Source organism: Archangium violaceum, from assembly GCF_016859125.1.
In the GTDB taxonomy this organism is placed as follows: domain Bacteria; phylum Myxococcota; class Myxococcia; order Myxococcales; family Myxococcaceae; genus Archangium; species Archangium violaceum_A.
Genome location: NZ_CP069338.1, coordinates 3,907,501 through 3,965,171, shown reverse-complemented (window position 1 = coordinate 3,965,171; position 57,671 = coordinate 3,907,501). Strand labels below are relative to the sequence as shown.

Below are 57,671 nucleotides of genomic sequence, written 5' to 3'. Positions count from 1 at the left end.
GCCTACAGGCGCCCACCGGAGGCGAGCAGCCGCGGGCTGATCGCGAGGGGGAGCGCCAGCACAGAGCCGGAGACGGGCCGGACAGGTCCGGGGAGGAGAAGGATGAGTGGGAAGAAAAACCGGGGCGGGAGGGCTGGCGGGCCCTCCACACCCCAAGCGGGAAACGGGAAGGGGAAGAAGGACGAGCAGGAAACCCCCTCCCGCGTGCAGAGGATGATGGCGAGCCTGGGGCTGACATTCAAGGAGGTAAAGGACCCCCGGGCCCGCCGGGGACAGAGGCACCCGCTGGCGGCGATGTTGATGCTGCTGGTGCAGGCGATTGCGGTGGGGCGGCGGGTGTTGAGGCATGCCGAGGCGCTGGGGAGGACATGCTGCGCGAAGGCACGGCGCCCGAGGGGCTGAAGCGGCCGGTGTCCGACACGACGTTGGATAGGCTGCTGGGGAAGTTGGAGCCAGAGGGGTTGGAGCAGGAGGTGCACCAGATGGTGCACCGAGGCCTGGAAGTGGGGCTGATACGCCATGAGCTCTTCGCCCGGGGCGTCGTCAGCATTGACGGGAAGGCGGGGAGAGCACGCCGGGGCAGCCGCCGTGCGAGCCGAGCCACACGACGAAGGATGAGCAGGGGCGGGAGTACTGGTACCCGTACGCGCTGCGCGCCAGTCTCACCAGCAGCGCGGCCCAGCCGGTGCTCGACCAGAAGTTGCTGGAAGGCAAGCAGGGAGAGGCGACGGCGTTCCCGGAGTTGTTCAAACGGGTGGTGGAGAAGTTCGGGCGGCATTTCGAGTACGTGACAGTGGACGCGGGAATGACGAGCGCGGCCAATGCGCGGGTGGTGAGGGAGGCGGGCAAGCACTACCTGATGGCGCTCAAGGAGAACTTCCACCGGCTACATGACAAGGCGTGGGTGGCGCTGGCGGTGGCGCCAGTGAAGGTGCGCACGCGCGAGCGGACGAGCGGGGAGTGGGTGGAGAGGGAGTTGAGGGTGGTGGACAAGCCGCCAGAGGAGGACTTTCCCGGCGCCCAGCAATGGGTATGGGTGAGGCAGACGCGAACCAGAGACGGCGAGCTGCCGAAGGTGGAGACGCGGCTGTTCCTCACCTCCATTCCCACAGGGCAACTGTCCCCGGAGCGGATGCTGACGTTGGTACGCCGGCACTGGGGGATTGAGAACGGGCCCAACTGGACAGCGGACGTGGTGCTGGAGGAGGACAGCGCCTCGCCCAGCCTGCGAGGCAATGCACCCCTGGTGCTCAGCTGGCTGCGTTTGCTGGCCTACAACCTGCTGGCCCTGGTGCGCACGCACCTGCCGACTCGCGACAAACGGCCCCAAAGCTTCGCACGCACCATGGAGGTGCTCTACCAGGGCCTGTTGGGTCTGGCCGTGCTGCCCGAGAGTCTGGCCACACTTGCCTGAGCGCCCGCCAGCTGCTCCCGCTCCGGCCTTCCCGCGCCTCTTCTCCCCTGGCTGTTCGGCCTGTGTACCTTCACTCCTGTCCTTCCACGGCGCCCCTCTTTCAGGCGCCGTCCGGAGGGATGCTCCCTCTTTGCCTGTGAATGTCTGGACTTGCTCTCCGCCTCTTCAAAACCTCTCCTACGGACTTTGGATCAATCCTGCCCACTATGCCCGAAGCCCAGTTGCGGCCTCTCATCGAACGCTTCGCCCAACTCGTCTGCGAGCAACTCGTTTTCCGTGAAGCCTTTGGCCTTTTATGAGGGGATGCCTCAGTGCGCGGATAGGATGGCGAACCCACGACGCCGCTTGGGATGTGCGACGGTCTCATTCGTTTGCTCAGGGTTGGGGGGTTACGAATCGGGGCATGAGGGTGTCTCCTGATGTGTTTACAAAGGCGAGGTGTCGCTCTCCCTACAATCCTGTAGAGCGCTCCCCGTCCCGTTGTGACGAGCGCCACCCGTACGTGAGACAGTCCGGGCCCCGTCGCACCGCACGTACGGCGGTGAACTCATGAAGACCTCCGATATCGACGAGCCCATCACCCTGGTCGAGCCCGACCCTCGATGGCCCGAGATCTACGCCTCCGAGGCCGAGCGCGTGCGAGGAGCGCTCGGTGACGTCGTCACGCGGCTCGAGCACGTGGGAAGCACCGCAGTGCCCGGGCTCGTCGGCAAACCCATTGTCGACCTCCTCGTGGGCGTGCGCTCCCTGGACGAGGGAAGAGTCGCCACCCCTCGCCTCGTCGCGCTCGGGTACGAGGACTTCGGCGAGGTGTTCATTCCGGACAGGCTCTACCTGCGGCGACGGGGGCCGCCCCACTTCAACGTCGCCATCGCCGAGGAGGGAGGGGCTTTCTTCACCTCCCAGCTCGCCGTCCGCGACTACCTGCGCGCGCACCCCGACGAGGTGAAGGCCTACGCGGACGAGAAGCGCAAGGCCTACGCGCACGGCGCGCGACTTTTCTCGACGTACTCGCAGCAGAAGAACGCATTCGTCACCTCGCTCGTCGAGAGGGCGCTCGCCTGGGCGAACGCGTCGCCCGGCCCTCGAACCCAGGCGTAGCTAAAACGACCCCGACAAAACGCCCAGCGATGCTCCCCCGGCACAGAGACCCGTCAGGGGCTCCGGCTGTTCTCGGTCTGTGTCATCCAGTCGCCGCACTCGGCACATCGGCCGTAGCTACTCAACGCAGGGCCCAGCACCAAGGACCAGAGCACCAGCCAGCCTGGGGCAGCGCGGGTTGGCCCAGGACATCATTCAAGGCATCCGCGAGCCGACGTCCGACCTGCTCAAGTTCCGAGAACTCCGAATCAGGCTCTTCGGGCCCGGCAAGCTCCGCGGCCCGCAGGCCCCCTATCGCGTCTGTATTCGATATACCTCAGCCAATCTGACTGACTTTCAACATCTTCAACAGGCTATCCCTGTAAGCACCGTCCTCGGATTCAGCGTCGACGTCGCCCAGTTTAGCGAGGTCTCGCAAAGCTGCATCTCGCAGCACGGTCACCAACTCACTGGCCTCGGATGGATCCAGCAGGGACAGATCCAAACCACCGTTGGCATCCGCCACATGGAGCCACTGCTCCAATTTTGATGGCATTTTCCCGCTATCCAGCGCTGATTGAAAGAGCCGCTCGAATATCCTACCAGATACCCACCATTCACGTTCCGCATCGAAGTGAATCGATAGCATTAGAATCCCACCCTGACGATCATGGCCTGTTTGGCTGCGGGGAGTGCGTCCACGTATTGCTTGACAGCAGCGATCTGTTCGGCTGTGTAGCCAGTCATATCAACAACCGTGAAGTCATTGCCCTTGAGCAGATGATGATCGATTGATTTTGTAAATTGCTCCAGCTTCATATATTGAGACTTCGTCCCATCTCCCAGAGCATCGTATTTCCGTCCCAGGTCGTCAACCCAGTCGTAGCCGGGATCCTTTCCTTCTATTCCCTTGAAGGTCCGCCCGTCGAAGTCCGGGTCATCCGCCAACCGTTGGGCCGTGCGCTGTTCCGCGGGTCTCGCATGCCGCATGGACTCATCGAGTCTGGCCGGAACCCTCTTCGCGGAGCGTCGGACCAGTTGGTTGAGCTTGTCCGTCGTACCTTTGACGGATTCATTGATTCTGCGGCGAAGCGCCTTCGAGAGATCCCCGACCAGTCTCGCAATCTCATCCAGCTTACTGAATAGGGTTTTCAGCACCTCTCCCGCCTTACCCGCCGCGGAGATGGCCGCACGAAGCCTGGATAGGACTCCTGCGATGCGGGTGGCGAGTGCCGAGGCTCCGGCGGCGGTGCAGAGTGCACCAATTATGATCAGGACAATGGTGATCAAGACTTCGGGCAGCAGATACCCCTCGACCATGCCGATGCCTTCAGCCCAGAAGTTCGGCGTCATCATCATGACGACCGTCATGATCGTCTTGATCACGCGCTTGAACACATCGGTCTCGCGCACGACCTCGATCATGTTCTGGACCCAGTCACGGCTATGCTCTACGATGTCCTTGATCAGTGGCCCCAGCTCGCCAGGCAGATCAATCAACACCCCAAGCGCGTTTTCAATGGCCGCAGCAGTGCCATCGAGGAAGGCCTTGAGCAAAGCCATCAACTGCTCACGTCGGTTCCATAGCGCCTGAGCCGTTTTGGCGAACTGCTTTACATACTCGATCCCCCCCATGAGGACCGGCGCAACCAGCCACCCCACTTGCTCGTACAAGGGCAGCTCCTCGTACCAGTCGGCGACCTTGCTCGTGCCGCTCTGTATCCCACCCCATACTTCTTTTGCTGTATCACCAACGCTGGCCCAGAAATCAACCTCACCCTCCCACCAGGTCCCAAGGCCACGGAGTTGGCCACGGCGTTTGGCTTTTGGGACCGACAACCAGCCATCCTTCGACCACTCCGCAATCCAGTGCCGCAGGAGTTGGCGCATTGACGTCTCGAAGGCATCGAGGGTGTTGAGGATCTGCTTCTCGATGCCTTTCGGGTCGTCATCACCATCTGGCACGAGCGCGATGCTCGCAGGACCCGGCTTCACGCCACTTTGGCGGTAGACCCCCAACTCCGCTCGCACGTCATCGTGGGGCTGACCATCTTCTTTACCGAATGAAGACAGACCTTTGGTTCGAGGTCCGTCGGCCACAAGCTCCCCCTCGACCTCGATGCGCACCCGGCAGCCCGTGACCGGAGTAGCCCATGGATCGTCGTAGACCGCCGCCACTCCGATCCAAGCCAGGCACTCCTTGACCGGGCTATCAATCGAGCCTGTCTCGGCTTCGGCGCTTGCCTGAGAGCGATTGAGTGCCTCCATACCCGTCATCGCCATATCTCACCCCATGCACGCTCGCCGGGAGACGGAGCGGCTTGAGCAGAGTCACCACGCGTGAGTTGATCGGCAGCTCGATAAATAGCCCAGAATCGCTCCGATTCGGGTTGGCGGGGCACACCATGCGGCGGAAATGCGATCAAACGTGCCGCCAGCGGTAGTCTGGTCTCGAACCGCGGGCCGAACAACAACTCCAGAACGATCAGTCGATGTAAATACTCCTTGCGTTGGAAGCCTTGTGCACGAAGCCAAATGAGCGCGGCGTGAACTCGAATACGTAGATCTTCATAGGGCAACGCTCCAAGTTCTGACACAAAGTCGGCACGAATCCTGGCCGTCACTCGTTCGACATACGCGTCAACTGTGCTCTCGGCCAGGATACGAAGTTGTGACCTGGGAACAGAAAACACCTGGCACCTCCTGGGAGAGATTGAAGATAGAAGTACATGCAAGGAGACATGGCGAAGTCAAGGAAGCCTCCCCAGCGCAGGAGCTAGGAGCTTGTCGGAGAACCCCACCACAAAGGGCAGGCTTGATTCAAAGTCCCACGGGAGAGGTCATCCCACCCGGGCCTACGGCTGAAGTATAGTCCCGCCTACAGGCGCCCACCGGAGGCGAGCAGCCGCGGGCTGATCGCGAGGGGGAGCGCCAGCACAGAGCCGGAGACGGGCCGGACAGGTCCGGGGAGAAGAAGGATGAGTGGGAAGAAAAACCGGGGCGGGAGGACTGGCGGGCCATCCACACCCCAAGCGGGAAACGGGAAGGGGAAGAAGGACGAGCAGGAAACCCCCTCCCGCGTGCAGAGGATGATGGCGAGCCTGGGGCTGACATTCAAGGAGGTAAAGGACCCCCGGGCCCGCCGGGGACAGAGGCATCCGCTGGCGGCGATGTTGATGCTGCTGGTGCAGGCGCTGGCGGTGGGGCGGCGGGTGTTGAGGCATGCCGAGGCGCTGGGGGAGGACATGCTGCGCGAAGGCACGGCGCCCGAGGGGCTGAAGCGGCCGGTGTCCGACACGACGTTGGATAGGCTGCTGGGGAAGTTGGAGCCAGAGGGGTTGGAGCAGGAGGTGCACCAGATGGTGCACCGAGGCCTGGAAGTGGGGCTGATACGCCATGAGCTCTTCGCCCGGGGCGTCGTCAGCATTGACGGGAAGGCAGGGGAGAGCACGCCGGGGCAGCCGCCGTGCGAGCCGAGCCACACGACGAAGGATGAGCAGGGGCGGGAGTACTGGTACCCGTACGCGCTGCGCGCCAGTCTCACCAGCAGCGCGGCCCAGCCGGTGCTCGACCAGAAGTTGCTGGAAGGCAAGCAGGGAGAGGCGACGGCGTTCCCGGAGTTGTTCAAACGGGTGGTGGAGAAGTTCGGGCGGCATTTCGAGTACGTGACAGTGGACGCGGGAATGACGAGCGCGGCCAATGCGCGGGTGGTGAGGGAGGCGGGCAAGCACTACCTGATGGCGCTCAAGGAGAACTTCCACCGGCTACATGACAAGGCGTGGGTGGCGCTGGCGGTGGCGCCAGTGAAGGTGCGCACGCGCGAGCGGACGAGCGGGGAGTGGGTGGAGAGGGAGTTGAGGGTGGTGGACAAGCCGCCAGAGGAGGACTTTCCCGGCGCCCAGCAATGGGTATGGGTGAGGCAGACGCGAACCAGAGACGGCGAGCTGCCGAAGGTGGAGACGCGGCTGTTCCTCACCTCCATTCCCACAGGGCAACTGTCCCCGGAGCGGATGCTGACGTTGGTACGCCGGCACTGGGGGATTGAGAACGGGCCCAACTGGACAGCGGACGTGGTGCTGGAGGAGGACAGCGCCTCGCCCAGCCTGCGAGGCAATGCACCCCTGGTGCTCAGCTGGCTGCGTTTGCTGGCCTACAACCTGCTGGCCCTGGTGCGCACGCACCTGCCGACTCGCGACAAACGGCCCCAAAGCTTCGCACGCACCATGGAGGTGCTCTACCAGGGCCTGTTGGGTCTGGCCGTGCTGCCCGAGAGTCTGGCCACACTTGCCTGAGCGCCCGCCAGCTGCTCCCGCTCCGGCCTTCCCGCGCCTCTTCTCCCCTGGCTGTTCGGCCTGTGTACCTTCACTCCTGTCCTTCCACGGCGCCCCTCTTTCAGGCGCCGTCCGGAGGGATGCTCCCTCTTTGCCTGTGAATGTCTGGACTTGCTCTCCGCCTCTTCAAAACCTCTCCTACGGACTTTGGATCAATCCTGCACCACAAAGGGTGGGGAAGAGGGGTGACCCCGCCTTATTCACGAGAGGTGCAGGAGGATGACCGGAAAAGGAGGGTGACGCGCCTGACCTCCCGAGTGGTAGAGGGGTGTTGTTCAGACATCCACCACCACAAGGCAGGAGGCGCGTCATGGGTGAAATCCTCAACGACTTCGGGCTGGAGTTCAACGGCTCCGTGAAGCTGGAGGCGAGGGCGGAGCGGTTGACGTCGGAGGCAGGTGCGGTGCTGCTGAGGGAGGTGGACGAGCGGTTGGGGCTGACGCGCTGGCTGGGGGAGATGTTGACGGACACGCGAGACGAGAAGCGGATAACCCACTCGCTGAGGGAGTTGGTGCGCACGGACCTTCTGCTGTTGGGGCAAGGGTGGAGAGACCACGACGACGCGGACGCGCTCAGGAGGGACGCGGCGTTGAGGTTGGCGGTGTCGGACAGCAAGAGCAGCGTGCCGCTGAGGGGGAAAGAGGGGGGAGCGGAGGGGTTGGCCTCACAGCCCACCTTGTCGCGGCTGACGGCCATGTTGGCGCGAGAGGAAAACCGGAAGGTGCTGCACGAGGCGCTGGTGTGGCAGACGGGGCGGAGGCTGAGGGCGCAGCAGCCCAAGGGCCAGAAGCTCAAGCAGGTGACGGTGGACGTGGACGGGTTGCCGGTGGAGGTGCATGGGCACCAGGAGGGCAGCGCGTACAACGGGCACTACGGAGTACGCATGTACCACCCGATTGTCGCCAGTCTCGCCGAGACGGGAGACCTGCTGGACGTGAGGTTGCGCGAGGGAAACGTGCACAGCGCCAATGGAGCGCTGGAATTCATCGACGAGTTGCTGGGGCGAGTGGAGAAGGAGGTGTGTGAGGTGGCGGCGGTGCGCTTCGACGCGGGCTTTCCCGAGGAGAAGCTGCTGGCGAAGCTGGAGGAGCGAGGCACGCCCTACGTGGCGCGCGTGCGCAACACCAGCGTGTTGCAGCGGGAGGCGGCGCTGCCGCGCTTCATGAATTCGGGAGTGCCGCAGGGGAGCCGGGCACCCACCTGTACGAATGGGAGTACCAGGCGCAGGGCTGGAGCCGTGCGCGGCGCGTGGTGTTGGTAGTGCTGGAGAGGAAGGACGAGCTCTTCCCGCACGCCTTCTGGCTGGTGACGAGCTGGAGCAAGGAGCAGATGCCGGCACAGGCGCTGCTGGAGCACTACCGCCAACGCGGCACGGCGGAGGGCCACTTCGGAGAGCTCATGGACGTGCTGGCCCCGGCGCTCTCCTCGGCCAGACGGCCCAAGTCCAAGTACCGGGGCAGCCGCCCGTCCAGCGCGCGGTGTCCATCGACGCCTTCGCCAACAACGAGGTACGCCTGTTGCTCAATGCCCTGGCCTACAACCTGGTGCACGCCGCGCGCGTGCTGATGGAGCAGGCCACGGGCGAGGGCTGGGGCTGCTCCGTGTGCGCGAGCGGGTGCTCAAAGTAGCCGCGCGGGTGCTGTTACACGCCAGAAGAGTGGTGCTGGTCATTGGCCGGGAGTCGGCCAGCCTCTGGCAGAAGCTGTGGACGAAGCTGGGCTCGCTGAGCACAGCGCAAATCACGTAGCTGCCTGGAGTCAATTGCAGCTCACGTGTCGCACTCTCCCCACTCCCCTCTCCATCTCCTCCTGCTTGCTACCCGCTGCCCCGGGGCGGGCTTCCTCTGCCTTGTGCCCGATAACTCAACCCAACGCGCTCGACCTCAGCCTTCATGCATGTCTTGAGCCAGTCGTCGCGAATATGGTGGGGTGACGCCCCAGGTGGTCCTTCAGGGCAGCGGCGAGTTCTGGTTGAAACTGGAGGGTGAGCACCAGCGAGACGAAGAAGCCCGAGCAGAGCGTGCTGTTGGATGTGCCCGAGGCGCAGAAGCCGCAGCGGCAGGAGGAGACGAAGAGCTCCGTGCGCTTCAGCCCGCCGCGACCGTTCCGGGAGTGGCAGCCGGAACGAGCAGCCGGGAGATTGAGAGGCGGTGCGAGACGGACATCGCCTTCCGCTACCTGACGGGAGGAGAGCAGCCGGACCACGACACGGTGTGCGCCTTCCGGGTGAGACACCTGGAGGCCTTCCGAGCGCTCTTCGTGGACACGCTGCGGGTGGCCCGCCAGTCGGGGCTCGAGAAGGTGGGGCACCTGTCGGTGGACGGCACGAAGATGAAGGCCAACGCCAGCAAGCACAAGGCCATGAGCTACGGGCGCATGGACGAGGCGATGAAGAAGCTGGACGAGCAGGTGGGGCGCCTGCTGGCGGAGGCCGAGGAGCTGGATGCACAGGAGGACGAGCGCCACGGCAAGGGACGGCGTGGGGACGAACTGCCCGAGGAGATGAAGAATCCAAAGAAGCGCGCCGAGCGGCTGCGGGAGGCGGCGCGCCAGGTGGAGGCGGAGAAGAAGGTGGCGCTGGCGGTGGAGAAGGAGAAGAGGCGGGAGAGGATTGGGCAGGCGAAGCAGGAGTTGGAGGAGCAGGCCAGGAAGAAGGCCGAGGCCGAGGGGAAGTCGCCCGAGGAGGCAAAGCCCGCGGAGAAGGCGCAGTACAACTTCACCGACCCCGAGTCGCGAATCATGCCCAAGGGAGGGGCCTTCCAGCAGTCCTACAACGCGCAGGTGGCGGTGGACGCGGACACGCAGTTGGTAGTGGCGCAGGAGGTGGGGCAGAGCAGCAGCGATGCACGGCAACTGGCGCCCATGGTGGAGCAGGTGGAGGCCAACACGGGGTTGGTGCCCGAGGAGCTGAGCGCGGACGCGGGTTACCTGTGCCAGGAGGACATTGAGAAGGTAGAGCAGAAGGGGGTGGAGTGCTTCGTGGCTGGCGGGCGCGACAAGCATGGAGAGGAGGCGCCGCCAGCGCCGAGAGGACGCCCGCCGGCGGGCCTGAGCTTCAAGGAGAGGATGAAGCGCAAGCTGTTGACGAAGCGGGGGCGCAAGGCGTACGCGCGGCGCAAGGTGACGGCCGAGCCGGTGATTGGACAGGTGAAGAATACAGTCCTGCCACGCTTCTCGTTGCGGGGGCTGGACAAGGTGCGAGGAGAATTCTCGCTGGCGTGTGCCGTCCACAACCTCAAGAAGATGTGGAAGCAGGGTTGGGCGCTGCCTGGCCTGGCCGAGCAGGCCGCGTAGCGGCGAGGTCGCCGCGAGGCGGCACGACGAGTGGGTCGCCTCTCCCTCCCCCATGACCTCTGGACCTGTGGCGCCATATGGCGCCTGCTATGCGCCACTGTCCCTCTGGCTGATTCCCCGACACGCTCCTAGCGGGGAAAGAAGCCTGGCCTCATTCACGTGCATCCGCACCGACATCGGCGACGCGGGCTCACCCGTGAATACATGGGCAACCAGTTCAACAGCGGAGCCCGAAGACCGGTGTTGAACTTCACAGTCGATAATTGAACACACCTCCGCGACAACCATTACAGGCGAACTCTCGCGGCCATGAAGCCCTGCCTCCCGCACGAGCTGGACCATGGAAGCATCTCGGCAGGGGGCGACAAGTGCACCTGCGACGCAAGTCCTACCTCGAGAGCGCCTCCGAGACGGAGCGCTGCGGCATCAATGATGTGCCCGGGCTCTCCGTGGGCTTGAGCCGCGACGGTATCAGCTTCTCGTTCACTGGCACGGACAGCGGCGACATGCGCGCCTTCTGGTGCGACATGTAATGGCCTGGCCCGGGGTGACCTCGGGCACCCCGCCCGCGGTCATCCTCAGCCCAACCCGCCCGCGAACGGCATCGTCCGCCAGCTCTGGAGCGAGGGCGCGAGCCCCTCGGCCAGCATCGGCAATTGCGGCACGAGGGCGTAGCAGGCAACCACCTGAAGCATCCGCGCGGCATCCATGACGCGCAGGACAGCCGGGTCGAGAGGCCGCACGCCTGCTCGCGCCGCCGCCGCGTCGTAGACGGCGGCACCTTCCGGACCGAGGAACGCGAGATCCCATTCGACCGGGCCAAGGTTCACATCCTCGAAGTCCGCGTAGCGCACTCCCGAGGTCGTGCGGATGATGTTGTACGACGGCGCATCCCCGTGGATTGGCTGGACGCCGGCCTTCGGGAACGCATTGGCGAAGCCCTCGCGCGATGAAAGCACGGGTCCAAGGACAGCCCACTCGCCCCGAGCCCGCTCGAGGTCCGCGGGAGCCAACAGCCCGGGGTTCTCCTCCAGAAGCGCCAAGCACGCGGGCACAGTCGCGGCGATGGGTGAGAGGAACGGGAGCTCGCCCGGGTAGTCGCGCAGCGCCGCGTGCAGGTCGGCCGCGAGCGCCGCTTCGGCGATGAAGTCCGGCTGGCGCGAGGTGTCGACGTCCACGAGCTCCCAGAACGTCATCGAAAAGCCCTCCCGCCGCACGGGCTCACGAGGGACGAGGGGACTCGGGCGCACGACCGGGAGCCCACGGTCCGCCAGCCATGCGACCACGGCCAATTCGCGCGCCTGACGCGCGACCTGCGGTGCCCCGTCGAACCCGGGCGGCAGCACCACGGGGACCCGGACCACCACGGGTGATGGCGCGAGGTGCACGACGACGGAGAAGACATCATGCAAGACCTTCGGGTCGGCCACGTCGAGTCCGAGCGCGCGGCCCGCACTCGTCGCCGCGGCAACGGCACGTGTCGTACGAGCCTTCAGCTCACTGGGGGTCAGATGCTCGATCGGCATTCCATCATCCTATCCAATAAAAACGTTTCGATCCGCTGAAGCATCAAGCGGGCCATGACGCGGCGCGACGGGCCCAAGACCATCGCTCACAGGACGACACATTCATTGCCATGAAGCGGTAAATTTCCCGCGACAGAAGTGAAAGCATTTCAATTCACTCCCGCGTCGAGCACGGGGCTCGGCTTTGTTCGTCGATGAACAGACACCAATGAAAACGTTTTCATTGCCAAGTCTTTCAGGCTTCAAGTATCTTCCTGACTAGAAGCGATTTCCCATTCTTGGGAGTCGTTGGAATTTCCAATCAGGAGGGAAGTATGCAACGAACGCGTCCAAGGACCCGCGCCCTGGCTCTGGCCCCCCTCTCATTCCTGCTCCTGGCACTCTGGGGAGGCGTCGCAGCCGCTCAGACGCATGTGGACAACCCGTTCGAGGGATCAACCGCCTACGTCAACCCCGACTACGCGGCGCTGGTTGACACCTCGATCGCCAAGACGACCGACAGCGCCCTGGCCGCGAAGATGCGCACGGTCAAGAAGTACCCGACCGCTGTCTGGCTCGACCGCATCGCGGCGGTTCACGGCGGCAGCGCGAACGGCGGCCGCAAGGGTCTGCGAGACCACCTGGACCTGGTGCTGGCGCAGAAGAAGGCTGGCCAGCCCATCACCGCGACCTTCGTCATCTACGACATGCCGGGCCGGGACTGCGCGGCGCTGGCGTCCAATGGTGAGCTGCCCCTGTCCGAGGAAGGTCTGCAGCGCTACAAGACCGAGTACATCGATGTCATCGCGTCCATCTTCGCCGATCCGAAGTACAAGGACATCCGGATCATCACGGCCATCGAGCCGGACGGCCTGCCGAACCTGGTGACCAACCTGAGCGACCCTGAGTGCGCCCAGGCCAACTCCAGCGGCATCTACGTGGCGGCCGCGCAGTACGCCCTGAACAAGCTGCACGCCATCCCCAATGTCTACACCTACCTGGACATCGCCCACTCGGGCTGGCTGGGCTGGGACGACAACCGTCAGCGGGTCATCGCGCTCTACACCAACGTGGTGGGCGGGACGACGGCCGGACTGGCCAGCGTCGATGGCTTCGTGACCAACATCTCCAACTACACGCCCCTCGTGGAGCCGCACCTGGTGGACCCGAACGTGACCGTCGGCGGGCAGCAGCTCAAGTCGGCGAAGATCTACGAGTGGAACCCCCACTTCGACGAGAGCGACTTCACGGCGGCCCTCTACACCGGCTTCACGGCCGCGGGCTGGCCGGCCAACATCGGCTTCCTCATCGACACCTCGCGCAATGGCTGGGGCGGACCCAACCGTCCGACGGGTGCGTCCGGCAGCACGGTGGACGCGTACGCCGACTCCGGCCGCGTCGACCGGCGGGGCCACCGGGGCCTCTGGTGCAACCACAGCGGCGCCGGCATGGGTCAAGCGCCCCAGTCCGCTCCGTCTGGCTATACCGCCTCGCACCTGGATGCGTTCGTCTGGATCAAGCCGCCGGGCGAGTCGGACGGCGCGAGCAAGGAGATTCCGAACGACGAGGGCAAGGGCGCGGACCCGATGTGCAACCCGGACTACATGACGAAGTACAACATGAAGACCGGGGCCCTGCCGGACGCGCCGCTGTCCGGCCACTGGTTCCACAACCAGTTCGCCATGCTGGTCCAGAACGCGTATCCGGCCATCCCGCCGACCACCGGTGACAATGACCCGCCCTTCACCCCGACGGGCCTGACGGCCACTGCGGGGAACCAGCAGGTGACGCTCAGCTGGACCGCCGCGCTCGGTGCGACGAGCTATACCGTCAAGCGGGGCACGGCCAGCAACGGACCGTTCGTGGCGGTGAGCACCGTGACGGGTACGAGCTACACCAACACCGGGCTGACCAATGGGACGACGTATTACTTCGTGGTCAGCGCGTCCAACGCCAACGGCGAGAGCGCCAACACCAGCGCGGTCTCGGCGACTCCGGGTGAGCAGGTCCTGGCCGCGCCCACCGGTCTGCTCGCAACGGCGACCAGCTCCAGTCAGATCAACCTGAGCTGGACGGGTTCCACGGGTGCCACCGGTTACAACCTCTACCGCTCCACCTCGCCGAACGTGGCGCTGACCGCGGCGAACCGGGTGGGGAGCAGCACCACCACCAGCTTCACCGACACGGGCCTGACGCCCAACACGACCTACTACTACAAGGCGACGGCCTTCAATGCCTCCCTCGAGTCCGCCGGCTCGAACGAGGTCTCCGCCACGACGCAGAACGTCAGCACCGGCGCCCTCTCCGTCCTCTACCGCGATGGGGACAACAACGCCCCGACCAACAACCAGCTCCGGCCCCACCTCCGGGTGAAGAACGGCGGCACCACGCCGGCCAACCTGACGGAGGTCAAGGCCCGGTACTACTTCTCGCTGGAGAGCCCGGCCACCCTGCAGGTCAACTGTGATTGGGCCGTCCTGGGCTGCACGAACCTGAGCTTCCAGTTCGTCCAGCTGGCCTCTCCGCGGCCTGGCGCCACCCACTACCTGGAGGTCGGCTTCGCCAGCGGCACGCTGGCGGCGGGCCAGGACACGGGGGACATCCAGCTCCGCGTGAACACGTCGAACTGGGCGAACTTCAACGAGGCGGATGACTACTCGTTCAAGGCCGGGCAGACGGCCTATGGCGAGAACACGAGCATCACCGTCTACCGGAACGGCACGCTGGCCGGAGGCATCGAGCCGTAGTGGATTGAATTCGAGGCCCCCGGCCGTCATACGGCTGGGGGCCTCCCCTCTTGTGCGACTGGGATGGGATTGCCCGACTCCCGGACAGTTTGTCGCGGTAGCACGCCACGGGATGCAGGATTGACCGGCCCCGGGGACAAAGCACCGCCTTCGCGAGTGACACACGAGTCATCATCGCGGTGGGGCTCGCGGGCTGTGGCCCGAGTGTTCAGGTGGAGGGCGAGTGCAGCGTACTGCCGGATGAACGGCTGATACCCGCTTGTGAGGTGTTCCTCGAGAACCAGCGGCGCTATGGTACCCGACGAGAACACGCCGCTGGAGAGAAGCCGCTACAACTCGCTGGTGCTCGGCCTCCTCCCCCCCGCGGAGATTCCCGCCGACCAGGTGGATGAGTACTGCGAGTAGGCCTAGGCAGACGCTCCCGCGGAAGGTTGTTCCGCCCCCTCAGACAATGAGCGGTGAACAGTGCCTGGGCTCGTCCACGCCGTCCCGGCGCTCCAGCCGTCCACGAGCGAACGCACGGAAGGCGGCTCGCGAGGCTCCACCCGGGTCGACACTCCTCCGGAGCATTACCTTGCCGACCATGACCACCCTGACTGTCGACAATCCGTACACGGGCGACGTCGCCTGCTCCGTGCCCCTCGCGGACGAGGCGACCGTGAACACCGTGCTCGATCAGGCCCGGGCCGCCGCCCGGGCCGCGCGAGCCACCTCCCTCGCCCAGCGCAAGGACTGGTGCGAGCGCATGGTCGCCTCCATGGAGGCGCGGGCGGACGCCATCGCCACGGACATCACCCGGATGATGGGCAAGCCGCTCGCCCAGGCGCGGGGCGAGATTCGCGGCATGGCCGAGCGGGCCCGCTACATGATCTCCATCGCGGACACGGCGCTGGCGGACATCGTGCTGCCGCCCAAGGTGGGCTTCGAGCGCCGGATCGTCAAGGAGCCGCTGGGGGTGGTGGTGGACCTGCCCGCGTGGAACTACCCGCTGCTCACCGCAGTGAACGTGGTGGTACCGGCGGTGCTGGCGGGCAACGCGGTGGTGGTGAAGCACTCGCCGCGCTCGCCCCTGTGCGGGGAGCACTTCGCCCGGGCCTTCGCCGAGGCCGGAGCGCCCCCCCACCTCGTCCAGGCGATGCACTGTGACCACCCCACCAGCGAGCGCATGATGGGTGACGCACGGGTGGACCATGTGGTGTTCACCGGCTCGGTGTACGGCGGACAGCGGCTCACGTTGGCGGGCGCCACGCGCTTCCGGCACATGGGGCTGGAGCTGGGCGGGAACGATCCCGCCTACGTGGCTCCGGACTGTGACTTCGAGAAGACGGTGGAGAACATCGTGGACGGCGCCATGTACAACGCGGGCCAGAGCTGCTGCGCGGTAGAGCGCGTCTACGTGCATCGCTCGCTCTACAAGCGCTTCACCGAGGCGTGCGAGGCGCTGGTGCGAGGGTACGTGCTCGGCGATCCGATGAGCGACCAGACGACGCTGGGGCCCATCGCGCAGCCCAACCACCCGTTGGAGCTGGAGCAGCTCGTGGAGGACGCCCGCGGCAAGGGGGCTCGTGTGCTCGTGGGCGGCAAGCGGACCCAGGTGGACGGCAAGGGCCGCTTCTTCCAGGCCACGCTCCTCACGGAGATGAATGACTCGATGCGGCTGATGCGGCAGGAGTCCTTCGGGCCGCTGCTGCCCATCGCGCCCGTGGACTCGGACGAGGAAGCGCGCGCGAAGATGAACGACTCGGAGCTCGGCCTGACCGCGAGCGTCTGGACGAAGGATCGCGATCGCGCGGCCCGCTTCGCGACGCAGCTCGAGTTCGGCACCGTCTACATGAACCGGTGCGACTCGGTGGATCCAGCGCTGCCATGGATTGGCGTGAAGAACTCGGGCCGGGGACACAGCCTGAGCGCGCTGGGCTTCGATCAGCTCACCCGGCCCAAGTCCATCCACTTCCGGCTGTCATTCTAATGTTGGAAACCGCGCCCGTATCGACTCCGCCGTGGAGATGTGATCAACCGCGCTTCGCCGTAGGGCACCAGAAGTACGTGGTGCCCACGGCTCCCGCCACGGTGAGCCGCTGGAAACCCAGATGCTCATAGAACCGCAGTGCCCGGGTATTGTCGTTGCCCGTGCCCAGATGCAGCGAGGGCGCGCCCGCGGCAGCCACCGCGGAGAGGAAGGTCTCCACGAGGCGCCGGCCGTACCCGGCCCCCTGAACATGGGGGAGCAGGTCGACATGCAGGTGCGCCGGGTGGGGGGCCAGCTCGGGCGCGAGCATCCACTCGGGATGGTGCAGCGTGGCGATCAGCCGCTCGTCCGCGGTGCGGGCCGGCTCGACCGGGGGAGGATGCCGGCCCGCCACGCGCGGCAGCCACCGGGCCCGCCAGGCCTCCACGAAGGCCTGCGTGTCGGCGGTGCCGAGCACGTACCCCACCGCGCGTCCGCCCTCATCGACCACGAACGCCAGGTGCGGCTCGAGCTCGAGGTAGGGGCCGGCGTAGACGTCGGGCAGCAGCTCGTCGCTCCGGTAGAGGCCCCGAGCATCCTGACCCGCCGCGCCCGTGCGCACGCAGATGTCATACACGGCGTCCCGGTCATCCGGGCGGTAGGGACGAATACGAAGGGAGGGGCTCATGGCCGCCGAGCCTACCCTGAACCGGCTCAGAGGAACCGCGCGCGCAGCTCCGGCGTGGGCATGCGGCACGCATCCGCCTTGCCGAACCATCGGTAGCGGTTGCGCGCGATGAATCGGTAGACGGCATCGCGGAGGGGCGTGGGGACGACCACGAAGACGTAGAACAGCTTCCACGCTCCGGGTAGCTTCCGGGCCACGCGCAGGGCCGCGCTGGAGCGCTCATACACGCGCCCGTCCTCCACGAGGATGAAGCTCTGGGGGTCGGCCTCCGGCACGCGTCCCAGGGGGGCGAGCAGCACCGCGGCCTGGGTGGACTGGAGCGCCGCGAAGCGGAAGCGCGCCGAGGGGTCCCGGTCGATGATGAAGTTCACGACCCCATTACAGAGATTGCAGACGCCGTCGAAGAGCACCACCGGGGTGTCCTGCCCCGGTCCCTTTTTCGCCTCGCTCATGACCCACCTCCAGCCAGGGCACTCGTAACAGTCTGGCGAGAGGGCCACCAGCCTATACGCCCCCCTCCCCTGCCCCACTCCTCCGGGGCTTCTGGTGCGCGCCAGCGTGAGCCGGTTGCCCACTGGCTCCACTCTTGTCGGGAGCCATCGCCGGCGATTTCCCTCTCCGCCGTCGCCGCCGCCTCTTCAACGGAGCGTTCCCGGACGGACCTCCGAGCTCTCGCAGAACCCGTGTGCGAACATCGCTCTCCAGACGCAGCTCCTGCATGAGCGTTTGCACCTGCCGAGCGCCGTGCGGGTGGCGCAGCGCCTCGCCGAGCCGCTCGACGATGTCGACCCGCAGTGCCACGGGACCGAGCACCTCATACCCGAAGGCTCGCGCATCCCGGCCGCCGAGCTCCGCGACGCCGAGCACCGGTTCTCCCGGAACCCCGTTGGGTGCTGGACTCCGCTGGAACAGCGCCGTCAGCATGCAGCGCCTTTCGAGCGCATGCGGTGCGAGCGCCTCGGCGACGTAGAGGAAGCGCTGTCCCTCGCGGACCCCCAGCGACCTCAAGCGCTCTCGTGCCTCATCGTCCAGGAGCCGCCACTGCTCGCGCGCCTCACCTCGGGAAATCACGCCCAGACCCTCGGCCAGACGGTAGGCGAGGCCGCGTGTCGCCGCGGAGCGGTCCGCTCCGGAAAGGGCCTCGGCTGGAAAGCCTCCCATGGCCTCGGTGACGAGATCCCTCGCCAGCGCCACCAGACGGCGCTCGAGCCGCCGCCGCGCGCCTCCGGTCCAGACCTCCGGCTCCGTGAGCGCCAGCTGCGGTGAGCGCCGGTCCGTCCCGCGAACCAGACGGGCCAGCGGCTGCCCTTCGAACGAGATGTTTCCCAACGCGTCCACCACGAAGGCCTCATGCGTCGCGTCGACCACCCGCTGGACGAACTGCTCCTCCGTCATCGCGGCGCCGTCAGCGCCCGGCACCTCCCCCAACAGGGACCCCAACCTGGCGAAGGGACTGTCCGACCGGGTCGCGGGCTGCGCGGTGGCTCGCACGAACCGGCGCGCACTCCGCCGCGCGGCCCGTTGCACGAAGCGCTCCACGAGCCGCTCATGAAGAGCATCGCCCAACGCGTCCTCGATGCGGCGGGTGCGCTCCTGCCAGTACTCGGCCTCGTGCAGCCAGCTCGAACGATGACTGATATAGGTCCAGATGCGGATGGCCGCCAACCGGTCCATCAGGGTGTGGATGTCTCCGGCGACATCATCGAGCGGAGACACCTGTTTGGACAGCCAGGCCTGCTCCAGCTTCCCATCCCCCTCGGAGAGCTGAAGGAAGGTCTCACGCAGCAGCGCGACGTGCTGACCGAAGAGACCCTTGCGGAAATCCGGAATCTGGCAGACCTGCCACAGCAACTCGACGCTGGCCCGGTCGGTGGCGACCTCTCGAATGGCTGGAACGTGTGAGAGTTCCTTCAGCGCATCGAAGTCATCCGCGCGTTCCACCCGGATGAAGGCACTGTGGCGCGGAGCTCGCGACAACGAATCCAGCAGGGACTCCGGGCTCGAGAAATCGAGCGCTTCATTACGCCAGATGAGACTGCGTACCGCCGGGAACCGGTGTGCCTCGATGGCCGAGGTCACCCGCGGATGCAGGTCGGGCAGCGTGTTCAGGGTGCCGAAAGTCCCGTCATTCAGATGGCGCCCCGCGCGGCCCGCGATCTGGGCCAGCTCGTCCGGGAAGAGCTCGCGCTGCTCGGCACCGTCGTACTTGGAGAGCGCCGCGAAGGCGACGTGGTTGAGGTCGAGGTTGAGACCCATCCCGATGGCATCCGTGGCCACGAGGTACTGGACCTCTCCGGCCTGATACATCGCCACCTGGGCGTTCCGCGTCCTGGGGGAGAGCGCGCCCAGTACCACGGCAACCCCGCCACGCAGACGGCGCAGCGACTCGGCGAGCTCGTACACGCGGTCCGCGGAGAACGCGACCACGGCCGAGCGCGGAGGAAGGCTCTTCAGGGAGCGCCGCCCGGAATAGCGAAGCTGGGACAGGCGGGTGGCGCGCTTCACCGAGGCATGGGGGATGAGCGCCTGGACCATCGGCCGCATCGTGTCCGCGCCGAGGAACCAGGTCTCCCGGCGCCCACGCGCATGGAGCAATCGGTCGGTGAAGACGTGCCCGCGTTCGCGGTGGGCGGCGAGCTGGATTTCATCCACGGCGAGGAAGTCGACCGGTCGATCGGTCGGCATCGCCTCGACCGTGCAGATCCAGTAGTCGGGGCGCGGCGGCAGGCGCTTCTCTTCCCCGGTCATCAGGGCGACCCGCCCCTCGCCCACTCGAGCGGTCACCCGGTCGTAGACCTCACGAGCGAGCAGACGGAGCGGCAGACCCATCATGCCCGTGTCGTGCTCGAGCATGCGCTCGATGGCGCGGTGGGTCTTCCCCGTATTCGTAGGCCCCAGCTCCGCCACGACGACGGACGGCCGGCTGGATGGGCTGGAGTTCATCGGCGAAGTCTAACCTCAAGCATAGCCGTCCGCCCTGGGGGCTGGCCCACCAGGTGACCAAGCACGGCGTGCACAAGCGGGGAGACGGGCCGGGCCCGGAGGAGGCGAACAGAAGGATGGGGCCAGGATGCTATCGGTGGTGCTGATAGGAAGGATGTCGATGTAACGTCCCTCGTAACGTCCTTCGAGGAGTCCCCACTCCACCCCTTCGCCGATAACCATGGGACTCGACGCGACTATGATGTGCACCTGCTGGGCCGAGCGGCGGATTCCCGCGCCGCCGTTCGTCGACCTCCTCCTCATGGGCGAGGATGGATATCTGACGCTCTCGGTTCCCTACGAAGGGAACGAACCCACCGTCCGCTCACCCAGAGCACCCGGGCCACCCCGTGCCCTCCCGACATCCCCTCCACCCTGCGTGTCCCCTCCCCCACGGTAGAGTACCGTCCCGTGAGAGGGAACCCCTGGCCGGAGGCGTCCTCCCTTCGTCACGGAGCACTTCTCAAACGCTGGATACCACGGGCTCACGCCCCTCGCGCGGAGAGGAATGTCATGCGGATACCCACGCTGGAAACAGAGCGGCTGCGAATACGTCCACTGGTGATGGATGATCTGGAGGCATGCCACCGGCTCTATGTCGACATCGATTGAGTAGACATGAAGCTGAGTGAAGAGGCGAATCGGGAGCAGCGCCGTCAATGGCTGGAGTGGACCGTCCGCAGCGAGGAGCAACTGGCCCTCCTGCACCAACCGCCCTACGGTGACCGTGCGGTGGTGCTCAAGGACGGCGGTTCCTTCGTTGGCCTGGTGGGTCTCGTGCCGTTGTTGGCCCCGTTCGGCCAGCTGCCCAGCTTTGGCCGGGTCGAAGGCGCGCGGTCCTCACCCGAGGTCGGCCTCTTCTGGGCCATCTCACCGCGCTTTCAGCGAAAGGGGTACGCCACGGAGGCCGCTCGCGCCCTGGTGCAGTACGCCTTCGGGACCTTGAAGCTAAGTCGGATCGTCGCGGGCACCGAGCGCGGAAACAGCGCCTCGATGGCCGTGATGCGTCACCTGGGAATGCGCCTCGAAGAGAACCCATTCCCAGAGCCCCCCTGGTTCCAGGTCACCGGGCGCCTGGAAGCCAGCGAGGTCATCTCGTAGGTGGCGGATGGTGCTCTTGCGGAGGAGTGAAGACCGGCATCGCCGCTGGCTCCAACCACGACTCCGTTTCCTCGAAGTGCCCGTCCTCGTCCTCATCGACCCAGATACGAACACGAAACCAATCCCCCTCAGCAAATACGGTTCGCAGCCTGTCGAAAGTGCCGTTATAGTTCGTGTCGTCGAAGAACCGACCATTTCCGTCTTGTTGAGCGAGCCACTCCGGTCGACCATCCTGGTCGGAGTCAACTGCGGTAACCATCGTTCCATCTGGCAAATCATCCGCAATTGCCCCCGGGCGCCCATTCCCATCGTCATCTATTACCATGCGCCGACGACCGTCGGCAAAGACATATTCCGCCCATCCATCGGCCTTGCGTTCGAGCACTCCCTGGTGCGTCGGCGCTCCGAACTCGTCATATAGCCGAAGCATCTCCGCAGTTGCATGGGCCCTCCATCCCATCCGTTTCTCCGCGACTACAAATCCAGAAGGGACACATCCGGCAAGGGCGAGAACCCAAACCACCGCAACCACCATGAACGGACGGATGATCATTGACACATGGAGGGCTTTGCATTGCAACCGTTTGGCAGCGTTGGACTCGAAGTGCAGGGCATATCGTTCGTTCGACTGGCCCCCGTCGGACATTTCTCGCAGCAATAGAATTCACCCCCTCCGCTACTCTCTATCCGTTGGCCGGCACAGTCATAGTCAACAATCCCCTTGCACTTCTCACACGACTTGATTGTAAGGATACCTCCATGACAAATCCCGGCACTTGGGCACTGCACCGAGTCAAGCTTCTGCTGGACGCCACACTTTCGCCTTTCCTCAGATGTCCCAGCACATCGGGCACAGTTCTCGTTCGCTGTCGGGGATGGATTGGACAGCGCATGCGTGCGACATCCTGAACAATACAGCGAACACGCATAGACCTGGTCCTTCGGGTCACCCTCCTGATGATTCACGCCTGAACTCGCCGCCTGACGAAGCGACAGCCCCTCAACGGGGCAAGCTACGGACCAAGGACCAAAACTCGTCATTTCGCGCCTTTAAGGAACACGGGAACAGTTGATGACAACTCGGATCATGGACACCGTCCGGGAGACGAGACGGCATTGAGCGGCAACCCAATGCTGGGTGATACGAACAGAGAGAACGCAAATGAAGCGTTTCCCTGGTTCGACGTCGAGGCGGCATCAAGGTTCGCGCGGAACGCGAGCAGTTCGATCCAACGCTCATGAACCCGGGCAACAGCTCCGCCATTTCCGGGGGCGATGGGCGAGTCGGAGATGAGTTCCCTCCTCTCAAGCGAAAGCCACGTATCCCGCGACGACGATCATGCATGTTCCGAACGTCCAGCCCTGGATGCGCATCGCGCGCTCGCTACGGAAGCGTCCCAGAATGAGTTTCCCTCCGTAGCTCCACGGGAAGTGGCACGCAGCGCGCAGTCCGTGTACAGCCCGTCGCTCGCGAAGAAGCTTCGCTCGCCCTCGGATCTGCGGAAGGTTCGACTCCTCCATGACACACCGAAGGACGGGTGGCGACGCTGGCTGGATGGCGCGGGAGTCGGTGGGGTGGATGCGGAGGCCGGGCCCGCGTTCAACGATGCGGGGCGACTCCAGGCCCGAGGATATATAGGGCGCCTGTTGACACGAGCGCCCGGTCGGCCGGGGTTCGAAGCCAGCGCGCACTCCCAGCGGAGGACAAGTTCGCTCGTGGTCTCGTTGCGCGCCATCCGCGCGCCATCGGCCCCTGCCTACGTTCACCCCTCGCGATGAACCAGGATGGGCATCCTCGGCCCGTAGGGATCCCCATCCATGAAAACAGTGACCCGGCTCGTCGTTCCGCTGTTGCTCGCCACCACCACCGGCTGTGCCTCCATGCAGAAGCGATTCAACGCCGTCCATCCCGGCATGTCCTCGCAGGGAGTCGTCGAGACGATGCACGCAGGCCCCACCCGCGCTCAGGAGTTCAGCGATGGCTCCACCGCCTGGTACTACGGAGAGGACCACTGCGTGCTGATCCGCGAGGACAAGGTCGTCGCCAAGGAGCGCACGGAGGAGCACACCTCGATGAACGCCGGCCTTGTCTCCCTCCAGGAGTCCCGCAGGGCCCTGTGCGCACCCGAGGGCATGGCCGAGCAGCGCAGCGAGCAGACGATCAAGACTCCTGTCGGCACGTTCAAGGGAACCATCGATCCCAACGCCGTCAAGGAGAAGGTCATCGAGACAAGGTCATCGAGACCAAGAACAACCTGGTGGGTGACTCCCCGAAGTAGGAGCGAACACCCCAGGGATCAGGCTCGCCGAGGTGGTGTAAGGATGAACCCCGATGCCCCCACGCAAGCTCCCGCGTCACCTCGTCTGGCTCGAGTCCTTCGCGGCCTCCGTCGAGTCCGGCAGCCTCGAAGGCGCCGCCGAGCACCTCGGCGTGGCCCGCTCCGTCGTCAGTGAGCACATCCGCGCCCTCGAGGAGGCCCTCGCCGATGGTCAGCCCCTCCTCGAGCGCGGCCCCGGCCGCCGACTCCACCTCACCGCCCGCGGAGAGAAGCTCTACGAGGGCACCCAGACGCCCCTGCACCAGCTCGACCTCAAGCGCCTGCGCGACCTCGCCAGCGCCGAGTCCAGCCTTCGCATGGGCCTCAACCCCACCCTCTCCAACTTCCTCCTCGCTGGCATCGCCGGAGACGTGGCCCAGGCCCACATCAAGCTCGAGGTCAGCTTCGGCGGCACCTTCGACCTCGTGCGTCAGGTGCAGACGCGCCAGCTCGACCTGGCCGTGGACTTCACCCCGCTGCCTCCCCACCGCGGCGTCGAGGCCGAGTCCCTCCTGCACCTGCCCTTCGTCGTCCTCGCCGGCCCCCAGAGCGAGCTGGCCTCCCGCCACGCCTCCCGCCGCGCCCTCCACGTGCGCGACCTGGAGGGCCAGCCCTTCGTCGACTGGCAGCGGGACGACCCCTACGGCGGCGCCAACAGCGCCCGCTTCGCCGCCCATGACGTCACCGTGCGCGAGGTGTCCCGCGTGCAGAGCTTCCTCCACCTCTTCGACCTGCTGCGCGCCTACCGCGCCTGCGCCATCGCTCCGGACCTGCGCCTGCTGCGCTCCTTCCCCGAGGACCTCTTCGTCTGGGCCCTGCGCGAGGAGGACCCCCAATCCGTCGAAGTGGTGGCCCTCCGTCCCTCGGGCGGCCCCGGCTCCGAGGCCGCTCAAATCGTCCTCGCCGGACTGCGTCAACGCCTCGCGTCGAAACGGCGGAAAAGCGACTAAGACGTCGGTTTTTATCGGATTTCCGTCGGGGGCTTCCGTCCTTAGAATTTCATGAAACGGAGAAGCCACGATGACGCCCACCGAACGGACCATCGCCCGCCTGCCCGCGCATCTGCGCCGCTACGTCGTCAGCCAGGACTACGAGGCCTACACGCCGAGGGACCAGGCGGTGTGGCGCCACATCCTCCGCCAGCTTCGCAGCCACCTGGGCGACAAGGCGCACCCCGTCTACCTCGAGGGACTGGAGGCCACCGGCATCGGCGTGGAGCGCATCCCCAGCCTGGATGAAATGAACGAGAAGTTGTCCAAGCTGGGCTGGGCCGCGGTGAGCGTGCGCGGCTTCATCCCGCCCGCTGTCTTCACCGAGCTGCAGTCCCTGGGCGTGCTGGCCATCGCGGCCGACATCCGCACCCACGAGCACATCCAGTACACGCCGGCTCCGGACATCGTCCATGAGAGCGCCGGCCACGCCCCCATCATCGCCAACGCGCGCTACGCCGAGTACCTCAAGCGCTGCGGGCTGGTGGGCTTCAAGGCCATCGCCACCGTGGAGGACGAGGCCGTCTTCCAGGCCATCCGCAACCTCAGCGTGGTGAAGGAGGACCCCACCGCGACGGCGGAGGAGATCGCCCACGCCGAGGCCCGCCTGGAGGCCGCCAACCAGAGCCGCCGCTACGTCAGCGAGAGCACTCGCGCCTCGCGCCTCTACTGGTGGACGGCCGAGTACGGGCTGATCGGCGACCTCGAGCGCCCGCGCATCTACGGCGCCGGCCTGCTCTCGAGCATCGGCGAGGCGAAGCACTGCCTCACCTCCGAGGTGAAGAAGGTGCCGCTGAGCCTCGTGTGCGCGGACACCGAGTACGACATCACCCGCATGCAGCCCCAGCTCTTCGTGGCCCGGGACTTCGAGCACCTCTTCGAGGTGCTGGCCGAGTTCGAGGCCACGCTCGCCTGGAAGCGCGGCGGTGACTACGGCCTGAAGGAGGCCATCAACGCGCGCACGGTGAACCACCTGGTGCTGTCGGATGGCCGGGAGATCACCGCCCGCGTGGTGGAGGCCCTGCCGGGCGCCCGTCCCGTGGCCGAGGGGCTCTCCAGCGCGCTGGTGCGGCTGGAGGGACCGGTGATGGTGTCGCGCGAGGGCAAGGCCGAGGGTAAGCCGTGGCCGGGCCTGGCGCTGGTGGCGTTCGGCGCCGGGGAGCTGCCGGACCGGGGGCCCTTCAACGTGGAGCTCGCCAGCGGCCTGAAGCTCCAGGGCTTCGCGGTGGGCGGGGGCGAGGTGCTCAACCTGCGCGGCGAGCTGGACGGCCGCCCCGTGGAGCTGCCGAGCGTGGCGCAGCTCTTCCTCAGCCAGGGGCTGCCCTCGGTGGCCGGTGGCCCCGCGGACCCGGGCGCGTGGGACCGCTGGTTCGGCGAGCTCAATGCCTTCGCCGAGGGCGAGGGCGAGGCCAAGGCCCGCGCGAAGAAGGCCACGGCCCTGCACCCGTCGCTCGCGGCGCTCTACCGCGAGGTGCGCACCCTGCGCGAGTCCAGGTCCGTGAAGCTCGAGCGCCTGGAGCAGCTCGCCCGCGCCGCCACCGACTTCAAGGATGACTGGCTCCTCGCCGTCGAGGTCGCGGAGCTGCGCGAGGCGTGCGCCTAGCACCGCAGAAGCCTGGCAGGCACCGAGGGCCTGATTCCCCTCCAGGGGGGAGTCAGGCCCTTCTTGCGTTCAGGCGAGAGGCTCTCTCCACACGGGCTTCGTCTCCACCACGAGGCCGGGGGCCGTCACATCCGCGCCGGGCGGACTCGCTCTCCCATGGACGTCGTCGTCAGCACCCGAACAGGTGCACTCGACCTGTGGAGTGGTGGGCCGAGAGGAACTCGGAGGAATGCATGCTGGGTGGTCCGCGGAGAGACAGAAAGGAACGTGCGCCTGCCGCACCGGATGAAACGCTCCCTCCTGGAGACGCCCAACCGGAGGGCACCCAACCGGGCGCGGAGGACTCGACGAAGAAAAGTCCGGAGTCCCATCCGGTCGCCATGGTCTTGACGCCCATCGCCACATTCCTCGCGATCCTGGCCATCCCCCTCTATGTCGCGGGAGCGCGCTACCGCTCCAGCTACTACAAGGGATTCGCCATCCCCGTCGAGGAAATGGACCTCCCCATCTACGAGACCCTGCTGAATGGGGCGGAGGTGATGCTCCTTCCCGTCCCATCGTTGGCCCTGGCCGTCCCGGCGATCATCCTCCTCACCTTTCTCCTGAACCAGTTGCTCAAGACCCACCGGGTGTGGGGCATCGGCACCTTCATCGTGGTCTTCCTTCTCATTGGCTCCACCATGTTCCACCTGGGCGGCATGCTCGGGAACAAACACTCCCGGCGTGACATGCAGAAGGACAAGACCGCCCTCCCCGACGTCACCCTCGAGCTCGTCACGCCCGCGCAATCGGAGGCGGAGAGGGAAATCGATGGGAAGTCGCACCGGCTGGTCGCTCACGTGAACGGCCACTACTACATCTTCGACGCCATCGAGACACCGACGCGCTACGAGGACAAGCAAACCATCAACCAGCTCTTGCTGGATTACGGCGTGGCGTTGAAGCCTCCCGAGGAGATGAAGATGAACGTCACGATGTATGTGATTCCCGATTCACGGGTGAGACACGCCCGCATCGTGCGGCCCGTCGGCTTCTCACCCGAGATCATCAATGGTGTTGACGCGAGGGCCGCGAAATGAAGGGGTGGACGCTCGTCTTGTCTGTGTTGCTCGGCGCCTCAGCCGCCTGGGCCGACACCCTCTTCCTGGCCAACAACAGCTCACTGAACGGCCATGCGGGCTATGAGAACGGCCGCTTCTCGCTGGAGGCCCGGTTCCAGGGGGAGGCGGACCCCTCGGAGCCGCTGTTCTTCGAGTCGGAGGCCGTGTCCAGGGTCGAGCTCAACGACAACACCCTGAACATGGGCAAGCGGAACACCCTGCTGTACCCGCTGGCCCGGTTCGGGTTGCTCGCCCCTGTCGAGCAGCCCGAGACCGAAACCAACGAGACCGAGACCGACCCGCCGCTCCTCCCCGTCAGGGTGGTGAAGAGGAACGGGACCGTGGTGCACGGCCAACTGGTCGGCTTCTCGGAAGAGCACGTGATGCTCGTCGATGAGGACGGGAGCGAGGTGACCCTGCCGCGCAGCACGGTCAGCTCGGTGATCCCCAACAGGTAGCGGACACCGGAGCGGGAGGGGCGCTCCGGACGTCCGTGCGTCTATTTCCGACAGTGTGACACCTGTGCGTCATATGCCCGCCTGACGCACAACGTGAAGAGGCCCAGGCCCCTGCCGCGCACCTGATGGGAGCGCGGCCTGGGCAGGCGTGTACACCTAGGGGGCTGCGCGGCCTCTGAACAGGCCGGGCGCACAACTCGGGCGGCCCTCCTCGGCCCCTCCGCTCCAGCCCACGCCTTCAACAGGCCTCCCATCCTTCTTGTGCATGGTCCTGGTAGAGTGGACATCTGGCTCATTCAAACTCCGTGCTGGTCGTGGGGGGCACATGCCGGTGAGTGCGAAACGAGAAGGTCGTGTGGTCTTGTCGGTGCTCTTGGTCGCGGTGGCTTGCGCTTGTCCGGGCGGAGCCCGCTCCGGACCGAACGCGGTTGCCGACCAGCCGCCCTCGAAGAGTGAAGTTCCTGCCGCTGCGGTCCCCCCGGCGCCTTCACCGAAGCGCGTTGCTCAACAGGAGACGCGTCCTGAGGTCGCCCCGGAAGCGCAGGAGGATGGTGCACAACTCGAGGCGCGCTTCGAGGCCGCCGAGAAGACCCTGGCGCTGCGGCCGGGTGATGCCGCCGCCCAGGACGCGTTCGAGCGCGCCTGGCTCGCTCGGGAACTCCACCTCTTGCGCGAGGAGGTGAAGGACCACGAGCGGGACGAACCGTTCCTGGAGCTCGACGGATGCGCGGCGGCGTCGGCGCGGGAGTGCATCGGCTCCCGCATCGGCCGCCGCTTCGACAGTAGCTGGTACCGGGTCGAGACGAGCGGCGATGCGTTTCTCCTGATTCTCTTTCACGCCCGTCTCCACTACGACAACGACACGAAGACGGGGAATGAACTGGTGGTGTTTCGAGGCAGGCTCGAGGCGAACAAGGATGCGCCGCTGCGGCTCGACCTGGTTTCCCGGAGCGAAGCAAAGGTCTCGGATGCCGTGGGAGCGGCGTTGGGCCGGCGTGCGGCCTTTCCGGATCCGAAAGGGGCGGACACTCGCTGGGGCGTTCGTTTCGAGCCGCTCAGCCCGGAGGAGTTCGCCCTCATGGATTCGCTTCCCGACGAGTGGGTGGGGCTCATCTTCAAGAATGGGAAGTACCAGCGGCTGACCGAGGCCCCCGGAGACCGTGCACGTTTCTTCATCATCAAGGAGCCGAAGCTCCGGATGGCCTATCTCTCGAGGTCCGAGCGGGATGGTGCCTTCGAGGCATTCCAGGAAGTGTCGAAGGAAGGGGACACCTACCGCCTTGGGGGGTACCGGCTCCACTGGAAGTCCAATGCCTCGGACGTGGGCTTTCTGACTGCCGAGACGGAGGAGGGAGAAGGCGAACCGTACGTACCGGCGAAGCGTGCGAACGCGTACAAGGTCGCCGAACCGGAGCGCGCCTCGGTGTCCGGCGACGAGGCGAAGGGCGCACCGGAGGTGGTGAGACGGTTGGTGGCGCAGTGCAGTGGCTCTCGCAGGACGGAGGAATTGCGACCCGGCCTCTACAATGTGCGGTGTGGCTGCGGCAGCCCGTGCGGCTATTCGACCTTCGTGGACGTGAACAGCGGGCGTACCTCCCCCACGTTCTGGCTGCCACTGGCCATTGATGCCGAACGGCAGCGCGTCGCGCTCTCCACGCGCGGTCAACAGCCCATTCGCATCGTCGGCATGTTCGACGCGAAGGAATGGATGCTCATCCGCCGGCCCCTGGAGCCTACCGGGGAGCTCTCCAACCTGATGGAGGCCTCCTTCTCCGACGGCCAGTTGGACTTGTCGTACACCGACCGGCGCGGAAACGCCGTCCGCGAGACGGTGGAGGTTCCGCTCAGGTAGGCCGACTGGCCTCTGGCCCTCCACGCCTCGAGTAGGAGCAAGGCGCCCATGAATGGGTGGTGCGCGGCGCCGTCCTTGACCTTGTGGCAGGGCCTCTATCAGGCTCTGTCCCGGAGATGTTCGCTGGTCATCATATGACGGGAAAGGCGTACCCGCCCCTACACTGCCGGGCCGGGTCGCCTCTCCACGTCATCTCAGAGGAATGGCTCATGAAGAAGAGAAGCCCGCAGCACCACTTCCGCGCCTGGGCCGTGTGCGTGGTGGCGCTGAGTTCCGCGATGGGGTGGGCCCAGGACGCCGCGCGAGTCTATATCCAGGGCTCGGAGGTGAACCTGCGCGGCAGCCCCGCCACGAGTGCTGAGGTGGTGAAGAAGGTCCCCATCGGTACGGAGTGCCAGTGTCTGGAGGAGTTGGCCAAGGGGTGGGTGCGCATCAAGTGCGGGGATGCGGAGGGCTTCACGCTGAAGACGCTCGTCGGCGCGGACAAGCCCAGCCTCGACAAGCTCCTGGCTCAGGCGCAGGACGCCACGGTGAGAACCAAGGTGCGCCTTGATGCCGCCGCACGGGCGGCGACTCTCGACCCTCAGAACGAACAGGCGCCGGATTTGCTCGCGGAACTCTTCTTCGAGCTCAACTTCGAGCAACTCGCGAAGGACAAGGTGAAAGGCGGCCTGCACGAAGCCATCGTGGTGACCCGCCGTTGGGACCATTCTCAGAACAGGCAGCGGTCGCGTGAGGAGAGCCTCATCTGGGAGCTGGAGAAGATTGAGTACGACTGGCACCAGTTCAGGCTCCGCGGCGGTGACTTCGTCAGCGCCATGTACCGAAATGGCTCCCTCGTCGTTTACACCGGATACATTTCGCCGAAAGCAGGGGACGAGGAATTCAATGTCATCATCGAATCGCGGAGCAGTTCGTCGGTGGCAGACGCGCTAAAGCTCGCGCTGCAGGAAGATGCACGCCCCGCCGATGCGAGCGAGACGAAGTACACCGTCATCGAGGAGGAGTACCCCGGCATGCCGGTACTAAGCCCGGAGTCCTTCCGGCTTTACCGCTCCCTACCCGCGCTCTGGTATCTGCTCCAGGGGGAGAAGGGGGCACGGTACGTTCAGTCGAGCTGTGACATCATTACCGGAATCCAACTGCGAGTGGACATTCATCGCCGGGCGAGCCTTCGCTTCGGCGATATCAACAGCAGTGGGGAATCTCCACCCAAGTTCATGCGAGTCGTGGATGTCTCGAAGAGTGACTCCTCGTATCACTTCCAATTGCGTGACCGCAGAGAGTATCAGGAGTCGCTGACATTGACCTGGCCAACGGACGAGTCAAATGTCTCCCAATGGAAGACCGAGCCATCCAGCACGGAGGATGGCTACTACGCCATTGCCAGGGCCAGGAACATCAAGATCAAGGATTTTGGCTGCTCCGCCGAGCAGTGACTCATTTGAGGGGGGCGTCAAATGGCGATTCAGCAGCAATTCTTCCTCAAGGAAGACGAAAGCGGTGTTGGCGTGGACACCAACATCGTGGAAACGGGCGGCAAGGATGGAACGATCCTTCGCGTCTTCCCCGTCGACAACTACTCTTTCCCGGAGGAGATCAAGCGACTTGCCAAGGAATGGCATGTCATCAAGGTCCCTCTCCTTGGTCAAAGGGTGCATGCAAGCGAGCAGGTGGATTGGTGTGGGCGCACCTCGTGCTCCATGCTCTACAACTATTTCCAGCTCATCAAGGGTGGAGACCCACGCGAGCGATATATTACTCATTCGAGAGCTGGGGACCCGGAGTGTCTGCCCGACCTCCGATTTCCGTCAGGTGAACGGGCCTTCTTCGAGGTCCCCTTTGACCCTTCCCTGCCGAAGAAAGGATGGACGATCTTCCCGGAAAGGAAAAATTACGAAGTCCAGTCCGATTGCGCGTGGTTCGGTCTTGATCCCGATGGTGAAGTTCCGCTCCCCATCAGTCAGATCTTCCCGGCCCGGGGGCCTCGCCCGACGGGGCTCGGGGGAATCCTGCGTTATCGTGCCTCGTCCTCATATAAGGACGAAAAAGGCCACCTGCTCCCAGAGGGCCTGCGCCACGAGGCCGACGACATAAAGAACAGCGAAAAGCGCCTCAGGGAGAGGTTTGCCCATCTCATCGAATGCCTGCGAGCCAACAATCCGGTGGTCATCTACACGGGCTTTGGATCGTATAGCAAGAAGATGGGCAACCCCCTCCATATCATTGTCATTGCCGGCTATTGCATCCTCCAGGTGGGAGGGGAGGAACAACTCTGGCTGGTGACCGCCGACCCCTCAACCAAGATCGGACTCGTGTCCAAGGGGCGGCTTTCCGCACCCCATAGCGGCGGAAATGTAGACCTGGGCTCTCGGATTGGGCCGGGCCACATGATCTTCAGGATGCGCTCTGGCCTCATTGCCAAGAGCAGCCCTCTCATGGGCTTTGCATCTTTCAACCTGGTGCGAGCGAGGACTTTCTTCGAGAAGAACCCTGAAGTGAAAGACTCGGAGTACGACCTATTCCTGGATCATTCGAGAACTCACTGCGGGCGCTATGTCTACCGCGAGAAGAGGACCGAGGTCCCAGCCGAAGTGCTCGACAGCAGCTTCAGCCGGCCCAGATACAGCTTCCCCTTGCGCGGGAACAACGCTTCGAGCAGCCCCTGGCAGTGCTTCTACAACAACGAGTCGCTCGATACGGGAATTGGCGGCTACTACTTGCTGGGTCTCCAGCGAAACCTCCACGGTGGCATCCATCTGTTCCCGCCCGCCGACCAGGAGTTCGTCCCCGTCAGTGCCGTCGCTCCAGGCTACATCGTGGCCGCCCGTCTGCCCGGCGAAAAAGCTCCATGCCGCAAGCCTGGAGTCGCAGAGGCCCTCGGCAACTGGCCCGGTTTCGTCCTCGTTCGCCATGAGCTCGAGGAGACTCCCAAGGAATCGCAGCAGGGAGGCACGGCGCAGTCCTCACAGGCCAGTCCTCGCAGGGGCGTGTTCTACACGCTCTACATGCACCTGCGCTCGCCGATATTCCCGCCCTCCATCGAGGAAAAGGCCCAGAAGGCCGCCGCTTCCCAGAAGCCCCAGAACGCCCCTGCCGCTTCCCAAAAGCCCCAGGGCACCGGCTCGGTCCAGAAGACCCAGAACACCTCCGCTGCACAAAAGAAGGAGGAGGAAGCCAGGAAGAAAGCCGAGATCGCCGCCTCAGCTCTGGACAGGTACTTCCAGGAGGTTCCCTGGTTCCGCGAGCTGTACAAGCGACGTTTCGGAGCCTGGGTCTGCATCTCGGGTGACAAACCCGGTGCGATGGTCTGGTCCCAGGAGCCGGTCCCCGAGGCCGACCGGAAACCTCCGAATGCGGGTCAACAGGGCGCGGGGAAGAAGACCTACAAGGTTCTCACCCAAGACGGTACCGCGCAGGAAATCTCCTTGCGAAACAAGGAAGGGCAGGAGGAGTGGCTCTACAAGGCGCCGCCGGCAAATCTCGAGGAGGCGCTGGTGACACTCGCCCAGGGTGACGTGGTCACATTCATGGAGCCCTTCTTCCCCGTGAACATCGGGGAACTCCTGGGGTTCTCGGGCCCCTTGCCGGACCAACTCGCGATCCTCTCACAGGACTTCCGGGTCCAGCGGGAGGACTCGGAGCTCGCCGAGAAGCGCAAACGGTTCGAGGTTCGTTCGGGGTTCCTGCACTTCCAGGTATTTTCCCCGGAGAAGGACAAGGAGAACGGCATCAAGCTTCTCCTCGAGCTGGCCAGGCAAATCGAGACGGGCAGTGGTCGCCTTCCCGAGTTCGTCGAGGTCAAGGAGGACTCGGAAGACAACTTCCTAACACTGGAAGAGATCGAGAAACACCTCAAGGGCGCGCTCCCGGAGGAGGACCGGAATGCCTTCAGCAAGCTGACCCAGGATTACTTCTCCGCGGCGAAAAAGATCGATCGGTCGGGGTTTGGCTATGGGCCACTCGTCGCGTCGCTCCTCGATTCGACCACCTCGTTCGCACCCAAGAGCGAGAAGCCAGACTGGAAATCCTGCTGCCGCTTCGAATATCCGCTGACGCTCGAGATCGAGACAGTCAACCTGCCGACTCCCGACAAGAACACCAAGGTCGCCGGTGGAGTCTACGAGCTCGAGCTGTGCTTCGAGCAGGAGGTGCCAGATGTCGGATGGGCGCGCATGGAGTGCCGCCAGCGGGACTGCGGCGAATTGCTCAACGGCAGGAAGGTCTGCAAGCCCGCGTCCCTCAAGATTGATTCGAACAAGCTCGGCACGGCCAGGAACGGAGTCCTTCAACTGTCCCTGATGGTGCCGGCCGTCGCCGAGCGGATGACGCTCAAGGCGAAGCAGGGCTTCTTCATCGAGCAGACCGTCTCGCTACCGGGCGCCGACGGCCGGCTGCTCGCACAGGGCATCACCCGGCGCTGGCGCAACGTTCGGCTCGTCCAGAAGAATGAGTGGGCCCTCGAGAGCGTCAAGGCGGTGCTGCAAAAGGCGAAAGCGGCGCTCGAAGCCTCCGGCGGCCTGGATGTGATCGAGGAAGAGTTGGTGGAGATGGCCTGGTGCGACCCCGCGAAAGAGGTGCACATGCCACGTCTCGTCCATGGAGATGAGCAGGCGGGGACGAAACCCACCAGCGGCACGGGGAAGAAGCGCCCGATGCTCTTCGACACGGAGGGTTGGCTCTCGCCCAGCAGCAGGCTCGAAAACCTGCATCCGGTCACGGCCGTCTGGCTGCTCAACGTGCTCGACAAGCAGCGCAAGGCCCGCGTACGGGACGAGTGGGCGGTCCCCGGGTTCCGAAAGGAGAATCCCAGTCCGCAGTTCTTCGGGTGGGTGAAGAAAGCGGGCACGCGGCACGTAGGCGAAATGCTCACCCTGGCCGTCATCGACGACGACTTTGGTTATGACAAGGAGAACCGGGTCTCACTGCTCGCCAAACAGGGAGCCACCGTACTCGAGTTGGCCGGAGGTCGTGAGTTCGCCCCCGGTGGCAACATCGTGCAGCCTTTCAAGGCCTGCTTCTGGGGCGACTGGACCCTGGAACTCACTGATCCCGCCTTATTCACGAGAGGTGCAGGAGGATGACCGGAAAAGGAGGGTGACGCGCCTGACCTCCCGAGTGGTAGAGGGGTGTTGTTCAGACATCCACCACCACAAGGCAGGAGGCGCGTCATGGGTGAAATCCTCAACGACTTCGGGCTGGAGTTCAACGGCTCCGTGAAGCTGGAGGCGAGGGCGGAGCGGTTGACGTCGGAGGCAGGTGCGGTGCTGCTGAGGGAGGTGGACGAGCGGTTGGGGCTGACGCGCTGGCTGGGGGAGATGTTGACGGACACGCGAGACGAGAAGCGGATAACCCACTCGCTGAGGGAGTTGGTGCGCACGGACCTTCTGCTGTTGGGGCAAGGGTGGAGAGACCACGACGACGCGGACGCGCTCAGGAGGGACGCGGCGTTGAGGTTGGCGGTGTCGGACAGCAAGAGCAGCGTGCCGCTGAGGGGGAAAGAGGGGGGAGCGGAGGGGTTGGCCTCACAGCCCACCTTGTCGCGGCTGACGGCCATGTTGGCGCGAGAGGAAAACCGGAAGGTGCTGCACGAGGCGCTGGTGTGGCAGACGGGGCGGAGGCTGAGGGCGCAGCAGCCCAAGGGCCAGAAGCTCAAGCAGGTGACGGTGGACGTGGACGGGTTGCCGGTGGAGGTGCATGGGCACCAGGAGGGCAGCGCGTACAACGGGCACTACGGAGTACGCATGTACCACCCGATTGTCGCCAGTCTCGCCGAGACGGGAGACCTGCTGGACGTGAGGTTGCGCGAGGGAAACGTGCACAGCGCCAATGGAGCGCTGGAATTCATCGACGAGTTGCTGGGGCGAGTGGAGAAGGAGGTGTGTGAGGTGGCGGCGGTGCGCTTCGACGCGGGCTTTCCCGAGGAGAAGCTGCTGGCGAAGCTGGAGGAGCGAGGCACGCCCTACGTGGCGCGCGTGCGCAACACCAGCGTGTTGCAGCGGGAGGCGGCGCTGCCGCGCTTCATGAATTCGGGAGTGCCGCAGGGGAGCCGGGCACCCACCTGTACGAATGGGAGTACCAGGCGCAGGGCTGGAGCCGTGCGCGGCGCGTGGTGTTGGTAGTGCTGGAGAGGAAGGACGAGCTCTTCCCGCACGCCTTCTGGCTGGTGACGAGCTGGAGCAAGGAGCAGATGCCGGCACAGGCGCTGCTGGAGCACTACCGCCAACGCGGCACGGCGGAGGGCCACTTCGGAGAGCTCATGGACGTGCTGGCCCCGGCGCTCTCCTCGGCCAGACGGCCCAAGTCCAAGTACCGGGGGCAGCCGCCCGTCCAGCGCGCGGTGTCCATCGACGCCTTCGCCAACAACGAGGTACGCCTGTTGCTCAATGCCCTGGCCTACAACCTGGTGCACGCCGCGCGCGTGCTGATGGAGCAGGCCACGGGCGAGGGCTGGGGCTGCTCCGTGTGCGCGAGCGGGTGCTCAAAGTAGCCGCGCGGGTGCTGTTACACGCCAGAAGAGTGGTGCTGGTCATTGGCCGGGAGTCGGCCAGCCTCTGGCAGAAGCTGTGGACGAAGCTGGGCTCGCTGAGCACAGCGCACATCACGTAGCTGCCTGGAGTCAATTGCAGCTCACGTGTCGCACTCTCCCCACTCCCCTCTCCATCTCCTCCTGCTTGCTACCCGCTGCCCCGGGGCGGGCTTCCTCTGCCTTGTGCCCGATAACTCAACCCAACGCGCTCGACCTCAGCCTTCATGCATGTCTTGAGCCAGTCGTCGCGAATATGGTGGGCTGATACCTCTAAACCACCGAAGGTCTTGCAACCCAAGGTGAAACTCGATTGCCTCGAGACGGCCCTCTCCATTCCCCGCCCGAGAGTCGCAGGGGCCCAGGAAGACCAGGAGACAGTCATCGTCGATAAGCCCCAGCGTCTGGCGGACGGGAGCTGGCGCTGGCTCATCAAATTCGAGGACCCGGCACCTCTCGAGCTGCCGGGGTTCATCGTGTTGCGGACCAGCCCGGCCGAGGATGGCCCCGGGACTCCCCACGCCGAAACCGTGCTCCCAGTCACGGCCCGTCCGCTCCTGGCCGCGGCGGGTCCCCAGGTGGACCCCGCGCTGTTCAAGGTCGACAAGGACGGCTTCATCGTCGCTCTGTCAGGCGCGGGCAAGGCGATGTGGGAGAGCCCGAAGCAGACGCTCTACGTCATCAGTGGCCTCCTCAGGTTCAAGGCTTGCTCCGATGCGATGGACATCAAGGTCGGCTGGGGACTCGTGAGGGGCCTCGCCGAGCTCGCGGCGAAGAAATTCCAGTTCGAGCTGCTGGATATTTCCGGGGATGGGCTGTCCTGCACCCTCAAATGCGGCCAGGCCGCCAAGCTCCTCGAGGCCGCTACCGCGGAGCAGAAGAGCGAGGGAACCGAAAAGAACCAGGTCAAGCTCACCTTCGCTCCTGCCACGTGCGACGATCCGAAGCAGCTGGCCCTGTGGGTCTTCGACGAGAAACGCGAGCTCGTCTTCCACGACAAGCCCGCCGCCGCCAAAGCCAGACTCGGCGCGTTCGCGTACAGCAAGTACAAGGCCGCCTATCGCAAGTCCCAGCCCATGCGCATGCACGTCTCGCTCGCGTCGGCGCTGGGGGTGATCATGGGACAGTTTCCCAAGGAGCCTCCCGCCCTCGAGCGAATCGATGCCGACGGCCTCGGTTGCATCATCAACGTCAGAGCCAGGGGCGCGGCGGACAAGGTTCGCGCGGCTGCCGCATCGGGTGTGTTCCACGTGGATGTGGCGGATCCGGCCGACAAGACGCGCTTGCGGATCAGCGCCACCCCGGAGATGGAGAACTGGCTGGTCGCTTCGTTCCATCCGGGGCGGATGTTCGACGACCTCGCCCGGGACAGCCGGATCGATCCCGGTGTGATGATCTACTACTGGTTCGACTTCATCGCCCTCAACGGCCAGGGCGTGCTGTACCCCTTCGCTGGAGAGAGCACCGGTGAAGGAGATGGCTCCATCACCCTGGCGAAGTTCGAGGAGCTGAAGGCGAAGACGTCCAATTCCATCCAGGTCACCTACGAAGAGCCGAGCCGGTACCGGAAGGTGGCCCTGCGCGACATGCCCTCCAAGGACGCGGAGGGGAAGGAAACGCAGAGGCCGCTGGCCTTCCATCTCCGCCCCAAGGCGGGCCAGTGCGAGCTGGAGATCTCCGCGTGTGTGGCCGGGGCGCCGGAGGACCTGAACAAATACGTCGCCCGCTTCTCCCGGCAGGCTCCCGGAAGCTCGAAGAAGTGGGAGCCCATCAAGGGGTTCACCCATCTGCGGCCCGACAAGCTCGAAGTCCATGACAAGAACACCGCGGCGGACTGGATCGTTTCGGCGCGCGTTCCGTTTCCACAACCCCATGGCGCGAAGAAGAGCCCCCTCGACGGCGAGAATGGCTTCAAGCTGGAGCTCGTCGCGCAAAGCGAGGACCATGAGCCCAAGAGCCTGGAGGTGGAGGACAAGTATGACTTCACGCCGAGGTGGGTGGGCGAGCTGACGGTGGAGCCGAAGGGGGAATTGCTGGAGATTCGCTGCCACTCCGAGGGCATGGAGGTCCCCCTCCCTGGTGCGAAGAACAAGGGGGCGTGGAATGTCGCCCGTGAGTTCGAGCTCGTCATCGATCCCGACAAGGCGGACGAGCACCTCCAGCCCATCAAGCCGAAGCTGTCGGAGCATATCCGGTACGCCACTCCCACCGTGGATGGGAAGCGTGGCGGTTGCGACCTCGACGGCGACTTCGTCGCCACCCTCGAGCTGAAGGCGCTCGCACCGGGCGTGGCCTACAACTTCACGGTCCGGCGCCCGCTCGAAAAGAGCAAGCCGCGGCCGGTGCGGCTCACGGACGTGAAGCCGTTGAGCAGCAGCACGCCGTTCATGCGCGAGGAGTAACACCATGGCACAGACCGCGAGCACTCCAGAGGCCGAGTCCCATGGCGACTGCCAGATTCCGCTCGGCTACGACGGGATCGTGCGAATCCGGGCGGCACCGCACCTCGTTCTCACGCTCGAGGAGCAGTCCCAACCAGCCCTCCAGGATCTCGACAACTGGCAGGTGGTGGTAGGCGGCAGCTACGAGAATCTGGAGGGCAGCCTGCCTTGCCGACTCGAGTGGACCATTACCAGTGACAGCTTCGCCGAGAAGAAACTGCCCCATCGGCGCGAGACCTTCATCGTCCCCAACGGAGGGAACTTCGTGGTGCACGAGAAGGACGGGACGGGCACGCGGCCGCTGCGCATCTCCGTCTTCGAGCTCGGGCTCATCGGAAAGGGACGTCTGGGCTACCGGCTCGAGCCGGTCCTGTTTGGCAACGAGGCCGTCGAAGTGCTGCCCGAGGACTCACGGGCCATTGCCTACGAGCTGGAGGCGAGCATCGGCTTCAAGGTCGCGCCCGAGGAGCTCGCCAGGAGCTTCTTCCTCGACAAGATCGAGGTGCTTCACGACAGGCAGGTCGGTACCGTCATGCAGCTCACGCCGACCATCTCGCCCCTCTTCAAGGGGATGCAAGCGACGCTGGACATCTTCCCCCTCCCCCCCGAGGGCCTACCACCCGACGAGAAGGCGACGGTGCGTATCGAATGGGAGGTGGGCGACCCGGACGCGGCCTCACGGCTGATATGGAAGATCGGTTTCATGTCCATCCTCGGAGTATTCGGCGAGTTGCTGAATGATGACCTCGCGGCGGTGGGCGGGGTCGAGTCGTCGCCGAGTCTTGCGTTCCAATATCAGCTCACGCTCGCGCGCAAGCCTCCACCCCCAAAGGCCGCGACGGGCAAGGGCGCCAAGAAGCAGTCCGCCCCAGCTCCGATAGACCAGGTCCGGTCGGAGCCCCTGCGTGCGCTCGAAGTCCCAAGGCCTCGGCTGAAGGAGTTCAAAGTGCTGCTCGACGACGGCAAGCTGGGCGTCCGGTGCCGCTTCGAACACTTCAACGACTTCGTCGTGCTCGGTTTCGAATTGAAGCCTTACGCCCGTGTGCCGGAGGGAGAGGGGTGGCGGGTCGAGGAACTGGACGACTACCTCAAGACCCTCTTCATCGAGGAGCTCGTACAGGAGAGCCTGGATATCTTTCGCAACGCCTCCACCAGGTCCCCCGCGTTCTTCATCCCGACGAGCACTCCGGAAGATGTCTTCTCGCGGCTGACGAAGATCGATGCCATCACGGTGACGATTGAGAAGAACAAGTTCGAGCACGAGCTCCTCGACTTGAATCAACTTCCGCGAGAGTTCGTGCGGACCCTCAAGAAGATCCGTGGGCTGGAGGTGTTCGTAGCAATGAGGCCCACCGGAATCGGGGGCAGGGTGGTGCCCTTCTGGGCCATCGCGGATTACGATGCCGCGCCCAAGGAGCACGAGCAGAACGTGCCGCGAGGCCGCCGAGGCTTCGCGCCATTCGACGGCGGTGCCTTCGTCTCCAGGGTATTCGCCTCGGGAGTCTGCAGCTCGGACACGGTGGACCTCTCGGGCCACGCCGCCCAACTCTACTCACCCCTGCCCACCATTCCTCCCGAGAGCCGCGAGGACTTCGAGGTCTTCGTCGCCACGGTGTGCGGCGAGTCCATCGGCCAGAGCGAGGCCTCGTGGAGGGGCGTTGCCCACACCATCATGAACCGGGTCGCGCGCAAGTATGAGAGCTGGGAAGGATGCCTCACGCCGACGGAGGTCATCCAGAAGACGGGGTTCGAGGGCTACAAGAGCACGCGCTACGAGGAGGCCCGTACGTACATGAAGTCCCCTGCGGCTTCGTCGCTCGTGTACCGCGACAAGCTGGCGCGGATGATCACCCTCCTGACGCCCATCTTCATGAGACAGGACGGCAACTGTGGGGACGTCGTCTACTTCTACAGCCCGTCCGCACAGCGCAAGCTGGGCCGCTCCGCTCCCAGCTGGGTCAACCAGAAGGATGGCAAGGATCTTGTTCGCATCACCGATGCGATTCTCGGCAGCGCGAAGGGCAAGGAGGACAAGAAGGATGACTTCGAGTTCTACACCTTCAAGTACCCCGAGAAGTGGCCACGGATGACCCCAGAAGAGCGTGCGCAGGCGCGGGCGGCTCGCTCGAAGGCGAAGTCCAAATAGTCCGCGGTTCAGAGCCGGAGGATGGAGGCGAGCGCTACGCCGTGGCGCCGCGCACCACCCACAGTGGCTCGCATCGGGTGCGGTGGGTGCTGCGACGATTTTTGACACTGCGTCACCTGTGCGTCATATGCTCGACTTGACGCATGACGTGTCGTGAGGGATATCCGTCCGGACAGGAGGTTCGATTGTCCCCACGGCATCCCACGCACTTTCATGTCGCCATCGCCGGAAGCGGTTTCTCCGGCCTCGGGATGGCCATCCGGCTCAAGCAGGAGGGATTCGAGGACTTCGTGGTCTTCGAGCGCGCACAGGAGGTCGGCGGCGTCTGGCGCGACAACTCGTACCCGGGCTGCGCATGCGACGTGCAATCCCATCTCTATTCCTTCTCGTTCGCTCCCAACCCGGGTTGGTCCCGCTCCTACTCGCCCCAGGCGGAGATCCACGCCTACCTCCGCGACTGCACCGCCAGGTTCGGCATCCGGCCTCACCTCCGCTTCGGGCACACGGTCCGCGAGGCCCGCTGGGATGACCGTCTGCAGCGCTGGCACATCGAGACCTCGGAGGGACGCTACACCGCGGATGTCTTCATCGCCGCCGCGGGAGGCCTGAGCGACCCGGCCATTCCCAAGCTGCCGGGCCTCGAGACGTTCCAGGGCAAGGTGATGCACTCGGCTCGGTGGGACCATGGCTACAGCCTCGCCGGACGCAGGGTGGCGGTCGTCGGCACCGGCGCCTCCGCCATCCAGTTCGTTCCCCGCCTCCAACCCCAGGTGGGCAAGCTGCTCCTGCTCCAGCGCACGCCCGCCTGGGTCCTCCCTCGCGGAGACCGGGCCATCCGCCCCACGATGCAGTGGGTGTACCGGACGGTGCCCGGAGCACAGCAGCTCACCCGTTGGCTCATCTACGTGCTCCGCGAGTTGCTGGCCTTCGGGTTCCTGCACCCGTGGCTCCTCAGACTCGCCCAGCGGCTCGCCGTGCGGCACCTGGAGCAATCCGTCCCCAATCCGGAGCTGAGGGCCAGACTCACTCCCCATTACACGATGGGCTGCAAGCGCGTCCTCCTCTCGGATGACTACCTCCCCTCGCTCACCCGAGAGAACGTCGAGGTCGTCACCGAGCAGATCCGCGAGGTGCGTACGCACTCCATCGTCCTGTCGGACGGCACCGAGCACGAGGTCGACGCGCTCATCTTCGGCACCGGGTTCCAGGTGAATGACCTGCCCATCACCCATCAGGTCCGGGGACGCGACGGGCGCACGCTGGCCCAGGTGTGGGGGGGAACCATGCAGGCGCACCTCGGCACCTCGGTGAGCGGGTTCCCCAACTTCTTCATGATCCAGGGGCCCAACACCGGGCTCGGCCACAGCTCGGTCATCCTGATGATCGAAAGCCAGATCGAACACGTGCTCGGCGCGCTGCGCTACCTCGAGGGACGGGGCCTGGCAGCGGTGGAGCCCACGCCCGAGGCCCAGGCCGAGTTCGTCCGTCAGGTCGACACCCGGATGCGCGGAACGGTCTGGCTCCAGGGCGGGTGCTCGAGCTGGTACCTCGATGCCACGGGTCGCAACTCCACCTTGTGGCCGGGGCTCATCTCCACGTTCAAACGCCGCGTGGAGCACTTCGAGCCCACCGAGTACGTCGCCATCACCCGCCACGCGCAAGCGCTTGCATTGCCACACGAGCCGCGGAGGATGCTGGCCCATGGCTGAAGACACCCTCACCTTCCGGGAACGGATCGAGCACCGCGTCGCTCGCGCCCTCCTGAGCCTGCCGCCGGGCCTCCAGCTCCGCCTCTCCGGCAAGCCCCCCGTGCAGCGCGACGGCCTCACCCTGCACCCGGAGGTCCAATTGCTGCTCACGTTGCGCGAGCGCATGGGCGCCGTGGCCATGTCGGCCCTGCCCCCGGTGGAGACGCGCCGCCGTGCGCGCCGCGAGGCCCGGGTCCACGCGGGTGAACCCATCCCCGTGGGAGCAGTACGGGAGCTCGTGCTGGAGACGACGGCCGGTCCGCTCCAGGCGCGCCACTATGCCCCGGTGAGCTCCGAGCCGCGCGAGCCGCTGCTCGTGTTCTTCCATGGCGGAGGATTCGTCCTGGGCGACCTCGACACCCACGACAACGCCTGCCGGCTGCTGTGCCATCACGCCCACCTGCACGTCCTGGCCGTCGACTACAGACTCGCGCCCGAGCACCCGTACCCCGCGGCCCTGGAGGATGCGATGGCCGCCTACGCCTGGGCGTGCGAGCACGCACGTGAGCTCGGGGCGGATCCCACTCGCGTCGCGGTGGGGGGAGACAGCGCGGGTGGCAACCTGGCCGCCGTCACCTCACAGCTCGCCGTCCGCGACGGACTCCCCGCTCCGGCGTTGCAGCTCCTGCTCTACCCGGCGGTGGACCGCACCTGTGAACGGGCGTCGCACGGGCACTTCTCCGAGGGCTTCTTCCTCACCCGGGCGGACATCACGTGGTTCCAGGAGCAGTACACCGGCGCCGCGTGTGATGGCTCGGACCCGAGGATCTCCCCGCTGCTGTGCCGCGAGCTGTCCGGCCTGCCGCCCGCGGTGGTGGTCACCGCCGGGTTCGATCCGCTGCGCGACGAGGGCGAGGCCTATGCCCGGGCGCTCCAGCAAGCTGGCACACGAACGTCACTGCGCCGCTTCGATGCGCTCATCCACGGCTTCGCCAATATGGTGGGAGTGAGCCGCGCCTGCCGCGACGCGGTGGTGGAGGTCGCGGCCATGGTAGGAAACGAAATCAACCGGAGCGGAGTCAGTCCATGAATTCTGTGAAGGGAAAGGTCGCGGCCATCACGGGAGCGGCGTCGGGGATCGGCCTCGCGACGGCGGTGCTGCTCGCGCGCAATGGCTGCCATGTGGCGATCTCCGACGTGAACGAGCAGGGCCTCGCGGAGACGGCGGAGACGTGCCGGGGCCACGGCGTCGAGGTGCGCACGGCGCGCGTGGATGTCTCGAAGCGCGAGGCGGTGCACGCCTGGGCCGACGACGTGGCCGGGGACCTGGGCGCCGTCCACATCGTCATCAACAACGCCGGCGTCGCCCTGGGCGCCACCATCGAAGACACCCGATACGAGGACTTCGAGTGGCTCATGGGCATCAACTTCTGGGGCGTGGTGCACGGCACCAAGGCCTTCCTGCCGCACCTCAAGGCCGCGGGTGAAGGCCACATCGTCAACATCTCGAGCGTCTTCGGCCTCATCGCGTTCCCCACGCAAGCCGCCTACAACGCCGCGAAGTTCGCGGTGAAGGGCTTCACGGAGGCGCTGCGCCAGGAATTGGAGGTCGAGGGCCACCCCATCGGCGTCACGAGCGTCCACCCGGGCGGTATCAAGACCAACATCGCCCGGAGCGCCCGGATGGTCCACCGCAAGGGCTGGGTGGACCCGAACTCGACCTCGGACTTCGAGAAGCTCTTCGCCACCACGCCCGAGCGCGCCGCGGCCGACATCCTCTCCGCCATCCTCAAGAACCGGCGGCGCCAGCTCATCGGCACCGACGCCGTCTTCATCGATCTCATGCAGCGACTGATGCCCACCTTCTACCAGCGCATCCTGGTGGCGGGTGCACGACGGCGGTGGCGGAAGATGATGCTGCCCGCGAACCCCACGACATGAAACGCACCCGCGAGCCCAACCGCCGTGCCGCCGCGCGGCGACCCGAACGCCTGAAGCGTCCCGCCCGGAGCACGCAGCAGAGCCTCCCGGTGACTCCCCTCACCCGGAGGCTCGAAGCGCCCGCGCGGGCCACGCCCCAGGATCTGTTCGCCCTGGCGATGGACTGGTGGATGAAGGGCGAGCGCTTCGACATCGGGCGCATGGCGCAGGAGCTGGGCGTCAGCCGGGCCACCGTGTTCCGCTGGGTGGGCACCCGCGAGCTGCTCTATGGCGAGGTCCTCTCGTCCTTGTTCGCCGAGGCGCTCGACACCGCCCGCCGGGAGGCGCGTGGCGAAGGGGCCGAACTCATCACCGACATCACGCAGCGGCTGCTCCACTTCATCGTCGAGGACGAGCCCCTCCGGCGCTTCGTACAGCAGGACCCCGAGTACGCGATGCGCGTCCTGATGTCGAAGAGCAGCACGGTGGAGCAGCGCAACGCCGCGAGTGTCCGCGCGGCGCTGGAGGACGGCGTGCGGGCCGGCCACATCCGGCCCGCGATGGACCTGGATGCCCTGGCCTATGTCATCATCCGGATTGGAGAGTCGTTTCTGTACCGGGATGCCATCACCGGAGATCCACCGGACGTAGAATCCGCCATCACCGCCATCCGCATCCTGCTCACCGCCGAGCAGCGCAAGGAAAAGGAGGGACTCGCATGACGAACCTGGCGCCAAGAAGGGAGCCCCCGGAGGTGCGCGACCTTCGCTTCGACCTCTCGGACGTGCCCAGATACTGGCACGGCGGCCGGCGAGCGGTTTCGCTCTTCTTCGACAACCTGTCGGTGTTCTTCCCCGCGGGCGAGCGCTTCTTCATGGCGAGCGTGAAGGCCTTCCGCAACCAGGTGAAGGACGAACAGCTCAGGCGCGAGATGGACGCCTTCTGCGCTCAGGAGGGCCACCACAGCCGGGAGCACGTCCGGTACAACAAGATGCTCGCCGACAACGGCTACCCCGTGGTCGCCATGGAGCAGCGCGTGGAGCGGCTCCTGCGGCGCGTCACGAAACACACGTCCCGGCAATGGCAGCTCGCGGTCACCTGTGCGCTGGAGCACTTCACCGCGCTGCTGGCGAGCCTCGTCTTGAAGGACCCTCGGATAATGGAGGGCGCCCACCCCAAGATGGCCGAGCTCTGGCGCTGGCACGCCGCCGAGGAGAACGAACACAAGGCCGTGGCGTTCGACGTCTACCTCGCCATCGGCGGCTCCTGGCTGACGCGGTGTCTCGTCATGGTGCTGACGACCGTGACGTTCTGGGCCCGGGTCTTCGGCCACCAGGTCCGTCTGATGTACGCGGAGAAGATCCTCTTCTCCGTGCGCGAGTGGTTCGACCTCGCGCGCTTCCTGTTCCTCGAACCCGGAAGGCTGCCCGGACTCCTGGGACCCTACCTGAGCTACTACCGGCCCGGCTTCCACCCGTGGGAGCACGACACGTACGCGCTGCTCGAGCAATGGAAGGCGGGGCTCGGCTCGCGGCCGGCCGCTCAGAGGGACGACGGAGAGAAATCGGCCCTGGACACCGGCTGCACGTGACTGAAGTCGAAGCGCTCCAACGGTCCGCGCGCGTCGTCGATCTCCAGCACGACCGGTAGGGCCAGCACCGGATCCACGCAGATGCGCGCACGCTTCGCGTACAGGTGCGCCCCACCGTCGGGCGCGTCGAAGGTGATGCAGTAGCGTCCCGTCGCGTCCAGCCCTTCGTCCTGCCGGGAATATCCGCCGACCGCCTCTCCCTTCGCGAAGCAGTCCTCCAGGATGCCGATGATGGACGTGAAGGCGAAATCCGTGACGGGGTGGTTCGTGTCGCCACGGGCAAGTCTGCCGTTCATGTCGATCCACACCGCGCCAGCGATGCCGAGGACTCCCGCCTCGCGGACCCGCAGCTCGTTCTTCTTCACCGAGGCGTCATAGACCACCTTCCGTCCCTTGGCGGGTCCGTCCAGGACCTCCAGCCGCAGGGCCCGAGGCGATTGCCGGACCCACAGGTGGATCGTCTGCGGCTTCAGCAACTCGCCGGAGACGCGCTCGCGCTTCACCACCTGCGTCTCATAGGTGCCCATCCGGGTGGCGGACACCTTCCCCGCCTCCAGCAGTTCCTGGGTCGACGCCCCCGCGAACAGCTCCGCCAGCTGCTCGCGCGAGAGTGCCTTCACCTGGGCGCGCCGCTCCTCCAGCGACAGCCGAGCGAGGGAGGGAAGATCCGGAGAGGACGAAAGAGCGGGCGTCGTCATCAATACACCCGGCATCAGGAGGGTAAGGAGGGTTGGGTTCATGGCGTCTGGAGTTGGTAGCGAAGGCCCACCCCCAGGATGCTCGTCCGCACCTGGTAGCGGCCTCCATTCACGGGAGTCGTCGGGAACTCCTCTCCCGCAAGTGGGTTGATGCGTGGCACCGCGGCCTCCGAGGGAGACACCTCGCGCTGCCCACCAAAGGCTCGCGAATACACCGCGTCCAGCCGCAAACGCTCCCCCAACCGCAGACCCAGGCCCACCGAGCCCGTCACCCTGTCCGAGTCCACCGTCAGCGGGGCGAGGTACGCCGCGGGAATCGCGCTCTGCTCGTAGCTGAGGCCCGCCCGCACATCGAGCGCGAACGCGCTGCCCACCGCGAGGGAATACTCGCCCCCGAGCCGGAACGACTGGCTGTCCCTGAACCGGCGGGGAATCGAGATGGCGGGCACGTTGAACGGGCTGGGGATACCAATCACGTCGTGGATGCGCACGTCTTCCGGAACGATATCGATGGCCTCATGCGAGGACCAGAACTCCCGCGCATAGCCCAGCTCCACCCTCAGTGCATCCAGGGGACTGACCTCCACACCCGCCCGGAGGATCGCCGGCAGCACGAGCTTCAGCCGGGCCTCCTTCCCCTCCTGTCGCGCCTGGGCGAACACCGCCGCGCTCGGCAGCCGCACGCGGACCGTGGCGGGTGCGTCCAGGATGTACCCGAGCTGTCCGCTCAGCCCCACGCGTACCCGCTTCATCGGACGCACGATGACGCCGAAGCTCGCGCTTGGCGCCAGCAGGCCCGTGGCCTTCAGCTCCGCCAATGCATCGTAGGACGGATCCTCCGGCGCCGAGAGCACCCGGTCCGGGGGACCCGTGTTGAACACGGTCTGCGTCACGAAGCTGCCCGTGAGCACGTTCACGCCCGCGCCCACCTGGAGGAAGTCGGAGGGCCGGTACGCCGCCGACACCCCGGGAATGACCAACAGCGAGCCATCCAGCGTGACCAACGAGTAGCGCGCCGGGGAAGGTGTTCCGTCCTCCAGCACCAGGGGATAGCTCATCACCGCCATCTGCGGCGCCAGCACGCCCGCGGCGACCACGAATTGCTTCTTCTCACCGAGCACCCAGGCTCCCGCCATCGTTGGAATGGGCAGGAACTCGGACGAGCCCCGCACGGAGGGCAGCTCGCTCACCCGCGTGGCGCCCGCGCCGTCCGTCACCAGCGCATGCCGTGTGAAGTCCGTTGAGGAGCGCACCCAGGCGCCGTCGAACAGCACGCTCGCCCCCGCGTCCATCAGGCCCGCCGGGTTGTACCAGAGCGCCCCCAGGTCGTCCGCGCCCGCCACGAAGGCGCCTCCGCGCCCCAGGGGACGGACACCGCGATCTCCCACGTACAGGCCGCTGGCGCTCGCGAACAGGGGACAGAAGAGCGCCGTCAGGAGAGCGAGCGCCTTCACCGTGCACCCCCGTTCTTGTTCGCCACCGCGTAGAACCGCTCCAGCCCGTGCTCCGGATCCAGCAGGAACGACGCGAGTTCGTGGCTGATGCGCTGATAGTCCTCCGCCGAGCGCGCCTCCGCTCGCCCCGGCACCACGCGCTGGACGTCCGCCACCGCCTCCGTGAGGACCTCCCACGGTGTCCGGGGCATGGCCTCTCCGGGTATCTCCGTGGGCGTCACCAGCCGGGAGAGCACCCCCGTCATCAGCTCATGCGGGTCCATCTCCCGCGAGCACACCTGCGTCTTCCCGTCCTCCGCGTACGCCTTGCTCGCCACCCTGCGCCCCAGCATCAGGGTCGCGTCCACCAGCTCTCCGGGCGTCAACGCCTCCGCGGCCAGGTGTGCCAAGGGCGCGCGGTGCTTCCCCTCCGATGCCAGCCCTTGCACCACGTCCACCGACGTCCCCAGCAGCGCCGGCCAGGACTCCGCTGAATCGGGGTCCAGCAGGTAGCCCGTCAGCCCCTCCACCTCGGCCCACAGTGCCGCGTCCCGTCTCGCCGCCTCCAGGAAGTCCCACGCCGTCGCGAACAGCGGGCCCCCCAGGAGGTCCTCGAGCGCCTGCGTCACCTCGTCCCGCATCCAGGTGCACCGCGCGTACGGCGGTGTCCACGTCTCCGGGCAGCGTGCGTACAGCTCCGCGCGCAGCAGGTCGATCGTCGGTGGCAGCAGCCGCGCCGCCAGGGGGTTCGTGAAGACAGACGTCTCGCGCTCACCTTGCACAGCGAGGAACTGGTCAGCCAACCGCGACCACGCGCTCTCCCAGGCATCGCGTCGGTCCGGCTCGTCGGGGTGCTCGGCCGCGCGCCGGTCGAAGGCTTCATCCATCGCCGAGAACGCATCGAACACCAGTGACAGCGGCGTCACCTGCTCCCGCGTCACCCCGTCCTGCCGTACATGCGTGGAGTTGCCGCGCCGATCCGTCAGCCCCACCGCCGCGGCCCGGGCCGGATCGACGGCCGTCCGCACCAACTCCGCCAGCACCTTCACGCCATCCCGCGCCTCGGTCCGCGTGCACTTCCTCGTCGCCGCGTCCACCTGCGTGCAGTGCGGCACCTGGAGCGCCCGGAGCTTGGGCACCAGCGACTGGAGGCTTCCGATCGCGTCTCCGCGCAGGAGCTCCGCGACGAGCGGCTCGAAGCGCACCGCGCCCGCTCGCGAGCACTGAGGGTCGGCCGGGTTGCTCGTCAGTCTGCATTCGCTGGCCGGTGCCTGATCGCTCATGTAGTGCCGGTAGAGCACCTCCATCATCTGGATGAACAGGTCCTCCCGGTCGCGGCTCGTGAACGCGAGCAGCAGGGGACGGATCGCCTTGAAGAAGCCCTCCGTCTCCAGCATCAGCAGCGTGTCCGGGTTGCGGCGGGGGAACCACTCGTCCGCCGCACAGGTCCGCAGGCCGCGAACCTTCCCATCCGGTGCCGCGTCCTCCGCGTCCGGATCCGGATCCGTGATGACCCGCTCCGGACACACCGAGCTGCCAATGTTCGCGCCCTGCAGGTCCCTCAGGAAGCGGTTGGTGATGTAGTTCTTGCCGCTCGAGGTGGGGCTGTCATTCACCTGATCGAACATGATCATCCGGTTGAGCCACTCGGTCTTCGGCCGGAAGTCCTTGCTGTCACCCGCCGTCCAGAAACCGGTGATGCCGCTGGACTGCTCCATCACGCTCACCGTCGTGGCACCGATGCCAAGGATTCCATCCCGGATGATGGATGGCCGCATGTACAACTTCGCCTTGCCCACGATGGACTGCAGGTAGAACACCGCCATGTTCTCGACCTTGAAGACCTCGCACTCCTTGTAGGTCCCGCCGAACAACGGCAGGTCGAGGTTTCCCGCGAGCGGCACTCCACGCGCGTGCACCACCGCGCCCGCCTTGTTGCAGAACGTCACGCCATTGGCGTCATGCACGATGTTGAGGAAGCGATGCAGCAGACTCCGGTTCAAGCCCGCGTCCGGCTGCGTCCGGTCCACCCGCGTGCGCGGATTGCCATTGTCCTCCGTGGTCAGGTTCCTCGGTGGCCCGTTGAGCAGGTTCCGGTCGTAGTCGATGCGGTCGCGGTGCTCCATGAAGCTCGCGAACGCCGTCCCCAGCCCCTTCGAGTCGGGATGCCCCATCGCATTCACGATGTCCTCCAGCAGCCCGGGCTCGCGGGAGATCTCCACCACCACGTCCACCAGCTCGTCCCGCAGCGTGTTGCCCGCCTTCAGCTCCGCCTCCGGGTGTGCGTCCACCGAGCGCAAGAAGGTCCGCAGCAGGGCCACCAGCCGCGCCACATCGCCGGAGTGCTCCGTCACCAGCGCGCGCCCGAGCACCAGTGTGTCGTCCGCGGATGGATGTCCCAGCACCTGCGCGCCCGCGTGCACCAGGTCCAGCACCGGCGACTCGTCCGCGTGGAAGGAATCATAGGCCACGGTGACGGGCGGGTACTCGCGCGTGCTCGACTTCGCACCGTCGCGTGTGCCCAGCACCACCGGCAGCCCGTCCAGCAGCTCCATCACCGTGCTGCGCGGGTGCGTGGCATCCGGGGTCATCATCGGCCGGACCTCGGAGAGCACCTGCCCCAGCAGCGTGCGCCGGGCATCGACATAGGCATACAGCGGCGAGCCGCCCGGCCCGGAGAGCGCACGTCCCTCGGCGTCACGCACGGCCGTGTCCTGTACGCCCGGCACCGGGAAGGGCGAGGGCACCGGCGCGGTGGAGCCCGGAACGAACCGGCCGAGCCCGTCCACGTCCGGCAGACCATCCGCATCCGCGTCCACGAAGGGCAACCCCAGCGTGGACACCGCCGCAACCCCGCGCCGGTCCCGCCTCAGCGCGAGCACCGGAGCCTCGGAGGACGCGGGACCCGCATCGGTGAGCAGCAGGGTGGACAGCAGCTCCGTGACCGTGCGCGGGCGGGACAGGATGTCCCGCTTCGCGACCGCGTCGTAGGTGACCGACAGGGGGGCACGCGCCTCCTCCGGCTCCACGGTGCGCAGCGAGTGGTGCGCCACCTCCAGCATCGACGTGAAGGCCGTGCGCGCGGGCCCGGGAGTGGTGCTGGGAGCCACCGCGCGCGTGGCGGCGTCCAACACGTTCCGCATGCCCGGGTACGAGAGCAACGGCCGCAGCGCCCCGAGCGTCCGCTCCGGAGGCTGGTAACCCTGGCGCGCATCCTGCTCGGCCCACAGTTGCGTGGCCACGGGCGAGGCCTCGAAGGACTCCAGCCACGCGCCCAGCGCCCGCGTCGTATCCGGCAACGTGCCGTCACCGTACAGCGCCGTCATACGCCCCAGGAGCGCCGCCAGCTCCGTATGTAGCCTCGCCCGCTCCGGCGTCGCCGGGCCGCACGTCAGCGCCGGGTCCGAATTGGACAGGTCCCGCACTGGCACCTCCGTGTCCGGGAAGAGCGCATTCAGCGCGGCCACCACGCGCGGGCGCTGCCGGGCCAGCGCTCCCAGCCGGGCCAGCGCCTCCGCACGCATCGCCTCCTGCCTGGCCACGCTCACCGGTTGCCCGGCCGCGTCCACCGCGCCCTCGGCCAGCGGAGGCAGCCGCGTCGTGTCCACGCCTTCCGCGTACTCGCCGTCTGGCCCTCGGTGACAGACACCTCGGAAGGAGTCCCCCGAGAGGTCCTCTGGAAGGAGCAGTGCGCCCATGCGATTACACAGGACACCGTAGAACTCCTCACCCAACGTCACGGGCGGCGGGGCAACGCGGGTGGTATCGAACTCGCTCGTTCCGCACGCGGCGCATACCAGCAGCAGCGCGCACACGCGCACGAACCACGGCACTCCGAGGGCGAGCGGACGCATGGAATCTCGCGAAGCGGGAGGGGCTGGGGATTCGACGGATGGACGGGCTGGTATCAAGTGTCCAGTGGCACTTGACGCTCTGTCAAGAAAAGGCAGTAAAGGCAGACACGTGTTGCCTGGTCGACCTTTCACTCTGCTCGTCATTTTCGGATGTCAGGTGTTAACGTGGTGCGTCAGACCGGAATCCCCGGTCTTCATCTGGAGGAAGAGAGTCATGGCGGCGCGAGGCGAGCGGCGGGGACGGACGGCGGTGGATCGCTCCGCGTTCCCGTACCGCATGAAGGACCTGTGCGAGCGCGCGGGTCTGTCCCGGCAGGTGGTGCACTTCTACATCCAGCAGGGACTCCTGCCGGAGGGACGGAAGACGGGCCACAACATGGCCTTCTACGGTGAGCAGCACCTGAAGCGGCTCCAGCTCATCCGACAGCTCCAGGAGGAGCGCTTCATGCCGCTCAAGGCCATCCGCGCCATGCTGGAGGAGCGCGACGATGCCTTCACCCCGAAGCAGCGCGAGCTGATCTCCGAGGTGCGCCAGCGACTGGGGCCCTCGATTGGCGTCGTCGGGCAGAAGGACACGGTGGGCGCGGCGGAGCTGCTGAAGGAGACGGGTGTGAGCCGCACGGAGCTGGCACGCATGGAGGAGCTGGGCCTGCTCGTCACCCGCAAGCAGGGCGGGCGCACGGTGCTGGCACGCGATGACGTGTTCCTCGTGGAGCTGTGGGGCCAGCTCAAGAAGGCGGGCTTCACGGAGGCGCTGGGCTTCCGGGTGGACGATCTGCGCATCTACACGAAGGCCATGTTCTCGCTGTTCGTGAGCGAGGCGCAGCTGCTCAGCGACCGGCTCACCCGCCTACCGCCGGGACAGGCCGCGGAGATGGTCGAGCGCGCCCTGCCGCTCATCAACACGCTCCTCGTCCGCTACCACACCGCCCAGGTCCGCAACTTCCTGGCCACGCATTGAGGGGTCCAGAGCAGGCGATTTCCTCCACCATGGTGAAACCATCCGGACCACCACGCTCCAACTGCCATCTATCCTTCATGGCTCCTTCAGCATGCTCCAACGAAAGGCGAAGGCGGAGGGGCGCCGATGTGCAAAGTAAATGCTCGCCGAGCCCCGTGGTCGAAGAGCTTGACGACGAATGGAGGGCGTGAGGGGGCGTTCACCGCAGTGCGACAAGCACCGCGGCACCCGGTCAGCTCGAGACAGGTGGGAATGAGTGCCGTGGCGCGTCAGCCCTCGGCGGGCTGCGCGAGCTGGTTGGGCAGGGGAATCGGTTCCTCGAGCAGGGCCGCCAGCGCGGCCTCTCGCAGGTAGCGCTTGGGGTCCACCCCGCACAGCTTCGCCGTCTCCGTCAGGCTGTAGTAGAGGGCCGCCACTCGGTACCCCGCCGGCTCCGGCATCCGTAGTGGTTCTTGCGCCCCAGCGCGAGCCCGCGCATGGCGCGCTCGGTGGCCTCATTGTCCAGCGGCACCCGCGGGTCCGTCAGAAACCGTGTCAGCCCCGTCCACCGGTTGCTCATGTATTTGCTGCTCGCACGCCCACTGGTGCAGCCGCTCGATAATGGGTCGGCTCTTCTGCTGTCGCAGTTCCAGCAGGCGCTCCAGATTCTCGGGTCCCTCCTTGTACTCGCGCTCCACTGCGTACAGCCCGGCAATCATCTCCAGGGCTTCCTCGGCTTGGGAAGTCACCCCCTGCGCTGTCTGGGGTTGGAAGAGAGGCACCAGCTTGTACGGCTCGGGCGACAGCGGCGCTCGCCCCACCAGTTCGCTGCCCTCCAGGAACAGGGCCAGCTCCGACACCGTCAGCTGAAGCGGCTGCGCGCCACTCTCGCGCTGCCACAGCGGGGCGAAGCGTCCCTTCTCCAACCTCTTGGCGTACAAGCACAAACCGGTGCCGTCCCAGAAGAGCGCCTTGGCCCTCTTCCTGTCCCGTCCGACGAAGAGAAACACGTCTCCCGAGAGGAAGTCGCGCCCCGGTGTCTGCGTCACCAGCCCGCACAACGCGTCGAAGCTCTTGTGCATGTCGCACGGATGTCCGTAGGCATACACCGCGAGCTTGCGCGTGGAGCCAATCACAGCAGCCCTCGCAACAGCCGCACCGCGTCCTCCAGCGACAGCCCCTCCACCCGCACTTCCCCAGGCCCGTGCACCACCAGCCCCCCTCCTCGCCCCTGGGCTCGCTCCGCCTTCACCTCGACAGGCACCAGCGCCGCCTTCCCGGGCTGCTGCTGGGTGGCTCAGCGCACCGCGCTGCCACACCGACCGAGCGTCCAGCTGCTCATGCCCAACTCCTTCGCCGCTTCCTCCACGCTCACCCCCTGCTGCTCTGGCGCGCTCGCACGTACTCCAACGCCTCCTGTCTCTGCTCCGTCGTGTAGCGCGCTCTCGGGCCCACTCCTCCCCGCTCTTGCACCACCTTCCGGAACTTCTCCGCCTGCACCTTCATGTCCATCTCTTCCGCCTCCTTCATGGGGGCGACGGACATGCTCACGTCTCGGCGCTCACGTCACGACGAGCTCGGGCGAGCATTTACGGGACAATGCCCGGCCACTCGTCGACGAGCACGACAGGCAGGCCGGTACCGTACGATTCCTGGAGGACTACGCGCCGTGGTGGAGCAGGGCACGAAGGCGAGGTGCCGCATGAGCCATGAGTTGATACATGCGCGCGTGCTTGAGCACCTGGAGCGGCTGCGCCTGGGACACCTGGCCGATCGGGCTGGACGCGCTGCTGGAGGAGGCCGCGCGCGGCGAGCCCACATACCTGGAGTTCCTCGACGCATAACTGCTCCGCGGAAAGACACACGCGGAACGCAGAAATCCAGTAGCCCGCAAAGGCGAAGGCCCCGGGTCTCACGTGGCGTGAGACCCGGGGCCTTCAAAAAAATCCGGCAGCGACCTACTCTCCCGCGCGGTTTCCCGCGGAGTACCATCGGCTCTGGAGGGCTTAACTTCCGTGTTCGGGATGGGAACGGGTGGGACCCCTCCGACATTGCCACCGGAAAACATGTGACTCGTGCATACAAAGGGTAGTTTTCAATTTCCTGCTGACAGAAGCTGGTGCCTTCTTCCGGGCCCGGCGCCGCTCGCTTCGGAGCGCGCTCAGGGGCCTCGACCTTGGCCTCGAATCCCTTACTCCCCCCTTGGGGTGGAGCCTGTGAGAGATTGAGGTAAAGTAAGCCGCACGACCAATTAGTACCGGTTAGCTCAACGCGTTACCGCGCTTACACACCCGGCCTATCAACGTCGTAGTCTTCGACGGGTCTTCAGGGGCTTGCGCCCGGGATACCTATTCTCGAGGTCGGTTTCCCGCTTAGATGCTTTCAGCGGTTATCCAATCGACACATGGCTACCCAGCGATGCCTCTGGCGAGACAACTGGTACACCAGCGGTGTCTCCAACCCGGTCCTCTCGTACTAAGGTCAGAGCCTCTCAAGTATCCTACGCCCACAGCAGATAGGGACCAAACTGTCTCACGACGTTTTGAACCCAGCTCGCGTACCGCTTTAATTGGCGAACAGCCAAACCCTTGGGACCTGCTCCAGCCCCAGGATGCGATGAGCCGACATCGAGGTGCCAAACCTCCCCGTCGATGTGAACTCTTGGGGGAGATAAGCCTGTTATCCCCGGAGTACCTTTTATCCGTTGAGCGATGGCCCTTCCATTCAGGACCACCGGATCACTATGACCTGCTTTCGCACCTGCTCGACATGTCTGTCTCGCAGTCAAGCTCCCTTATGCCATTGCACTCGACGCCCGGTTTCCAATCGGGCTGAGGGAACCATCGCGCGCCTCCGTTACATTTTGGGAGGCGACCGCCCCAGTCAAACTACCCACCAGACAGTGTCCCAACTCCCGTTGAGGGGGCATGGTTAGACACCAGAATCCGACAGGGTGGTATTTCACCGTTGCCTCCACCGAACCTGGCGGCCCGGCTTCAAAGGCTCCCACCTATCCTACACAGTCGAACCCTAGTGTCACTGTCAAGTTGTAGTAAAGGTTCACGGGGTCTTTCCGTCTTGCTGCGGGTAAACTGCATCGGCACAGCTATTTCAATTTCGCTGAGTCCCTCTCCGAGACAGTGCGGAAGTCGTTACTCCATTCGTGCAGGTCGGAACTTACCCGACAAGGAATTTCGCTACCTTAGGACCGTTATAGTTACGGCCGCCGTTTACTGGGGCTTCGGATCATCGCTTCGCCTTGCGGCTGACGAATCCCCTTAACCTTCCAGCACCGGGCAGGAGTCAGACCCTATACGTCGGCTTCTTGCCTTCGCAGAGTCCTGTGTTTTTGGTAAACAGTCGCTACCGCCATTTCTCTGCAACCTCTCTCGGCTCCAGCTGTACGCCTTCACCTACCAGAGGCCCACCTTCTTCCGAAGTTACGGTGGAAATTTGCCTAGTTCCTTGGAGGAGAGTTCTCTCAAGCGCCTTAGGATTTTCTCCTCACCCACCTGTGTCGGTTTGCGGTACGGACACCCTGTAGACTCCCCGCGGAACTTTTCTTGGAAGCCGAGCATCAACGACTTACCCCGTGAGGGGCGCCATCAGGTCTCGGGGATGGCTGCCGCGCCTTTTCATCGTACGCGACACCCCTACGCCTTTGGACTGGCACAACCACCGGCCAGCTCGTCTAGCTTTCTCCGTCCTTCCTCGGTTCAACGTCTACAAGATGGCGCAGGAATATTAACCTGCTTGCCATCACCTACGCCTTTCGGCCTCGGCTTAGGTCCCGGCTAACCCTGGGAAGATTAACTTGACCCAGGAAACCTTGGGTTTACGGCGAGGGGGTTTCCCACCCCCTTTATCGCTACTCATTTCGGCATCAGCACTCGCAACCGCTCCAGCAGCCCTTGCGGTCTACCTTCGCTGCAGTTGCAACGCTCCCCTACCACTGCATACGCCTGACGTATGCAATCCGAAGCTTCGGCGCTAGTCTTGAGCCCCGTTACATTTTCGGCGCGGCCTGTCTCGACCAGTGAGCTATTACGCTTTCTTTAAAGGATGGCTGCTTCTAAGCCAACCTCCTGGTTGTCAATGACCTGCCACATCCTTTCTAGTGTTCACTTAGACTAGACTTGGGGGCCTTAGCTGTCGGTCTGGGTTATTCCCCTCTTGCCAATGGACGTTATCACCCACTGACTGCTTCCCGAGATAACAATTACCGGCATTCGGAGTTTGGTACGGTTTGGTAATCTGGTGAGACCCCTAGCCGTTCCAGTGCTCTACCTCCGGTATTGAATTCCTCGAGACGATACCTAAATATCTTTCGGGGAGAACCAGCTATCACGGAGTTTGATTGGCCTTTCACCCCTACACACAGCTCATCCCAGAAATTTTCAACTTTCATGAGTTCGGTCCTCCATGAGGTGTTACCCTCACTTCAACCTGGCCATGTGTAGATCACCCCGCTTCGGGTTATAATGCACGCAACTGTTTCGCCCGTTTCGGACTCGCTTTCGCTCCGGCTCCACCTAGCGGCTTAGCCTCGCTACGTACATTAAGTCGCCGAATCATGATGCAAAAGGTACGCCCTCGCACTGGGTTGCCCCGTAGTGCTCGGACTGCTTGTAGACATGCGGTTTCAGGTTCTTTTGACTCCCCTCACTGGGGTTCTTTTCACCTTTCCCTCGCGGTACTTGTTCACTATCGGTCGCCAAGGAGTATTTAGCCTTACCGGATGGTCCCGGCTGATTCAGGCAGGATTGCACGTGTCCCGCCCTACTTGGGTACCCCGCTCGGCCTCCACCGGTTTTCGCGTACGCGACTATCACGCTCTTTGGTGCACCTTTCCAGGTGCTTCCGCTAACCAGCAAAGGTCCTACCGCGGACCCGTAACCCCGGTGCCACTTTCGTGACACCGGTTTAGGCTGTTCCCGTTTCGCTCGCCACTACTTCGGGAATCACTCATTGTTTTCTTTTCCTCAGGGTACTGAGATGTTTCACTTCCCCTGGTTCGCTCCTTCG

The 57,671-nt window shown here is 65.5% G+C and carries 45 protein-coding genes, 2 rRNA genes and 2 pseudogenes (1 of these 49 running past the window's edge); 32 read left to right on the top strand and 17 right to left on the bottom strand.

From position 1 onward, the window contains the following. Window positions 1-102: 102 nt before the first annotated feature. The 3 genes from JQX13_RS17090 (at window position 103) to JQX13_RS17080 (ending at window position 2,515) form a co-directional block, all read left to right on the top strand. Complete coding sequence (locus JQX13_RS17090) at window positions 103-402, top strand: hypothetical protein (protein ID WP_203410063.1); 300 nt, start codon at window positions 103-105, stop codon at window positions 400-402. 247 nt (window positions 403-649) lie between these two features. Next, window positions 650-1,414: an ISAs1 family transposase gene (locus JQX13_RS17085; protein ID WP_239015279.1), complete on the top strand. Its 765-nt coding sequence runs from the start codon at window positions 650-652 to the stop codon at window positions 1,412-1,414. A gap of 549 nt (window positions 1,415-1,963) precedes the next feature. Beyond that, complete coding sequence (locus JQX13_RS17080) at window positions 1,964-2,515, top strand: GrpB family protein (RefSeq protein ID WP_203410062.1); 552 nt, start codon at window positions 1,964-1,966, stop codon at window positions 2,513-2,515. Window positions 2,516-2,831: 316 nt separating this feature from the next. Here JQX13_RS17080 and JQX13_RS17075 read toward each other — a convergent pair whose 3' ends face one another. The 3 genes from JQX13_RS17075 to JQX13_RS17065 are packed head-to-tail and all read right to left on the bottom strand — an operon-like array spanning window position 2,832 to window position 5,187. Further along, window positions 2,832-3,143 (bottom strand): hypothetical protein, encoded by a 312-nt coding sequence (locus JQX13_RS17075; RefSeq protein ID WP_203410061.1) that lies wholly within the window; start codon window positions 3,141-3,143, stop codon window positions 2,832-2,834. Continuing rightward, complete coding sequence (locus tag JQX13_RS17070) at window positions 3,143-4,777, bottom strand: hypothetical protein (protein WP_203410060.1); 1,635 nt, start codon at window positions 4,775-4,777, stop codon at window positions 3,143-3,145. The genes JQX13_RS17075 and JQX13_RS17070 overlap by 1 nt, the downstream gene beginning before the upstream one ends. Then, complete coding sequence (locus JQX13_RS17065; protein ID WP_203410059.1) at window positions 4,768-5,187, bottom strand: hypothetical protein; 420 nt, start codon at window positions 5,185-5,187, stop codon at window positions 4,768-4,770. Before JQX13_RS17065 ends, JQX13_RS17070 begins: the two co-directional genes overlap by 10 nt. Before the next feature lie 285 nt (window positions 5,188-5,472). Here JQX13_RS17065 and JQX13_RS17060 point away from each other — a divergent pair, with 285 nt between their 5' ends. From JQX13_RS17060 to JQX13_RS17040, 7 genes and pseudogenes are all read left to right on the top strand, one after another. Beyond that, window positions 5,473-6,786: an ISAs1 family transposase gene (locus JQX13_RS17060; protein ID WP_203405779.1), complete on the top strand. Its 1,314-nt coding sequence runs from the start codon at window positions 5,473-5,475 to the stop codon at window positions 6,784-6,786. Window positions 6,787-7,135: 349 nt separating this feature from the next. After that, on the top strand, window positions 7,136-8,086 hold the full coding sequence (locus JQX13_RS17055) for an IS1380 family transposase (protein ID WP_203408984.1): 951 nt from the start codon (window positions 7,136-7,138) through the stop codon (window positions 8,084-8,086). Further along, a pseudogene (locus JQX13_RS56320) lies at window positions 8,074-8,160 on the top strand (hypothetical protein); the annotation flags it as partial. The gene JQX13_RS17055 and the pseudogene JQX13_RS56320, both read left to right, overlap by 13 nt. 143 nt (window positions 8,161-8,303) lie before the next feature. Further along, on the top strand, window positions 8,304-8,453 hold the full coding sequence (locus tag JQX13_RS54140) for a hypothetical protein (protein WP_239014681.1): 150 nt from the start codon (window positions 8,304-8,306) through the stop codon (window positions 8,451-8,453). Then, complete coding sequence (locus JQX13_RS55405) at window positions 8,441-8,572, top strand: hypothetical protein (protein ID WP_275424884.1); 132 nt, start codon at window positions 8,441-8,443, stop codon at window positions 8,570-8,572. The genes JQX13_RS54140 and JQX13_RS55405 overlap by 13 nt, the downstream gene beginning before the upstream one ends. Window positions 8,573-8,936: 364 nt before the next feature. After that, window positions 8,937-10,118 carry a transposase gene (locus tag JQX13_RS17045; protein WP_203410058.1) on the top strand — a complete coding sequence of 394 codons (1,182 nt, stop codon included), beginning with the start codon at window positions 8,937-8,939 and terminating at the stop codon, window positions 10,116-10,118. A 368-nt stretch (window positions 10,119-10,486) separates the two neighbouring features. Further along, window positions 10,487-10,651 carry a hypothetical protein gene (locus tag JQX13_RS17040; protein WP_203410057.1) on the top strand — a complete coding sequence of 55 codons (165 nt, stop codon included), beginning with the start codon at window positions 10,487-10,489 and terminating at the stop codon, window positions 10,649-10,651. Window positions 10,652-10,696: 45 nt separating this feature from the next. Here JQX13_RS17040 and JQX13_RS17035 read toward each other — a convergent pair whose 3' ends face one another. Then, window positions 10,697-11,644 (bottom strand): phosphotransferase, encoded by a 948-nt coding sequence (locus JQX13_RS17035; protein ID WP_203410056.1) that lies wholly within the window; start codon window positions 11,642-11,644, stop codon window positions 10,697-10,699. A 314-nt stretch (window positions 11,645-11,958) separates the two neighbouring features. Here JQX13_RS17035 and JQX13_RS17030 point away from each other — a divergent pair, with 314 nt between their 5' ends. Continuing rightward, window positions 11,959-14,370 carry a glycoside hydrolase family 6 protein gene (locus JQX13_RS17030; RefSeq protein WP_203410055.1) on the top strand — a complete coding sequence of 804 codons (2,412 nt, stop codon included), beginning with the start codon at window positions 11,959-11,961 and terminating at the stop codon, window positions 14,368-14,370. 583 nt (window positions 14,371-14,953) lie between these two features. Next, on the top strand, window positions 14,954-16,339 hold the full coding sequence (locus tag JQX13_RS17025; RefSeq protein ID WP_203410054.1) for an aldehyde dehydrogenase family protein: 1,386 nt from the start codon (window positions 14,954-14,956) through the stop codon (window positions 16,337-16,339). Window positions 16,340-16,382: 43 nt separating this feature from the next. Here the strand turns inward: JQX13_RS17025 and JQX13_RS17020 are convergent, their stop codons facing one another. The 3 genes from JQX13_RS17020 to JQX13_RS17010 are packed head-to-tail and all read right to left on the bottom strand — an operon-like array spanning window position 16,383 to window position 19,949. Beyond that, window positions 16,383-17,006 (bottom strand): GNAT family N-acetyltransferase, encoded by a 624-nt coding sequence (locus JQX13_RS17020; RefSeq protein WP_239014794.1) that lies wholly within the window; start codon window positions 17,004-17,006, stop codon window positions 16,383-16,385. Window positions 17,007-17,032: 26 nt separating this feature from the next. Beyond that, a complete protein-coding gene (locus JQX13_RS17015; RefSeq protein ID WP_203410052.1) occupies window positions 17,033-17,458 on the bottom strand; it encodes a thiol-disulfide oxidoreductase DCC family protein in 426 nt (141 codons plus the stop codon). Window positions 17,459-17,510: 52 nt separating this feature from the next. Then, entirely contained in the window at window positions 17,511-19,949 is a 2,439-nt protein-coding gene (locus tag JQX13_RS17010; protein ID WP_203410051.1) for a helicase-related protein, read from the bottom strand. 657 nt (window positions 19,950-20,606) lie between these two features. Between JQX13_RS17010 and JQX13_RS17005 the strand changes: the two genes are divergently transcribed. Next, a complete protein-coding gene (locus JQX13_RS17005; protein WP_239014793.1) occupies window positions 20,607-21,089 on the top strand; it encodes a GNAT family N-acetyltransferase in 483 nt (160 codons plus the stop codon). Here the strand turns inward: JQX13_RS17005 and JQX13_RS17000 are convergent. Further along, entirely contained in the window at window positions 21,079-21,735 is a 657-nt protein-coding gene (locus JQX13_RS17000) for a hypothetical protein (RefSeq protein WP_203410050.1), read from the bottom strand. The genes JQX13_RS17005 and JQX13_RS17000 overlap by 11 nt on opposite strands. Window positions 21,736-23,421: 1,686 nt before the next feature. On the opposite strand from JQX13_RS17000, the gene JQX13_RS16995 reads away from it, so the two are divergent. The 17 genes from JQX13_RS16995 to JQX13_RS16920 all read left to right on the top strand — a co-directional run bounded on the left by JQX13_RS16995 (window position 23,422) and on the right by JQX13_RS16920 (window position 45,721). Next, on the top strand, window positions 23,422-24,357 hold the full coding sequence (locus JQX13_RS16995; protein WP_203410049.1) for a LysR family transcriptional regulator: 936 nt from the start codon (window positions 23,422-23,424) through the stop codon (window positions 24,355-24,357). Between the two features lie 70 nt (window positions 24,358-24,427). Further along, window positions 24,428-25,999: an aromatic amino acid hydroxylase gene (locus JQX13_RS16990; protein WP_203410048.1), complete on the top strand. Its 1,572-nt coding sequence runs from the start codon at window positions 24,428-24,430 to the stop codon at window positions 25,997-25,999. Between the two features lie 380 nt (window positions 26,000-26,379). Then, entirely contained in the window at window positions 26,380-27,078 is a 699-nt protein-coding gene (locus JQX13_RS16985) for a hypothetical protein (RefSeq protein ID WP_203410047.1), read from the top strand. Then, the gene (locus JQX13_RS16980; protein ID WP_203410046.1) at window positions 27,075-27,557 is read left to right on the top strand and encodes a hypothetical protein; all 483 of its coding nucleotides are present in this window, start codon (window positions 27,075-27,077) and stop codon (window positions 27,555-27,557) included. The genes JQX13_RS16985 and JQX13_RS16980 overlap by 4 nt, the downstream gene beginning before the upstream one ends. A 361-nt stretch (window positions 27,558-27,918) precedes the next feature. After that, window positions 27,919-29,409: a hypothetical protein gene (locus JQX13_RS16975; RefSeq protein WP_203410045.1), complete on the top strand. Its 1,491-nt coding sequence runs from the start codon at window positions 27,919-27,921 to the stop codon at window positions 29,407-29,409. A 209-nt stretch (window positions 29,410-29,618) separates the two neighbouring features. Further along, on the top strand, window positions 29,619-30,848 hold the full coding sequence (locus JQX13_RS16970; protein ID WP_203410044.1) for an SH3 domain-containing protein: 1,230 nt from the start codon (window positions 29,619-29,621) through the stop codon (window positions 30,846-30,848). 21 nt (window positions 30,849-30,869) lie between these two features. Next, complete coding sequence (locus JQX13_RS16965; protein WP_203410043.1) at window positions 30,870-34,493, top strand: cell envelope integrity protein TolA; 3,624 nt, start codon at window positions 30,870-30,872, stop codon at window positions 34,491-34,493. 87 nt (window positions 34,494-34,580) lie between these two features. After that, window positions 34,581-35,531 carry an IS1380 family transposase gene (locus tag JQX13_RS16960; RefSeq protein WP_203408984.1) on the top strand — a complete coding sequence of 317 codons (951 nt, stop codon included), beginning with the start codon at window positions 34,581-34,583 and terminating at the stop codon, window positions 35,529-35,531. Further along, on the top strand, window positions 35,519-35,899 hold the full coding sequence (locus tag JQX13_RS16955) for a hypothetical protein (RefSeq protein WP_239014423.1): 381 nt from the start codon (window positions 35,519-35,521) through the stop codon (window positions 35,897-35,899). Before JQX13_RS16960 ends, JQX13_RS16955 begins: the two co-directional genes overlap by 13 nt. Continuing rightward, window positions 35,887-36,018, top strand: coding sequence for a hypothetical protein (locus JQX13_RS55400; RefSeq protein ID WP_275424885.1), 132 nt, complete (start codon window positions 35,887-35,889; stop codon window positions 36,016-36,018). Before JQX13_RS16955 ends, JQX13_RS55400 begins: the two co-directional genes overlap by 13 nt. Window positions 36,019-36,237: 219 nt before the next feature. After that, the gene (locus JQX13_RS16950; RefSeq protein WP_203410042.1) at window positions 36,238-38,337 is read left to right on the top strand and encodes a hypothetical protein; all 2,100 of its coding nucleotides are present in this window, start codon (window positions 36,238-36,240) and stop codon (window positions 38,335-38,337) included. A 4-nt stretch (window positions 38,338-38,341) separates the two neighbouring features. Then, on the top strand, window positions 38,342-40,522 hold the full coding sequence (locus JQX13_RS16945; RefSeq protein WP_203410041.1) for a cell wall hydrolase: 2,181 nt from the start codon (window positions 38,342-38,344) through the stop codon (window positions 40,520-40,522). Window positions 40,523-40,707: 185 nt separating this feature from the next. Beyond that, window positions 40,708-42,231: a flavin-containing monooxygenase gene (locus JQX13_RS16940; protein ID WP_239014792.1), complete on the top strand. Its 1,524-nt coding sequence runs from the start codon at window positions 40,708-40,710 to the stop codon at window positions 42,229-42,231. Next, window positions 42,224-43,300, top strand: a complete 1,077-nt coding sequence (locus JQX13_RS16935) for an alpha/beta hydrolase (protein ID WP_203410039.1) — start codon at window positions 42,224-42,226, stop codon at window positions 43,298-43,300. The genes JQX13_RS16940 and JQX13_RS16935 overlap by 8 nt, the downstream gene beginning before the upstream one ends. After that, the gene (locus tag JQX13_RS16930) at window positions 43,297-44,151 is read left to right on the top strand and encodes an SDR family NAD(P)-dependent oxidoreductase (RefSeq protein ID WP_203410038.1); all 855 of its coding nucleotides are present in this window, start codon (window positions 43,297-43,299) and stop codon (window positions 44,149-44,151) included. The genes JQX13_RS16935 and JQX13_RS16930 overlap by 4 nt, the downstream gene beginning before the upstream one ends. Further along, complete coding sequence (locus JQX13_RS16925; protein ID WP_203410037.1) at window positions 44,148-44,852, top strand: QsdR family transcriptional regulator; 705 nt, start codon at window positions 44,148-44,150, stop codon at window positions 44,850-44,852. Before JQX13_RS16930 ends, JQX13_RS16925 begins: the two co-directional genes overlap by 4 nt. Further along, a complete protein-coding gene (locus JQX13_RS16920) occupies window positions 44,849-45,721 on the top strand; it encodes a metal-dependent hydrolase (RefSeq protein ID WP_203410036.1) in 873 nt (290 codons plus the stop codon). Before JQX13_RS16925 ends, JQX13_RS16920 begins: the two co-directional genes overlap by 4 nt. Here JQX13_RS16920 and JQX13_RS16915 read toward each other — a convergent pair. Genes JQX13_RS16915 through JQX13_RS16905 form a run of 3 tightly spaced genes read right to left on the bottom strand, consistent with a single transcriptional unit; the run spans window position 45,673 to window position 51,706 of the window. Continuing rightward, window positions 45,673-46,419, bottom strand: coding sequence for a DUF1571 domain-containing protein (locus tag JQX13_RS16915; RefSeq protein WP_203410035.1), 747 nt, complete (start codon window positions 46,417-46,419; stop codon window positions 45,673-45,675). The two genes, JQX13_RS16920 and JQX13_RS16915, sit on opposite strands and share 49 nt — an antisense overlap. Window positions 46,420-46,457: 38 nt before the next feature. Beyond that, the gene (locus JQX13_RS16910; protein WP_203410034.1) at window positions 46,458-47,873 is read right to left on the bottom strand and encodes an OmpP1/FadL family transporter; all 1,416 of its coding nucleotides are present in this window, start codon (window positions 47,871-47,873) and stop codon (window positions 46,458-46,460) included. Continuing rightward, window positions 47,870-51,706: a hypothetical protein gene (locus JQX13_RS16905; protein ID WP_203410033.1), complete on the bottom strand. Its 3,837-nt coding sequence runs from the start codon at window positions 51,704-51,706 to the stop codon at window positions 47,870-47,872. The genes JQX13_RS16910 and JQX13_RS16905 overlap by 4 nt, the downstream gene beginning before the upstream one ends. Before the next feature lie 214 nt (window positions 51,707-51,920). Here JQX13_RS16905 and JQX13_RS16900 point away from each other — a divergent pair, with 214 nt between their 5' ends. Continuing rightward, window positions 51,921-52,667 carry a MerR family transcriptional regulator gene (locus tag JQX13_RS16900; RefSeq protein WP_203410032.1) on the top strand — a complete coding sequence of 249 codons (747 nt, stop codon included), beginning with the start codon at window positions 51,921-51,923 and terminating at the stop codon, window positions 52,665-52,667. 269 nt (window positions 52,668-52,936) lie between these two features. Here JQX13_RS16900 and JQX13_RS16895 read toward each other — a convergent pair whose 3' ends face one another. The 4 genes and pseudogenes from JQX13_RS16895 to JQX13_RS16885 form a co-directional block, all read right to left on the bottom strand. Beyond that, on the bottom strand, window positions 52,937-53,107 hold the full coding sequence (locus JQX13_RS16895; RefSeq protein ID WP_203410031.1) for a transposase domain-containing protein: 171 nt from the start codon (window positions 53,105-53,107) through the stop codon (window positions 52,937-52,939). Further along, a pseudogene (gene tnpB / locus JQX13_RS16890) lies at window positions 53,059-53,728 on the bottom strand (IS66 family insertion sequence element accessory protein TnpB). The gene JQX13_RS16895 and the pseudogene tnpB overlap by 49 nt, the downstream one beginning before the upstream one ends. A gap of 50 nt (window positions 53,729-53,778) precedes the next feature. Continuing rightward, window positions 53,779-53,910, bottom strand: a complete 132-nt coding sequence (locus JQX13_RS55395) for a hypothetical protein (RefSeq protein ID WP_275425001.1) — start codon at window positions 53,908-53,910, stop codon at window positions 53,779-53,781. Between the two features lie 107 nt (window positions 53,911-54,017). After that, window positions 54,018-54,191: a hypothetical protein gene (locus JQX13_RS16885; RefSeq protein ID WP_203410029.1), complete on the bottom strand. Its 174-nt coding sequence runs from the start codon at window positions 54,189-54,191 to the stop codon at window positions 54,018-54,020. A 176-nt stretch (window positions 54,192-54,367) separates the two neighbouring features. Here JQX13_RS16885 and JQX13_RS54135 point away from each other — a divergent pair, with 176 nt between their 5' ends. Then, window positions 54,368-54,490, top strand: coding sequence for a hypothetical protein (locus tag JQX13_RS54135; protein ID WP_275425000.1), 123 nt, complete (start codon window positions 54,368-54,370; stop codon window positions 54,488-54,490). A gap of 101 nt (window positions 54,491-54,591) precedes the next feature. Here JQX13_RS54135 and rrf read toward each other — a convergent pair. Further along, a 5S ribosomal RNA gene (rrf, locus tag JQX13_RS16880) occupies window positions 54,592-54,708 on the bottom strand. A 168-nt stretch (window positions 54,709-54,876) separates the two neighbouring features. Next, a 23S ribosomal RNA gene (locus tag JQX13_RS16875) occupies window positions 54,877-57,671 on the bottom strand; it runs 173 nt beyond the window's last position.

What these genes read in the sequence shown, in the direction of transcription:
- JQX13_RS17090 (WP_203410063.1), top strand. Translation starts at nt 103, where the DNA reads ATGAGTGGGAAGAAAAACCGGGGCGGGAGGGCTGGCGGGCCCTCCACA.
- JQX13_RS17080 (WP_203410062.1), top strand. Translation starts at nt 1,964, where the DNA reads ATGAAGACCTCCGATATCGACGAGCCCATCACCCTGGTCGAGCCCGAC.
- JQX13_RS17075 (WP_203410061.1), bottom strand. Translation starts at nt 3,143, where the DNA reads ATGCTATCGATTCACTTCGATGCGGAACGTGAATGGTGGGTATCTGGT.
- JQX13_RS17070 (WP_203410060.1), bottom strand. Translation starts at nt 4,777, where the DNA reads ATGGCGATGACGGGTATGGAGGCACTCAATCGCTCTCAGGCAAGCGCC.
- JQX13_RS17060 (WP_203405779.1), top strand. Translation starts at nt 5,473, where the DNA reads ATGAGTGGGAAGAAAAACCGGGGCGGGAGGACTGGCGGGCCATCCACA.
- JQX13_RS17055 (WP_203408984.1), top strand. Translation starts at nt 7,136, where the DNA reads ATGGGTGAAATCCTCAACGACTTCGGGCTGGAGTTCAACGGCTCCGTG.
- JQX13_RS17035 (WP_203410056.1), bottom strand. Translation starts at nt 11,644, where the DNA reads ATGCCGATCGAGCATCTGACCCCCAGTGAGCTGAAGGCTCGTACGACA.
- JQX13_RS17030 (WP_203410055.1), top strand. Translation starts at nt 11,959, where the DNA reads ATGCAACGAACGCGTCCAAGGACCCGCGCCCTGGCTCTGGCCCCCCTC.
- JQX13_RS17025 (WP_203410054.1), top strand. Translation starts at nt 14,954, where the DNA reads ATGACCACCCTGACTGTCGACAATCCGTACACGGGCGACGTCGCCTGC.
- JQX13_RS17020 (WP_239014794.1), bottom strand. Translation starts at nt 17,006, where the DNA reads ATGAGCCCCTCCCTTCGTATTCGTCCCTACCGCCCGGATGACCGGGAC.
- JQX13_RS17015 (WP_203410052.1), bottom strand. Translation starts at nt 17,458, where the DNA reads ATGAGCGAGGCGAAAAAGGGACCGGGGCAGGACACCCCGGTGGTGCTC.
- JQX13_RS17010 (WP_203410051.1), bottom strand. Translation starts at nt 19,949, where the DNA reads ATGAACTCCAGCCCATCCAGCCGGCCGTCCGTCGTCGTGGCGGAGCTG.
- JQX13_RS17005 (WP_239014793.1), top strand. Translation starts at nt 20,607, where the DNA reads ATGAAGCTGAGTGAAGAGGCGAATCGGGAGCAGCGCCGTCAATGGCTG.
- JQX13_RS17000 (WP_203410050.1), bottom strand. Translation starts at nt 21,735, where the DNA reads ATGTCCGACGGGGGCCAGTCGAACGAACGATATGCCCTGCACTTCGAG.
- JQX13_RS16995 (WP_203410049.1), top strand. Translation starts at nt 23,422, where the DNA reads ATGCCCCCACGCAAGCTCCCGCGTCACCTCGTCTGGCTCGAGTCCTTC.
- JQX13_RS16990 (WP_203410048.1), top strand. Translation starts at nt 24,428, where the DNA reads ATGACGCCCACCGAACGGACCATCGCCCGCCTGCCCGCGCATCTGCGC.
- JQX13_RS16985 (WP_203410047.1), top strand. Translation starts at nt 26,380, where the DNA reads ATGGTCTTGACGCCCATCGCCACATTCCTCGCGATCCTGGCCATCCCC.
- JQX13_RS16980 (WP_203410046.1), top strand. Translation starts at nt 27,075, where the DNA reads ATGAAGGGGTGGACGCTCGTCTTGTCTGTGTTGCTCGGCGCCTCAGCC.
- JQX13_RS16970 (WP_203410044.1), top strand. Translation starts at nt 29,619, where the DNA reads ATGAAGAAGAGAAGCCCGCAGCACCACTTCCGCGCCTGGGCCGTGTGC.
- JQX13_RS16965 (WP_203410043.1), top strand. Translation starts at nt 30,870, where the DNA reads ATGGCGATTCAGCAGCAATTCTTCCTCAAGGAAGACGAAAGCGGTGTT.
- JQX13_RS16960 (WP_203408984.1), top strand. Translation starts at nt 34,581, where the DNA reads ATGGGTGAAATCCTCAACGACTTCGGGCTGGAGTTCAACGGCTCCGTG.
- JQX13_RS16945 (WP_203410041.1), top strand. Translation starts at nt 38,342, where the DNA reads ATGGCACAGACCGCGAGCACTCCAGAGGCCGAGTCCCATGGCGACTGC.
- JQX13_RS16935 (WP_203410039.1), top strand. Translation starts at nt 42,224, where the DNA reads ATGGCTGAAGACACCCTCACCTTCCGGGAACGGATCGAGCACCGCGTC.
- JQX13_RS16930 (WP_203410038.1), top strand. Translation starts at nt 43,297, where the DNA reads ATGAATTCTGTGAAGGGAAAGGTCGCGGCCATCACGGGAGCGGCGTCG.
- JQX13_RS16925 (WP_203410037.1), top strand. Translation starts at nt 44,148, where the DNA reads ATGAAACGCACCCGCGAGCCCAACCGCCGTGCCGCCGCGCGGCGACCC.
- JQX13_RS16920 (WP_203410036.1), top strand. Translation starts at nt 44,849, where the DNA reads ATGACGAACCTGGCGCCAAGAAGGGAGCCCCCGGAGGTGCGCGACCTT.
- JQX13_RS16915 (WP_203410035.1), bottom strand. Translation starts at nt 46,419, where the DNA reads ATGACGACGCCCGCTCTTTCGTCCTCTCCGGATCTTCCCTCCCTCGCT.
- JQX13_RS16905 (WP_203410033.1), bottom strand. Translation starts at nt 51,706, where the DNA reads ATGCGTCCGCTCGCCCTCGGAGTGCCGTGGTTCGTGCGCGTGTGCGCG.
- JQX13_RS16900 (WP_203410032.1), top strand. Translation starts at nt 51,921, where the DNA reads ATGGCGGCGCGAGGCGAGCGGCGGGGACGGACGGCGGTGGATCGCTCC.
- JQX13_RS16895 (WP_203410031.1), bottom strand. Translation starts at nt 53,107, where the DNA reads ATGCCGGAGCCGGCGGGGTACCGAGTGGCGGCCCTCTACTACAGCCTG.
- JQX13_RS16885 (WP_203410029.1), bottom strand. Translation starts at nt 54,191, where the DNA reads ATGTCCGTCGCCCCCATGAAGGAGGCGGAAGAGATGGACATGAAGGTG.
- JQX13_RS54135 (WP_275425000.1), top strand. Translation starts at nt 54,368, where the DNA reads ATGCGCGCGTGCTTGAGCACCTGGAGCGGCTGCGCCTGGGACACCTGG.